Raw genomic sequence first — 57,671 nt, forward strand, 5'->3', positions numbered from 1 at the left:
ACGCTGTCTTCGAAGCTGAGCAGTCGGTCGTCGCCGCTGGCGAGGGTTTCGACCCCGGTTTTGAGGGCGGCGAGTTCCGCGGTGCTGTTGCGGTCGACGGCTTGGCTGATCCACTCCAGTTTCTCCGGGTCGTCGTCGACGGCCCGGTAGTCATGGAGGAGCACGACCCGGCAACTGTGCTCGTCCAAGGGCTCGAGGATCCAAGATCCGCCCATGGCGGCGACGGGGGGTGCGGAGACTTCCTGGCGGAAGTCGATCCGCCGCGCGGCGGGGTCGAGAGTCCGGCGCGACGTCCACCCTTTGACGTCGCCGTTGGCGGTCGCCCAGATGCGGATGCGTTCCTGGTTTCCGGAGTGTTCGATCCGTTCGGCGTGGATGGTCGGTGGGAAGAGCTGCGGCCACTGTTCGACGTCGGCGATGAGCTCGTAGACCCGGGCTGCGGGGGCCTGCACGACAATGGTGTGGCGGTCTTCCCGGGATCCGGTCGGCTGCATGGTGTCTGTCCTCTCTGTGGTGGTCAGAAGTTGCCGAGGCCGCCGCAGACGTTGAGTGCCTGTGAAGTGATCGACGCTGCGGTCTCGGTGGTGAGGTAGCCGACCAGTCCGGCCACTTCTTCGGGGGTGGAGTAGCGGCCGAGCGGGATTTTGGCTTGGAATTTCGCGAGGACTTCGTCCTCGCTGATCTGCCAGGCTTGGGCGTAGCGCTGCCGAACCGCTTCCGCCATGGGGGTTTCCACGTAGCCGGGGCATACGGCGTTGACGGTGATCCCGGTGGGCGCGAGTTCGTTGCCGAGGGCTTTGGTGAATCCGACGACGCCGTGTTTGGAAGCGGAGTAGGGCGCGCCCAGGACCACTCCTTGCTTGCCGGCGGTCGAGGCGATGTTGATGATGCGTCCCCAGGAGGCTTCGCGCATTCCGCCGGTGGTGAGCACTTCCCGGGTTACGCGGAACACACTGGTGAGGTTGGTGGCGAGGACGTCGTCCCACAGGTCGTCGGGGATGTCGGCGGTGACCCCGCCTCCCCCGCGTCCCGCGTTGTTGACGAGGATGCCGATGGTGCCGAAGCGTTCGACCGCGGCGCGGACCATGGCCCGGATGTCGTCGAGGGAGCGGACGTCGCAGGCTTGGCCGTCGACGGGGAGATTCCCGTTGTCGGAGAGTTGTTTGGCGGTTTCCGCTACCCGTTCCCCGTTGCGGGCGCAGATGAAGACACGGTGGCCCCGGTTGGCCAGTTCTCGGGCCACAGCGAGCCCGATGCCGCTGGTGGCTCCGGTGACGATCGCGGTTCGAGGTGTGAATGTCACGTTGAATCCTCCGAGAACGATCAGGGTCAGGCGGCGGCCGTCATGCGGTTGACGAGGTCGATGAGCGCCCGCGGGGTGAGTGCCGCGGCGAGGTCTTCTTCAGCGATGCGGATTCCGTAGGCCCGTTCGATGCGCGCCCCGGTTTCCATCAGGGCGAGGGAGTCGTAGCCCAGTTCTTCGAATTCCGTGTCCAGGGCGTCGTCGCTGATGGCTGTGCTTCCGTCGGCTCCTGCGGCCTCGGTGAGGATGCGGCACAGGTCAGCAAGGGTGAACTCGGTTGTGGACATGGGTGTCTCCTTCGGGAACGGCCCGGAGCATCCGGGCGGGCAGGGTTAGGCCGCGCGGAGGACGAGGGCGGAGTTGAAGCCGCCGATTCCGCGGGCGACGATCAGGGCGATGCGGACGGGCAGGCTCCGAGGGGTTTCGGTGACCAGGTCCAGCCCGAGGTCGGGGGCGGCGGTGGCGTTGATGGTGGGTGGGATGACGCCGTCGCGGATGCTGAGGAGGGCTGCGGCAGCGTCGAGCGCGACCGCCCCGGAGAAGAGGCGTCCGGTCATGGTCTTGGGAACGGTGACGGGGACGGCCCCTTCCCCGAAGACGGCGTTGATGGCTGCGGCTTCGATCCGGTCGAGTTCCGGGATGGCGGCGCCGTCGCAGAAGACCACGTCGACTTCGTCGGGGTGGACGTCCGCGTCGGCGAGGGCGCCGCGCAGGGCCGCTTCCAGGGTGCTGGGACGGCCGCTTCCGGGCGGAGGGTCGAGCGTGGCGGCGTGGCCCGCGACAACCCCGTAGATGCGGGCGCCGCGGGCCCGGGCTGCGGTTTCCTCTTCGAGTACCAGCAGTGCTCCGCCTTCCCCGGGCACGTGCCCTCGGGCGTCGGCAGAGAACGGGAGGTAGGCGCGGCGGGGGTCGTCCGCGGTGCTGACCCGTCCCGAAGCGAGGTGGGCGATCCACCCCCAGGAGCACAGGGAGCTGTCGACACCCCCGGCGAGCATGACACGGGCGCCTTTGCGGATCTGCCGGCGGGCGTGGGCGATCGCGTCTGCTCCCCCGGCCTGGTCGGAGACGAGGACTCCCGTGGGGCCGCGCATCTGGTGGCGGATGGAGATCTGACCGGTGTTGACCGCGTAGAACCAGGCGAACGACTGGTAGGCGCTGACGTAGCTGGCGCCTTTGGCCCACAGGTTGCGGAGTTCCCGTTCACCGAACTCGTAGCCGCCTGAGGAGCTGGCCGTCACCACTCCGGCGGAGAACTCCGGCAACTGGGCGGGGTCCAGGCCCGCGTCGTCCCATGCCCACTGGGCGGCGGCGAGCGCCATTCTGGTCATGTGGTCGGTCTGCGGCAGGAGACGGCCGGGCAGGTGGTCGGCGGCGTGGAATCCGACGACTTGCCCCGCGAGCGAACTGGGGTATCCGCTCGCGTCGAACTTGGTGATCGGCGCGATGCCGTTGCGGCCTTCCAGGGTGGCCTTCCAGTAGTCGTCGACGCCGAGGCCGGTGGGGGCGATCACTCCGAGTCCGGTCACCACTGTGGTGGTCATGGGAGCCTCCTGTCCGCTGTGGTGAGGACCATCGCGCTTTGGAAGCCGCCGAAGCCGCTGCCTACCGTGAGCACCGTGTCGACTCGGTGCTCACGCGCGGTGATTGGCACATAGTCGAGGTCGCACTCGGGGTCGGGTTCGGTCAGGTTGGCTGTCGGCGGCACGATGTTGTCCCGCATGGCCAAGAGGCAGGCGGCGATTTCGATGGAGCCGATCGCGCCGAGGGAGTGGCCGATCATGGACTTGATGGAGCTGACCGGTGTCCGGTAGGCGTGGCTGCCGAGGGCTTTTTTGAAGGCGGCGGTCTCGTGGCGGTCGTTCTGTTTGGTGCCTGAGCCGTGCGCGTTGATGTAGTCGATGTCGTCGGGGTTGACGCGTGCCTCGTGCAGCGCGACCCGGATGGCTTCCGCCATTTCGTGGCCGTCCGCGCGGAGCCCGGTCATGTGGTAGGCGTTGGACCGGGTGGCGTAGCCTGCGAGTTCGCCGTATATGCGGGCGCCGCGGGCCCGGGCGTGCTCGCGTTCCTCGATGACGAACATGGCGCATCCTTCACCGAGGACGAAGCCGTTGCGGGTGCGGTCGAACGGGCGGGACGCGGTGGCGGGGGTGTCGTTGCGGGGTGAGGTCGCCTTGATCGCGTCGAAGCAGGCCGAGGTGATGGGGGTGAGGGGGGCGTCGGTGCTGCCGACGACGACGGCGTCGACGATGCCTTCTCGGACCAGGTCGGCGGCATAGCCCACCGAGTCCAGTCCAGAGGTGCACCCGGTGGACACCACGGTGGCTGGTCCTTCCGCCCCTACCTCCCAGGCCACGTCGGTAGCGAACGAGCTGGGCACGAAGTGCCGGTAGAGGTCGGTGACCGCGGGGTCGTAGCGGACGGGGTCAAGCTGTCCGTCGTCGCTGGACAGCCGGTACTGGTTTTCCAGGCTGGTGGATGCGCCGACGGCGCTGCCTACGACCACGCTGACCCGGTCTGGGCGGTCGATGGTCAGGCCGCTGTCCGCCATGGCTTCGCGGGTGGCGACGACAGCGAACTGGGCGGCCCGGTCCATGGTGCGGGCCTGCTGGGCGGTGAGTCCGTGCTCTTCGGGGTGGAAGTCGACTTCGGCGGCGATCCGGGACCGGAAGACGCTCGCGTCGAACAGGGAGATGGGGCGGGTCGCTGTCCTGCCTTCGGTCAGCAGGTTCCAGAAGGCCTGCGTGCCTATCCCGCCGGGTGCGATCACCCCGATGCCGGTGATGACTACGCGTCGTGTCATGCTGCTCCTCGTGCTGTTCGCCGGGCTGTGTGGGGGCCTCGTGCTCAGGAGGAGGCGGACCAGTGGTAGAAGCGGGTGGCGACAGCGTCCGCGGGGGAACGCCACGTGTCCGGGTCGTAGGCGGTGATGAAAGGCCTGAGGTCGTTGCTGATCTGCTGGAAGAGCGGATGGGACCGGGCTTTCGCGATGTTGGCGGCGCCGTCGGGGGTGGCGAAGTTCTGGAGGTGGAAGTACAGCCCTCGGTAGGTGAAGAGTTCCCGGCGCAGGGTGCCCATCAGGTGGGGCATTTCTGTTGCGTCGAAGGCCGCGAAGAGGCGGGCGACGTCGTCTTGGTCTTCCGGACGCATCCGGCCGACGATGAGGGTGCTGTGCATGGTGCGGTCCTTTCGCGGTGCGCGGATTGGGGGGTGGGTTAGGCGGGGTCGCCGAACCAGCGGTGGAGTGCGTCGGCGAGCGCTTCCCGGCCGGGGTCGGTCCAGGCGATGTATCCGTCTGGGCGGATGAGGAGGGTCCGGGCTCCTTCGAGTCCTTGGCTGTCGGGGGCGAGGCGCGCGGTGACCACGTCCACCCGGTCGCGCCACCGCTGCGCGGTGTGCTGGTGGTCGGGGGAGTCCGCCAGGTCGAGGAGGACGCCGCGGGCGGCGTGGAGGAGCCGGTGGGTGGTGGTGGGGTTTCCGTCCACGAGAAGGTCGCGGGGCGGGAGGCGTCGGCCGAGGAGGGGGTGGTCTTCGGGGCCGCCCTCGTAGCGGATGTCGAGCCCGCTGACCATGGCGGCCAGGTGGCGGTTGACTTCGTCGTAGGTCATGAGCTCCGCGAAGAGCTCCCGGAGCGGCTCGACCTCGGTTCCTTTGAGGTAGAGCAGTCCTTGGGCCTGGGTGTTCATCAGCACGCGGGCGCCGACGGGGTGGCGTTCGGCGTGGTAGGTGTCCAGGAGGTGTTCGGGGGCGGTGCCGCGGAGCACGGAGCCGAGCTTCCATCCGAGGTTGACGGCGTCTTGGACGCCCACGTTGAGCCCTTGTCCTCCTGCGGGCAGGTGGACGTGGGCGGCGTCTCCGGCGAGGAACACCCGGCCTCTGCGGTATTCGGTGACTTGGCGTGCTGCGTCAGTGAACGAGCTGGTCCACAGCGGGGTGGCGGTGCTGATGTCCTCTCCGGTGAGGCGCTGCCAGGCAGCGCTGATCTCGGAGAAGGGCGGCGGAGCGCTGCGCGGGCCCGGGGTGTGCCCCCGTTCGCAGACGATGATGCGGTCGATGCCGGAGCCGATCGGCGCGTTCATCACCATGCCGCCGGGGGTGCGCACCCCGATGGGGCGGGGCGGCAGGTCGGCGCCGACGATATCGGCGAGGAACATCTCCATCGTCGGCTCCGCCCCTGGGAAGTCGAATCCCGCGAGGCGGCGCACGGTGCTGTGTCCTCCGTCGCAGCCCACGAGGTAGGCGGCCCGTAGGGTGACGTCGCCGTCGGCAGTCTGGGCGAGGACTTCGACCGCGTCGTTGGTGTCGGCGACTTTGACGACTTCGTGGCCGCGGCGGATGTCCGCCCCCAGTTCCACGGCCCATTCGGCGAGGATGCGCTCGGTGACCCACTGGGGGACGCTGTTGGCGGAGAAGTGGATGCCGTCGAGGATGGAGAAGTCGAGGGGCAGTCCACCGAAGTGGCCGGCGGAGGAGGTGGTGACCTCGCCGAACCGTTCCATGAGTCCGCGCTGGTGGAAGACTTCGAGGGTTCGGGCGGTGAATCCGAGTCCGCGGGACTGTCCGGTGGGTTCGGTGAGGCGTTCCAGGACGATGACGTCCACTCCGGCGAGCCGCAGCTCACCGGCGAGCATGAGTCCGGTGGGGCCGGCGCCCACGACGATGACGGAAGCGTCCAACGTGTGCTCCTCTCAGTGCTGGCCGGGCGGGGCCCAGGGGGCGGGGCGCCGGGCCTTCCAGGACGGTGCCGGGCTGGGCTCGGCCGGGGTGTGGTGGCGGGTGGGCGGTGGCGTGGACCGGGTGTAGAGCAGGGCGATGATCCCTGCCACTGCGTCGGGGGGCACGCGGTCGTCGCGGGGGGTGGGAGGAGTCCGGGGGTCTGGTGTTCGGTGTTCTCGGTGGGCCGCCATGCGCTGCTCCGTGTCTTAGGTGGGCTGGTTGCCGTGTTTCCGGTCGGGGTGTTCGGCGTGTTTGCCGCGGAGGGCGGCGAGTGCGCTGATGAGTGCCGCCCGGGTGTGGGCGGGGTCGATGAGCTCGTCAACGAAGCCGCGTTCTGCCGCGTAGTGGGGGTGCATGAGTTCTTCGCGGTATTGGGCGATCTTGCGGGCCCGGACGGCGTCGGGGTCCTCTGCTGCGGCGATTTCTTTGCGGAAGACCACGTTGGCTGCGCCTTCAGCGCCCATCACCGCGATCTCGTTGGTGGGCCAGGCCAGGGAGATGTCGGATCCGATGGAGAGGGAGTCCATGACGATGTGGGCGCCGCCGTAGGACTTCCGCATGACGACTTGGACGCGGGGCACTGTCGCGTTGCAGTAGGAGTAGAGGAGTTTGGCGCCGTGCCGGATGATGCCTCCGTGCTCTTGAGCGGTGCCCGGCATGAACCCGGGAACGTCCACGAGGGTGACGAGGGGGATGTTGAAGGCGTCGTAGAATTGGACGAACCGTGCCGCTTTCTCGCTGGCGTGGATGTCGAGCACGCCGGCGAGGTGGGTCGGCTGGTTGGCGACGACACCGACCACATGCCCGTCGAGCCTGGCGAGAGCGCACACGATGTTGGGGGCCCATGCCTCGTGGACTTCGAAGAAGTCGCCCTCGTCGACGATGTCGGCGATGACGTCGCGAACGTCGTAGGGCTTGGCGGGGTCGGGGGGCACGATGCTGCTGATCCGGGTGCAGGGGCGGTCGGGCGGGTCGTCGGTGGGCAGGTGGGGTGGCAGTTCCCGGTTGTTGCTGGGGAGGAGGCTCAGCAGGTAGCGCACGTCGGTGAGGCAGGCGTGCTCGTTGTCGTAGGCGAAGTGCGCGACTCCGGACACGCTGCTGTGGGTGTCGGCACCGCCGAGTTCCTCTTGGGTGATTTCTTCGCCGGTGACGGCACGGACCACGTCGGGCCCGGTCACGAACATTTGCGCGATGCCGCGGACCATGAAGACGAAGTCGGTGAGGGCCGGCGAGTAGGCGGCGCCTCCCGCGCAGGGCCCTAGGATGACGCTGATCTGGGGGATGACGCCTGAGGCGCGGACGTTGCGGGAGAAGATCCCGCCGTATCCGGCGAGGGCCCCCACTCCTTCCTGGATCCGTGCCCCTGCCCCGTCGTTGAGCCCGACCACGGGTGCGCCGGCCTCGTAGGCGAGGTCCATGATTTTTTGGATCTTTTCTGCGTGCGCTTCTCCGAGAGATCCGCCGAAAATCCGGAAGTCGTGCGCGTAGACGAAAACTTTTCTCCCGTAGACGCGTCCCCATCCCGTGACGACTCCGTCGGTGTGCGGTCTTTTGTTCTCTATTCCGAACCCCACGGAACGGTGCCGCCGGAAAGATCCGATCTCGTGGAACGAGTCTTTATCGAGCAGGAGGTCGATCCGCTCCCGTACGGTCAGTTTCCCAAGAGAGCGCTGGCGTTCTGTGGCTCTAGGGTCTCCTGCCACGACGGTGGACCGGACCGCTGCAAGGTCGTCCACGAGTTTCTGAAAATAAGATTCCGCACCCATTGAGATCACGAGGTTCGCTTTGGTGGACTGCCAATAAAAATAAACGTCTGCACACCGGGAGAAAAGTTTTTGTTTTCAATAAGAATGATCTACGCAGATCCCCGATAATTCAACTAGGCAGACGCTAAGAGACAACTAAGAATGTAAAAACCGAATTTGAAGAGCGCTAAATACGGTGCTCAGGGGGCGCCGTGGGTCCGGGTGGCCTTGGGGCTCGGTCGGTGCTGGTGCCACTGGGGTGGCCGCGCGGGCGGCTCGGCGGCCGTGGGCGGCTTCGGGGCATGGAGTGCACGGCGTCCACCGCAGCAGGCCTGGGCCTAGCGTGTCCCGTTCTCCTCCTGGCGTGCGGTAGTGCGGTCGAGGTCGTGGTCTCCTAGACGGCCTGGTGCGCTGGTCCCCGACTCATGGCACGGGTGAGAGGCCCGTTCGTCCTGGTTGATGGGCGCGGTCCAGCGGTAGTTCTGCGAATGCACCTGCACGGGCAGGGGCGTGGTCGACTGCGCGGTGCGCGGCGCGTCGGTGGGGTGCTGTCGACCAGCCGACTCCAGCTGGGCTTGGTGGGGAGACCCGCCCCTCCCCCACCAGTGACACGCAACACACTCAACAAAGTTGAGTTTATGGGACTCAAATTTGGGGATGATCACCGGCGCAAGGCCGCAAGGCCTCCGCACCTGAACCCACCGCCTCCCGGCGGTCACCAACGAGTTCGAGGAGGTACAGACATGGCACTGCCCGTCGTCCGTTCTTCTCAGCCGACAACCGGATGGGACCCGTTTCGGGAGCTGAACGAACTCCACACGCAGCTGCATCGGTGGATGGATTCGGTGCTGGAGCGGACTTCCGGCCTCACCGCGGACCCGTTGAGCTGGTCGCCGCTGGCTGACCTGTCCGAGACCGAGGACGCCTACCTGGTCGAGGTGGAAGTCCCGGGTGTCTCCCGCGAGGACATCAGCATCGACCTGTCCGGGACGGAACTGGTGATCACGGGAGAACGCAAGGAGCGGGAGCGCGAGGGCTGGTTCCGCCACCGCACCCGCAGCGTCGGCCGGTTCCACTACGCGGTCACCCTGCCGCGGGACATCGACCCTGACGGGGTGGACGCGACCTTGTCCCAGGGGGTTTTGACCGTGCGGATCCCCAAGAGCAAGGCGCTCAAGCCGCGGCGGATCGCCATTACCGAGCGGTAATCCGCTCGTGGGCAGCGCGCGCATACCGCGGTCGCCACCATTGCCCGGCGCGCAAGACCAGGGGGTGGCTGCGGTGGCTTCCGACCGTCAGAATCCATGCAACGGGGCCCGCTGCGACAGCAGCGGGCCCCGTGCGTTTCCCCTATCCCCTCGGGGGTCTGTGTTCGCTGTTCATCCCCTGGAAGACCCTGGGTACCGGTGCCACGGGTGAGGGAACGCCGCGGCTCGCCGGCGGGATGACCGTGCGCCGGCCCTTTCGTGGGGGGAGGGCCAGCGCACACCGCATTCCCGGACCAATCCGCGAGCGGAGTGCTCTGCTCGCGGGTGTGGCGCGGCGGCCCCCTGAACCGCCGCGCCACAGCTGGGGTTATCCGGCAGGACTAGTTGGCGCTGCAGGACACCGTGGGCCACGTCCAGTTGCCGTTGTGCATGATCGTCATGCCCCAGTTGTTGCCGTTGCCGTTAGGCCGGGCAACCAAGGTCTGGGAGTCCGGGTAGCTGGCGTGGATGTTCCAGGTGGCGATGATCCTCGCCGGCCACGGAACGTTCACGGTCACGGTCCAGTTGTTGGAGCCGCTGACGTTGACGTTGAGGTTGTAGCGGTCGTTCCACTGCTGGCCCGCGGACAGCGTCGCCGTGCAGCCACCGCCACCGGGGGGGTTGCCGCCACCGGGGGGGTTGCCCCCACCGGGGTTGTCACCGCCGCTGGTGCCCAACGTCACGTTGGAGGATCCGCTGCTCTGGTAGCCCTCGGTCGCCATGATCATGTAGTCGTGGGTTCCGAGGTGCATACCGTGGCGGGCCCACGCGTCGAAGTGGTTCCCCGCGGTGATGGTACCGCTGGTCCGCTTGGACTGGCGGACGCTCCAGTACTGGTCGAAGGTCCGGGTGCCTTCGATGGAGGGCGCGTTGTACCGCGTGGTCTTGTAGATGTCGTAGGTACCACCGTCGGTGGTCACCGTGCCCATGTAGGTACCGGTGGGCCGGTAGGTGCCCCAGCTTTCGACGATGTAGTACTCCACGAGCGGGTTCCGCGTCCACCCGTAGAGGGTCAGGTAGGCGTTACCCGACGGGTTGAAGCTGGCGGAGTAGGTCACGGTCCGGCGGCCACCGGTGGCCCATCCCTTACCGGCGACGAAGTTCCCGGTGTTCCGCCAGGAGGTGCTGTAGTTTCCGCCAGGGCCCAGCTCCATGGAGACCGTTCCGGGCGCGTCGGTCCAGAACGAGTAGAAGTACCCGTCGTGGTACCCGGTCTCGTTGGAGGTCACGGCCGCGTGGGCGGCAGTACTGGGGATCATCGTGACGACCGCGACGAGTGCCGCGGCGAACGCCTTGCCGATGAGCAGTCTGGGCCGGAAGCGTCTCCGGCTCTTCAGACTGGCGGGGGCATGGTTCATTGTGGGTGTTTCCTCCTTGTACGGGCTGGAGGGGACCAGGGAGCATCCTGCGACCTGGTGGGGGGCGATGACCGGGGTCAGTGGTCGCCGCTCCTCGGCGTCGGGGATGACGCGGCTAGGTGAGCCACACGTCGAGTCGTCGACGACCGGACCCAGGCCGCAGTAGCTGACCTGGCTCGACAGCGGGCAAGAGCTGTCGATACCGACAGTGTTCGCCCGATTCTATGGAGTTGTCAATAGATTCCGGAAGATTCCGGAAATTTCCCTGGTCAAAAGTTCGTGAAGAACATCAGATCTACGCGCCTCTTCCCCCGCCTCCGACCGTCTTTCTTCGGCTTGCGCGGCGGTTTTCCCTGTTCGAAAATTTTCGATACCTTTCCGAATAAAACCGGGAGACCCGGTCGGGAAGAGGGTCACCAGTCCAGCCCACAGCCCGCCGCAGCCGCCCCGCGCTCTCCGGAACCGGCCGCAGACATCCACAGACGTCGCAGCGGAGTGTCCCGCGCTACGGTGCCTTCCCGACACGCTGCAGTCCGCTTCGTAGCGCGGCAGACCCCAGCCCGCCGCGCAGCACAGTCCGACCACTGCGCAAGCTCGATCCCTTGCGGGCACCCCACTCCATGGGACGCATCCCGCGCCGACCGCAGCAGAATGTGCCGCACCCCGTCCAGCTCCAGCACCCCGGCATGCCCCCGTACTCTTCGCAAGCCCCCGTCAGCAGAGAACTCCTGAACCGTCTTTTGGCCCGACTATTCTGGCGCAGCTACACGGCCAGTGCGCCGTTCCCCCTTGCGCTCGCTCCTACCAGGCCGATACCCCCACAAGGGTGCGGCGCTGTGCCCGCCCCGTCACCGGCTTCCCCGCGGGCCCGGGTCAGTCTGCTGCGGCAGGCCAGTACGGGGTGTGGCGGGCTACCGCGAGCAGCGGGAGCACGGCGTCACGCAGCCCAGGAGTCACCGCGACCGTGCACTTGGACCGCAGGGTGTGCGGGCTGCCGTCGCTGTCCACCACCACCGCACCAGCCTCGCGGGCGATTACGGTCCCCGCCGCCGTGTCCCACGGGCGGTTGCCCAAGGTGACGCTGACGTCCAACGCGCCCTCGGCCACAAACACGAGGTCCACGGCTGTGGCGCCCAGGCGGCGCACCCCTTGGGCGCGCGCGGACAGGACCCGGTCCAGTTCCGCGGAGAGCAGGTCGCGTACCGGGAAGTCAGCCCAACCGCCGTAACTGCTGAGCGCCACCAAGGCCCGCGAAATATCGGTCGTTTCCGACACGGTGATCTGGGTGTGGTCCCGGTAGGCGCCGTGCCCGCGGGCCGCCCAGTAGCGTCTGCCGAGGAACGGCAGCGCGATCACACCGAGCACCGGCTGCTCGTCGTGGATCAGCCCGAGCGCCACCGCGTTCAACGGCAAGCCGTGGGAGAAGTTCGTGGTGCCATCCACCGGGTCGAGCACCCAGTAGGTGGCGGAGTCGCCCGTAGCTCCCGTTTCTTCCCCGAGGAACCCCAGGTCAGGAGTGTCCCGCAGCAACCGGTCGCGGACCAGGTGCTCCACGGCCTCGTCGATGTCGGTCACGATCTCCCGGCCGCCTTTGCTCCGAATCCCCGTCACCGGCTGAGACAGCACGTAGTCGACGGCCGCATCAACAGCGTGGTGGGCGACGGACAGTAAGGCCTTGAGGTCAGACTGAGGCATGGAGGTCCTCCGGTCGGCGGGAACAAAGGGGGGAGGGTCGGCGGCGGGATCCGCTCTCTGCCGCCAGCTCCGTGCAGGACTTTACGCAACCGTGCCACGCTGGGCAGCCGGCTCCTCCCCTCACGGGGGCGCTTCCGCAGCCCCGAATGGCACGGAAGAGGTCGGACGTCAGCGAGACGTCTCCAACTCCGTAAGCCGGGCCTGGGCTTGCGGAAGTTCGTGCTCGGTGAAGACGTCGATGCCGTGGTCGCGCAGCAGCAGAGTGGTCAGCCCCATTCCCGGGACGGTCGTACCGGTGAACGAGCCGTCGAACACCTGGTGGACCCCACAGGACGGGCTTTTCTCCTTGAGGACGGCCAGCCGCACCCCGTGCTCTTGGGCAGCGCGCAGGGCGGCCTGGGCGCCGTGGAGGAAGAACGCGGTAACGTCGCGGCCGTCCCGGGTCCGGATCCGCGCTTGTCCCGCTAAGACAGCGCGGGCCCCTTGCGCGCCTTCGATCTCGGCGGGCGGCCGGGGAACCGGAAGTCCTCCGACCACTTCCGGACAGAACGGAACGAGCCGTCCTTCGTCTCGCCAGCGCGCCACAATCTCGTGGTTGATCGTTTTCGCCCGTCCGTCGAACCGCACTGCCCGCCCCAGCAGGCAGGCGCTGACCAGTATCCGTTCCATCGCTTCCTCCCCCGCCCGGATCCAGGCCGTCCGACCGGCTGCTGGCGGGCTGTCCGAAGGGTCCAGCCCGCCAGCAGTGCACGCAGCCGGGGTTGCGGCCGCTTCCCGGCGCAGTGGCGCGCAGACAGGCCCTCGCGGTCCTAGCGCTGGGCGGCCTTCCCCTTCTTCTTCTCCCGGATGCGCATGGTCAGTTTGATGGGCGTGCCCTCAAACCCGAAGTCCTCCCGCAGCCGCCGTTCGATGAACCGGCGGTAGTTGTCTTCCAGGAACCCTGTGGTGAACAGCACGAAGTGCGGTGGCCGGACCCCCGCCTGGGTGGCGAACAGGATCTTGGTCTGCCGGCCGCCGCGTGCGGGCGGGGGCACGGCCGAGACCAGCTCCTTGAACCAGGCGTTGAGACGCCCCGTGGAGATGCGGGTCTCCCAGTTCTCCAGGCCCTGTTCGATCGCAGGAACCAGCCGTTCGACGTGCCGCCCGGTCTTCGCGGAAATGTTGACCCGGGGCGCCCAGCTCACCCGGAACAGTTGGCGGTCGATCTCTTTCTCCAGGTAGTAGCGGCGCTCGTCGTCCAGCAGATCCCACTTGTTGAACGCCAGCACCAGGGCCCGGCCCGCCTCGATGACCTGGTCAATGATCCGGAGGTCCTGCTCCGCCAGGGGTTCGCTGGCGTCCAGCAGGACCACGGCGACCTCGGCGCGTTCCAGCGCGGTGGCGGTACGCATCGTCGCGTAGTAGTCCGCGCCTTGCAGGGCGCGGAACCGGCGCCGGATTCCCGCGGTGTCGATGAACTTCCACGTTTTCCCGCCGAGTTCGACGAGCTCGTCGACCGCATCCCGGGTGGTGCCCGCCACCGAGTCCACGACCACACGCTCTTCCCCGGCGAGCTTGTTGAGCAGGCTGGACTTGCCGACGTTGGGCCGTCCCACCAAGGCGACCCGGCGCGGCCCGTCGACCGCGGCCTCTTCGAGAGGGGGCGGTTCTTTCGGCATGGCGTCGAGGACCGCGTCGAGCAGGTCGCCGATACCGCGGCCGTGCAGGGCACTGACCGGGTACGGCTCCCCCACCCCCAGATTCCACAGCTCCATCGCGTCCGCGTCGCCCAGCGGGCCGTCCACCTTGTTGGCGGCCAGCACCACGGGGCGCTTGGTGGCGCGCAGGACGCGGGTGACGGCCTCGTCCTCGTCAGTGATTCCGACCGTGGCGTCCACCACGAACAGGATCACGTCGGCAGTTTCTGCGGCGTATTCGGCTTGGCGCGCCACCATGGCGGCCAGTCCTTTAGCGTTGGTCTCCCAGCCGCCCGTGTCGACGAGGGTGAATTCGCGCCCTTGCCAGTTGGCGTCGTAGGCCACCCGGTCCCGGGTCACCCCCGGAACGTCTTCCACCACTGCTTCGCGACGTCCGATGATCCGGTTGACCAGGGACGATTTGCCTACGTTAGGGCGTCCCACCACGGCCACGACAGGTTTGACGCGGGTGGTTTTGTCGCTAGCGGCCACTGTGGTGCGCTCGTCGGCGTTGTCACTCATCACGCATACTCCCGGTAGCAAGTCCCCACGCGCCCAGGATGCGTGTCGTGAGGACTGGATGGCCCGCGTGCCGGTCGGCACGGGGTCCCGCGTCTCTCAGCGGGGCTGTGGCGAAGGTCGGCTGGCCGCCTCCCGCGCCTCGTCGGCGAGTTTGACCACCAGTGCGATGACCTCGTCCAACGTCAGACCCGTGGTGTCCAATTCGATGGCGTCCGGGGTCTGGGTCAAGGGGGCCACGGCGCGGGTCGAATCCAACTGGTCGCGGCGGACCAGCGCCTCCCGGGTAGCCATGACGTCGGTGGACTGCATTTCTCTGCTGCGCCGCTGGGCCCGGGCGTCCGCGCTCGCGGTGAGGAAGAGCTTCACCGGGGCTTCGGGGGCGACCACCGTGGTGATGTCGCGGCCTTCCACGACAATCCCGGGTGAGGTCGCGCACGCTTCAGCGATGATTTCGCGCTGGCGGGCGACAAGGATCTCCCGTACTCGGGGCACGGCGCTGACTGCGCTGACGTTGGCGGTGACGATGTCGGTGCGGATCTCCTGGGCCACGTCAACCCCGTCGACGTGAACGGTGGGCGCATCCGGGTCGATACCCATGGTGATCACCGGGCGTGGGGCTGCCTCAGCGACCGCTTCAGGGTCGGACACGTCGATCCCGTGGGTCAGCATCCACCATGTCATGGCGCGGTACATGGCGCCGGTGTCGAGGTATTTGAGGTCACGTGCCCGGGCCACACCCTTGGCTGTGCTGGACTTTCCCGATCCTGAAGGACCGTCGATGGCGATGACGAACCCCTCGCCGTGCCCTTGCCCGCTCACGTCTACCGCTCCCTGCACAACGTCCGCCTTGTCGTCTTTTCCGGTTCAGCCTACAGCCCGCTCAGCCTCGCAGAGTCCTTTCGGGGAGATGGGCGCGGTCCGGCACCCTTCAACGGTGCACCGACCATCCGCCCGCGGTGAGAGCACGCTCCAGCCGGTCGCGGGCTTCGGGGACCACCGACAGTTGGGCCACACCCAGCGGCAGCCCTGGAGAGTGGTCGATCCGCACGTCCTCCACGTTGACACCCGCCTCGGCCGCGGCGGCGAACAGGCGACCCAATGCTCCCGGTTCGTCCGGGATCACCACCGACAGCACCGCGTAGTCGGGGGTGGGGCCGATGCCGCGTTTGCCGGGGACCCGCGCGTGCCCCGCGCGGCCCCGCCGCAGCAGGTCCACAACCGTGTCCAGGGTGCCGGTGCGGAGCGCGGCAGCGGCCGCCGCCAAGTCCGCAGCGACCTGCTCCAGGACCGCGGCCACGGGGCCAGCGTTGTGGCTGAGGATCTCCCGCCACAGGTCCACGTCCCCTCCGGCGATGCGTGTCATGTCACGCAGGCCTTGCCCGGCCAGGGCAAGCGCGGTGTCGTCCCCGTCGAGCAGGGAGGCAGCCACCGCGGCAGACACCGCGTGGGGGGCGTGGGAGACCAGCGCCACCGCCCTGTCGTGGGCTGTCTCGTCGACCACCAGAGGGTTGGCCCCGCAGAGTTCCGCGAGCAGGGTAGCGGTTTTCACTGCGACAGGGTCGGTCTGGGGGGTGGGACACAGCGCCCACGAGCGGCCGAGGAACAGGTCGGCGCGGGCCGCACTGGGCCCCTGCTTCTCCCTGCCCCCCATGGGATGGCCGGGCACGTAGCTGGCCATCGTGCAACCGAGCTCCGCTGCCTGCCTGACCACGGACGTTTTCACGCTGGCCACATCCGTGTAGACGCGGGCCAGGCCGCGCTGCTGCGCGTCGCGGAGGGCCGCGGGCACCGCGCTAGGCGGTACCGCGACCACGGCGATGTCCGCGGGCTCCGGCAGGTCCTCGACCAGGGGGGTGCCGGCGCCCAGTTCGCAGGCCAGCTCCAGGGCTGCGGAGTCGCGGTCGCTGAGTGCCACGTCGACACCGCGCTGCCGCAGCGCCAACGCGATCGACGTTCCGATCAGCCCGGTGCCGATCACGACCGCACTCTCGACCATGGCCTTGTCTCCCGTTGTCGGCTATCCGTCTCCGGTTTTCCGCCCAGGCTAGGGCACCCGGCGGTGGACCGCAGCGCGCCCGCCTTCCCGTTGCCGGCTACTGCGCGATGTCCAACCGCAGGACTTGGGCGCCGCGCAGGTAGACGTGGTGCAGTTCCGAGCGGGGCCGGTCGGTTTCGATGTGCGCCATGAGCCGCACCACACGGGGCAGGGCGTGCGGCACTGCGATCTCGGTGGAGCAGATGAGGGGGACGTCAGTGAAGCCGAGCTTGCGTGCGGCCAGCGCCGGGAACTCCGCGTTGAGGTCCTGGGTCGCGGTGAACAGGACACTGATGAAATCGTCGGTGGTCAACTGGTTTCGGCGCATGACCTCTTCGATCAGCTCCGCGGTCGCTTCTAATATGAGGTCCCGTTCGTTGGCGTCGACCTGGACCGCCCCACGGATTGCTCGTACCGCCACTTTTCGTCCTCCCGATATCCCTGGGCTACATCCCTGCGGCAGTGTAGAGCTCGCTGACTTCCTGCGAGGTCAGGGCCCTGATGGTGCCGCTCTTCAGGTTGTTGAGCCCGACCGGTCCGATCTGGGTGCGGGCCAGGTCAGACACGGGGTGACCCACCGCTTTCATGAGGCGGCGCACAATGTGCTTCCGCCCCTCATGCAGTCTGATCTCGACCAGGGCTTTCGGCTCGATGTTGTCGATCACCCGGAACGAGTCCACTTTGACGAATCCGTCGTCCAGTTCGACCCCTTTGCGGATCTGGCGGATGACGTCGCGGGGGACGGGTCCGGGCACTTTCGCAAGATAGGTCTTGGTCACTTTATAGCGGGGGTGGGTGAGCCGGTTGGCGAGCTCCCCATCGTTGGTGAGCAGGATCAGGCCCTCGGTGTCCGTGTCGAGGCGGCCGACGTGGAACAGCCGTTCTTCGATGGGGCCGATCTGGGCGGCGTAGTCGCCGATCGTGGGCCGCCCCTCGGGGTCGAACATGGTGCTGACCACCCCGCGCGGCTTGTTCAACGCGTAGTAGCGCAGGTTCTGGGAGGTGACTACCCGCATACCGTCCACGCGGATCTCGGACTTCTCCGGGTCGACGCGGGCACCGAAACGCCGCACGATCTGCCCGTCGACGCTGACCCGGCCTGCAGCGATCAGCTCCTCGCAGGCGCGGCGGCTCGCCACCCCCGCCTGGGCGAGGGCTTTCTGCAGCCGGATGCCGCCGGGAACATCCACGTAGGTGTCGCGCTCCTCGTCCGGGTCGACGGGATCGTCGTCCCACGGATCGTATTCGTCGCGGAGGATCCGCAGCCGGGCGCGGGCTTGCGGCGACAGTCCCCGTTCTGCGCCGCGTCCCCCGCGGCCGGAGCGCCGGGCGCGGGGGTCGTGAGCGTGCCGCTGCCTCCGTTCGGCTTGGGCACGCTGCGTGCGCTCCCCACGCTGTCCGTCCCGCTGCTTCCGGCCGGGGGCAGTCCTCCGGTCGTCCCCGGTGTCCTGGTCGAAATGTGCGCCGCGGCGGTCCCGGTGCTCGCGGCGTCCCGTCTGTTCGAAATGGCCGCGCCCACCGCGCGGTCGGCCGCCGCCACGGCGGCGGATGCTGTCATCGTGTGGCTTGTTCACCGGTGTCGTCGAGACCTTCGATGTCGTCGGGTAGGAAAGGGGCGAGGTCGGGAAGTTCGTCGAGACTGCGCAATCCTAGCCGTTCCAGGAAATAGCTGGTGGTGCGATAGAGAATCGCGCCTGACTCCGGGTCCTGGCCGGCTTCTTCGATCAGCCCTCGTAGTACGAGGGTACGCATAACCCCGTCACAGTTCACACCGCGGATCGCAGAGACCTTGCCGCGGGAGACGGGCTGGCGGTAGGCCACCACGGCGAGCGTCTCCAAGGCTGCCTGGGTGAGCCGCACTTCGTGGCCGTCGCGGAGGAAGTGCTCCACGGCTTCAGCACATTCGGGACGGGTGTAAAAGCGCCACCCTTCGGCTACTTCCCGCAGGTCGAAGCCGCGGCCCTGCTCGGTGTACTCGCGTGCTGTCTCCCGCAGCACGCGGGTGACGGTCTCCACGTCGGTGCCGAAGGCGCGGGCCAGTTCGTAGGCGGAGACTGGCTGGTCGACCACCATGAGCACGGCTTCCAAGTTGCGGCGGAGCACGGTCAGGTCGACCTCGGATGTGGTGCGGCTCACGGGGCCCTCCCCTCGTCGTGGTCTTTGGTCTGTCCGTAGTCGTCGGCCACTGACACGTCGCCTTCGCTGCTGCCGGTCCAGGTGATCCGCAGCTCCCCCAGCGGTTCCGGCTGGTCGAAGCTGACGTGAGCGTTCCGGTACAGCTCGAGCAGGGCGAGGAACCGCGCCACGATCTCAAACGTATCGGTGCAGGCGCGGGTGAGCTCGGTGAAGGTGAGCGTGCCGTGCTCCCGCAGTTCCGCCACGACCAGCACCGCCTGTTCTGCCACGGAAGTTTTGGGCTGGTGGATGTGGGTGACCGGGACGCTCGGCGGTTCACGCGGGGTGAAGACGCGGGCGGCTAGGGCAGCGAACTCCTGGGGGCCGAGGGTGAGGAGGACGTCAGGACGCAGGTCGGCGAAGCGGGGTTCGAGGGGGACGGCGCGCGCCCAGCGGCGGCTCTGCGCGGCGAGCCGTTCCGCGAACACGGCAGCGACCTGCTTGTAGGCCCGGTACTGCAGGAGGCGGGCGAACAGCAGGTCGCGGGCTTCCAGCAGGGCCAGGTCGGCTTCGTCCTCCACTTCCCCGCGGGGAAGCAGCCGGGCCGCCTTCAGGTCGAGGAGGGTCGCGGCCACCAGCAGGAAGTTGCTGACCATGTCAAGGTCCCACGAGTCTTCGTAGGCCTTGATGTGCGCGATGAACTCGTCGGTGACCTTCGACAGCGCTACCTCGGTGATGTCCAGCTTGTGCTTGGAGATGAGGGTGAGGAGCAGGTCGAAGGGGCCTTCGAAGTTGTCGAGGTGGACGAGGAACCCCCGCTCGGGGGACTCTTGGTCGGTCATCGGTGGTCCGGGGCGTGCCCCGGCGGGATCGGTCGATGGGTCATAGTCACCGGCTGGTTCAGGGGTCGCTGAGTCGCTGCACTAGCATGCTCGACTCTCCGTACTCCTCAAAATCCGCGAGCAGGACCGCGATCGCTTCCCGCACGATCCGGCCGCGGTCAACGGTGAGTCCGTAGTCGGCGCGCAGCACGAGCCGGGTCTGCTCCAAGGCGAGGAGTTCGTCCTCGGAGACGTAGACGGTGATCTTCTCTTCGTGGCGTTGCCGTCCGCTCGGCGGTATCGCGATGCGCGGTCGTGTGTGCCGGGCCCGCCCGCGCTGGGGCGTGCCCGGGGCTGCTGCCTCTGCGGGGGTCGTAGGCGTTTCGGAGCGGGACGCGGCGGGGCGGACGAGCGTGTCCTCCGCACCGGACCGCGTCACGCGTCGGGAACGCCGTGGGACCACCGGGCAAGCACCTCCTTGGCCAGTTCCCGGTAGGCACGGGCGCCCGCCGACGAGGGGTCGAACTGGGTGATCGGTTCACCGGCGACCGTGGCGTCGGGGAATCTGACGGTCCGGTGGATGACGGTGTGGAACACTTTGGGGCCGAAGCCTTCGATGATGGTGGCGAGCACTTCGCGGGCGTGCAGGGTCCTCGGGTCGTACATGGTGCCGAGGAACCCGTCGATCTCCAGGCGGTCGTTGAGCCGCTCCTTGACTTTCTGGATGGTGTCCATGAGGAGGGCGACGCCGCGGAGCGCGAAGAACTCGCATTCCAGGGGGACGATGACGCCGTGGGCGGCGGTGAGGGCGTTGACGGTGAGCAGGCCCAGCGACGGCTGGCAGTCGATGAGGACCACGTCGTAGTCGTCGACCACGGGTGCGAGGGCGCGGCTGAGCATCTGCTCGCGGGCGACCTCACCGACGAGTTGGACTTCCGCGGCAGACAGGTCGATGTTGCTGGGGATCAGGTCCAGCCCGTCGATCTCCGTGGTGAGCAGCACTTTGTCGACGGTGACGTCGCGCTGCATGAGCAGGTTGTAGATGGTGAGGTCCAGTTCACGCGGGTCGCGGCGGCCTAACCCCACGGAGAGTGCGCCTTGGGGATCGAAGTCTACGAGCAGGACACGGCGTCCGTACTCGGCGAGTGCTGCCCCCAGGTTGATGGTGGTGGTGGTCTTGCCGACCCCACCTTTTTGGTTGCACAACGCCACGATGCGGGCGGGGCCGTGGTGGTCGAGGGGTTCCGGTTCCGGAAATTCCGGTTTCGGCCGGTTCACCCCGCCTAGTGCCGCCCCCGCGCTGGGCGCCTGCGCCCAGGGGCTGTTCGCCGGCTCGGCCGCCGCAGCATCCGCTGATGCTGGCGTGCCCACGTTGTCGTATCCGGACCAGCTCACAACCCAGGACCTCCCTACGGACCGGTCGTCATCACACCGAATTCTGCCGAACCGGTTGACAGGCCGTTGGAAAAACTCGATTTGTCGACACTATTGCGTTCGTGCGGCGACTCTAGAGTGTCGGATGCGGTGAATCAACGCGACACTCGCGCCCGGGGATGTGCTGCAGCGTACACCTCCCGCAGCCGGTCCACGGTGACGAGGGTGTAGACCTGCGTCGTGGTGACGGAGGCGTGCCCTAAAAGCTCTTGGACGACGCGCACGTCCGCGCCCCCGTCGATGAGGTGGGTGGCGAACGAGTGGCGCAAGGTGTGCGGGGACACATCGCGGAGGCCGGCCCGTTCAGCGGCGGCGTGCAGTACCGCCCACGCACCCTGCCGGGTCAGCCTGCCTCCGCGGGCGTTGAGGAACAGGGCGCTGCTGCCGCGTCCGGCAGCGGCGAGCCCGGGACGGGCCCGCACCAGGTAGGCGTCTACAGCGGTGCGCGCATACCGGCCGACCGGCACGATGCGCTCTTTACCGCCTTTGCCGCGGAACCGCACCGCCGCGACTTCGGTGTCGGCGTGCGGGTCGGGGCGCAGCCGGGTGACGTCGTCCACGTCCAGGCCGACGACTTCGGAGATCCGCGCCCCCGTGCCGTACAGCAGTTCTATGAGGGCGCGGTCCCGCAGTGCGCGCGGACCGCCTCCGATGTCGGCTGCGGCGAGCAGCGCCTCCACTTGGGCCACGGTGATGGCTTTGGGGAGTCTGCGCTGGAGGGCGGGGGGCCGTACCTCGTGGGCGGGGTCGTGGGCGGTGAGTCCTTCGCGGAGCGCGAACCGGTGCAGGCCGCGGACTGCGATCACGGCTCGTCCCGCGGAGTTGGCGCCCAAAGGCCGGTGGTGGGCGTCGCCTTCCCGCAGGGTGCGCAGGAAGGAGGCGACGTCGTCGGCGCGGACGTCGCGCAGGTCGGTGATGCCGCGGGCGGTGAGGAAGTCCAGGTAGCGGTTGAGGTCCCGGCGGTAGGACTGGAGGGTGTTGGCGGCGAGCCCGCGTTCCACAGTCAAGTGGTCGAGGTATCCGCGTACCGCTGTGTGAAGACGAGACGCCTGCTCGGGCATTCCGCTTGGCTCCTCCCCGGGTCGGTGCAGTGGCGGCGGCCCGGGGCCGGACCGCCGCCACCATGATTATTCGACCGCGGGGCGCAGGGACGCGAAACCGTCGCGGGACGCCGCGTGGGCGGCGAGAATCCCGATGACGGTGGCGGCGTTGTGCAGCCGTCCCGCGAGCACTGCGGCGACCGCCTCGTCCAGCGGAACCCATTCGATGGGCATGTCCGCTTCCTCGTGGATGCGGACAAAGTCCACTTCCTCCTCGGGGACGCGGACGAGGTCACGGGCGAGGAAGACGTGGATGCGTTCCGTGGAAAACCCTGCGGAAGGGAAGAAGTCGGCAAGCTCGTGCCACGTGGCCGCCCGGTATCCGGCTTCTTCCAGCAGTTCCCGTTGCGCGGTACGCAACGGGGGCTCCCCGTCAACGTCGCGGATCCCGGCGGGCAGCTCCCACAGCCGGTGCTGGACCGCGTGCCGGTACTGGCGGAGCAGCAGCACCCGCCCGGCGTCGTCGAGGGCCAGGGCCGCGACCGCTCCAGGGTGGACGAAGCGGTCCCGGGCCACGGTCTCCTCACCGTCCCGGCCGGGCATACGCACCCAGTCGGTGACCATGCCGACGATGGGGCTGCGGTACCGCGTCTCCGAGCGTTCGACCGGCCAGGAGTCGGGGGTGTCGACGATCCCGGTGTCGTCACCCATCGGCGATCCCTGTCCCCGCCGAGTATTTCAGCGCGGCCTCGATGAATCCCACGAACAGCGGGTGGGGGCGGGTGGGCCGGGAGCGCAGCTCCGGGTGGGCCTGGGTGCCGAGGAAGAACGGGTGCTTGTCCTGCGGCAGCTCCACGTACTCCACCAGGGATCCGTCAGGGGAGACTCCGGAGATGACCAGTCCCGCTTCTTCCAGGACGGGCCGGTAGGCGTTGGAGACCTCGTAGCGGTGGCGGTGCCGTTCGGAGACTTCTTCCGCCCCTCCGTACAGTTCCCGGACGAGCGTGTTCTCGCGGAGCCGGGCCGGGTACAGGCCGAGCCGCATCGTGCCGCCCATGTCGCGTTCCCCGGCGACCACGTCGGTCTGGTCGGCCATGGTGGAGACGACCGGGTGTTCCGCCTTGTCATCGAACTCGAGGCTGTTGGCGCCGCGCAGCCCGGCCACGTCGCGGGCGTATTCGATGACCATGCACTGCAGGCCCAGACAGATGCCGAGCAGGGGGATGCCGTTTTCACGGGCGTGGCGGATCGCCCCCACTTTGCCTTCGATGCCGCGCACCCCGAAACCACCGGGGATGAGGACCCCGTGGACCCCGTCGAGTTCCCGTTGGGCGCCTTCCGGGGTGGTGCAGTTGTCGCTGGCCACCCAGCGGATGTTGACCCGGGTGCGGTGGGCGAACCCTCCGGCCCGCAGCGCTTCAGTGACCGACAGGTAGGCGTCGGGGAGGTCGACGTATTTACCGACTAGGGCGATGGTGACTTCGTGCTCGGGGTTGTGGACCCGGTCGAGCACGTCGTTCCACTCGGTCCAGTCCACGTCGCGGAAGGCCAGCCCGAGGCGGCGCACGACGAAGGCGTCCAAGCCCTCGCGGTGCAGCACCTTGGGGATGTCGTAGATGGAGGGAGCGTCCGGGCAGGCCACGACACCGCCCTCCTCCACGTCGCACATGAGGCTGATCTTCTGCTTGAGACTGGTGGGAATCGGGCGGTCAGCGCGGCAGACGATCGCATCAGGCTGGATGCCGATGCTGCGCAGCGCAGCCACCGAATGCTGGGTGGGTTTCGTCTTCAGTTCACCGGCGGGCGCCAGATACGGCAGCAGGGAGATGTGCAGGAAGAAGCAGTTGTCGCGGCCGATCTCGTGCCTGATCTGCCTGGCTGCCTCGAGGAAGGGCTGCGATTCGATGTCCCCGACCGTGCCGCCGATCTCGGTAATGACCACGTCCACGTCCTCGCTGTCCATGGCGAGGATGCGGGCTTTGATCTCGTTGGTGATGTGCGGAATGACCTGCACTGTATCGCCGAGGTAGGCGCCTTGGCGCTCCTTGGCGATCACGCTGGAGTAGATCTGCCCAGTAGTGACGTTGGCTGAGGCGGACAGCTCGGTGTCCAGGAACCGCTCGTAGTGGCCGATGTCCAGGTCGGTTTCTGCCCCGTCGTCAGTGACGAACACCTCACCGTGCTGGAACGGGTTCATCGTTCCAGGGTCGACGTTGAGGTAGGGGTCGAGCTTCTGCATCGTGACCCGCAGCCCGCGCGACTTCAGCAGTCGTCCGAGGCTGGAAGCGGTCAGGCCCTTGCCGAGGCTGGAGGCGACGCCGCCGGTGACGAAAAGGTGTTTGCTACTCGCGGCGGATGCCAAGATTGCTCCCGTGGTTGTGCGGCTACGGAACGCCTTACGTCCGTCAGGCGACCGTGCGGTGTCCGCCAACGGCACACGGCCGAACAAACTCTGCGGACTCCACGGGCTCCCAGGATAACACCCTGTCCTGATGGGCTGGGGCCAGTGGGTGCCGCCCGGTTGCGGGTACCGGCCGTGGTCCGGTCCGCACCCGCAACCGGAGGCTCAACGCAAGGCGAGTGCCGGCCGGACCTCCCACGTGGTCCACAGCGGCCGGTAGCCCATCCGGTGCCAGAACGGGCCTGACAGGGGGTTGGTGACCGAGTAGTTGAGCAGGGTGACCGCGATGCCGTGGGTGTCCAGGGCATGGTGGGCGTGGCTGATCAGCGTGGTGCCGATGCCCTGCCCCCGTTCCTCTTCGACCACAGTTCCGTAGCCGATGTAGGCGGCGGGTGCCGCGTTGACGAGGGGGGCGACCCACCGTGCCCGGTGCGGTGGGGAAACCCACACGAGTCCCACGGGACGGCCACGCCGTTCCGCCAGCCAGATCCACGACGGGTTGCGGCTCAATGCCCGGGCCGCCACCTTGCGGGTCTGCTCGGCGGTCTCCGGCTGGATGAAGACACTGCCGAAGTGTTCTTCGTAACGGTGCTCCTCCATGACCAGGCTGACCACGGCGGTCAAATCCTGGAGGTCGGCGAGCCGGATCGTGACGTCCCGCGGCGGCAGTGCGGGAGGCACGCCGCGGCGGCGTTCCCGGACCGCCATGACAGTGACCGGCTGCATGCCGTGGCGCTGCAGCGGACGGATCCCGCACACGTCACGGGCAGGCCAGGTCAGCAGGGCCGCGGACTCTGACCCTGTCCCGGTGGGCAGTCTTTCCAACTGGTCGCGCCAACTGGTCAGCAGTGAGTCGAGCGCCCCCTCCGGGTCGGAGCCGCCCACGAGTGGGGTGATCCAGTGCTGGTCGGGGACTCCCCAGGTCCGTCCTGCCTCTCCGGGCTGGTACCAGGAGTAGCGCATAGCGCCGATCGCCATGGGGCGGCCCAGCTCGTCGCTGACGGTCAGCAGCGGGTTGGTGTTGAGCTTCGGATGCGACGGCTCAGGCAGCAGCGGGTCAACCGCTGCCCAGCGCTTGGCCACCGATGCCACGAGTCTGTCAAATTCGGCTGTCCCGTTCGGCGGATTGTCATGCCGCACCCGCGCGACATAACCGCTCATTCATCCCTCCCTGGCGGTGGCACGCTCACGCGTACGCACCGGGGGTTCCTAGCGCCCCGCCGCTAGAACCCTTGTCGATTACCTAAAGTCGCATATCGACTACCGAAGCGTACGTTATCGCCTCAGACCGGAGAATGCAGGCAAAACCTCAGAAGTTTGTGTCTTCGTTCTGAAATTGTCGTCCGACAATCTTCCACGGTCTACCTATAAGCCAACAAACCCCTCAACCGTAACCAAAACCAAAGATTTCTCAGGAAACCCGTCGAAGACCGGCAGAGCGGGCGTGGTCACGGCGCGGAGCTCCCTCCCGGCTCAACGCTGTTTCCGCTCCCCAAATCGGTGACCACAGGATCCCCCGAGGCGTACCGGACGGTGTTGTTCGAACCCAGCACGCTCACCTCGGTGGCTGACTCCACACTCACCTGGTTGTCGCTTCCGGTGATGGTGAGCAAGGCGCAGGAGCCGGTAAGGGCGACGGTGGCGCTGTTGGCGACCACGTTCACACTCCGCCCACCGCACTCCTGGTCAACCGTGCCCCCGTCAGTGGCGATGGTGATGAGCTCGTCGGTGACGAGCGCGCCGCCGTCCGACGATCCCGGGCTTCCCCCACCGGAAATCTCAATCTCGGTGGTGCCGTCCCCCACCGAGATGTCGCCGTCCTCGTCGATCGAGATCCCCGCTCCGCTGTCGTCCCGCAGGCTGAGCCCGCCCGAACATCCCGCTACCGCAGCCACCGCAAGTGCAACTGCGCTGGTGAGAGCCGCCACCCGGCACCGCATCCGTTTCCCCGTCTCCCTCGCCTTGTCCCTCCAACAGCCATTTACGTGATGAGATCCCGTGCGAGGCAGAAAAGTTCGCTGCGGCGGGCAGTCAGCCGATTCCGGCCTCCTCCATTCCGCGGAGTTCGCGTTTGAGCTCCTTGATCTCGTCCCTGAGCCGGGCAGCCAGCTCGAACTGCAGATCGGCTGCTGCCTGGTGCATCTGCTCGGTGAGCTGTTCGACGAGGGCGGCGAGCTCCTCCCGAGGAAGGTTCTTCGCCTGCTCTGCGACCCGGTCGGGGCCGGACAGCGCACCGGACCGGGGCGTGGGGGTGCCCCGCTTCTCCCCGCGGCTGCGCGCGAGCAGTTCGGCCGTGTCGGCGTCCTCGCGGGCCAGAGAGTCGAGGATGTCGGCGATCTTCTTCCGCAGCGGCTTGGGGTCGATGCCGTGTTCCGCGTTGTAGGCGAGCTGTTTGGCCCGCCGCCGGTTGGTCTCCTCGATCGCCGCGGCCATGGCGTCAGTGACCGTGTCGGCGTACATGTGCACCTGCCCCGACACGTGCCGGGCGGCCCGGCCGATCGTCTGGATCAGTGACCGCTCCGAGCGGAGGAATCCTTCCTTGTCCGCGTCGAGGATCGCCACAAGCGACACCTCGGGCAGGTCGAGCCCTTCCCGCAGCAGGTTGATGCCGACAAGCACGTCGAAAACACCGACCCGCAGCTCGCGCAGCAGCTCCACCCGGCGCAGCGTGTCGATCTCGCTGTGCAGGTAGCGCACCCGGATGCCGAGGTCGGTGAGATAGTCGGTGAGGTCCTCGGCCATCTTCTTGGTCAGGGTGGTGACCAGCACCCGCTCGTCGCGTTCGGCGCGGATCCGGATCTCGTGGACGAGGTCGTCGATCTGCCCCTCGGTGGGTTTGACGATCACCTCCGGGTCCACCAAGCCGGTCGGCCTGATCACCTGCTCGACCACGTCGCCGCCGACGCGTTCCAGCTCGTACGGGCCCGGGGTGGCCGACAGGTAGAGGGTCTGACCGGTGCGTTCCCGGAACTCGTCCCAGGTCAGCGGCCGGTTGTCCATCGCCGAGGGGAGCCGGAAGCCGTGTTCCACCAGGGTGCGTTTCCGTGCCGCGTCCCCCTCGTACATGCCGCCGATCTGCGGCACGGTGACGTGCGACTCGTCGATGACCACCAGGAAGTCTTCGGGGAAGTAGTCGAGCAGGGTGTTGGGCGGGCTTCCGGGGGCACGCCCGTCGAAGTGGCGGGAGTAGTTCTCCACCCCCGCGCAGGTGCCCATCTGCTCCAGCATCTCCACGTCGTAGGTGGTGCGCATGCGCAGCCGCTGCGCTTCGAGGAGCTTGCCGGCCGCTTCCAGTTCCGCGAGCCGCTCTTCCAGTTCCGCTTGGATGCCGGCGATGGCCTTCCGCATCCGCTCCGGCCCAGCCACGTAGTGGGAGGCGGGGAAGATGTAGACGCGGTCGCTCTCCCCCAGCACTTCGCCGGTGATCGGGTGCAGGGTCATGAGCCGTTCGATCTCGTCGCCGAACATTTCGATCCGGACCGCGAGCTCGTCGTAGACCGGGATGATCTCCACGGTGTCGCCCCGCACCCGGAACGTGCCGCGGGTGAACGCGACATCGTTGCGGGTGTACTGCATCTCCACGAGCCGGCGCAGCAGCTCGTCGCGGTCGATCTCCATGCCGACTTCGACTGTCGCCATGCGGTCGACGTACTCCTGCGGGGTGCCCAGGCCGTAGATGCACGACACGGACGCCACGACAACGGTGTCGCGGCGGGTGAGCAGCGCCGTGGTGGCCGAGTGCCGGAGCCGCTCCACTTCCTCGTTGATGGAGGAGTCCTTCTCGATGTAAGTGTCGGTCTGCGGGACGTAGGCCTCGGGCTGGTAGTAGTCGTAGTAGGAGACGAAGTATTCGACCGCGTTGTGGGGCATCATCTCGCGCAGCTCGTTGGCGAACTGCGCGGCCAGCGTCTTGTTGGGCTGGATGACCAGGGTGGGGCGCTGCAGCCGCTCGATGAGCCAAGCCACGGTGGCGGTTTTTCCGGTACCGGTGGCGCCCAGCAGGACCGTGTCGGCCGCCCCGCCTTGGATCCGTCGGGCGAGCTCCTCGATCGCGGCGGGCTGGTCACCCGCCGGGACCATGTCTGTGACCACTTCGAATGGCCTGTCCGTGCGCTGGATGTCGGTGACCGGTCGCATACGTCCCCCTGCGTGTTCTCCGTCTTCCCGCCTGTGTCCCACTCTAGGGTCCGCCGCTGACAGCCGGGTTCCGCCGTTCGTCCTCAGCCAGCGTTCCTGGGGTGGGCTGTGTCCGGCGGCAACGCTCCGCCTGCCGCACCCCTGCCGGCTGCGTCGGAATACCGCTTTTCTTGCCAACGGAGGCGAGGAGCACGGTGCTGCTTATCACACTGCTCGTCGTGGGGTGGAATACGGGCGGATACGGCCGGGCAGCCCGGAAAGCGGGTGGCGATCCCTCAGGATGCTGAACCCGACGGGACGTGGACAGACCGTTATTCCTGTTACGGTTCGCTCTCATTTTGGGATGGCGGCACGGCATAGCACTCTGCACGTGCTTTTCCGGAATACTCCCCTACCCTCCAGCTCTCGGAAAATACGTGAACGGCAGGACAAAGAGCACGAACGGGGACGTCTCAGACGCAGCCCTACCGCTGCCTACAGCCGGGAAGCTGCCCTCTTCTCACCACTCTGACGTGGGGATATTCTCCCGAGACACGACCCTGGGCTCGTGCAGGCTCCCCTCTGCGCGGCACCTGACCGGAACCGTTGGCTTCTTTCTACTGTGAGACAATTCCGCGTATTCACACTGCCCAGGATTCTTTCCACCGTATCCTGCGCACACGGATCCGCAATCAGGATGCGTTAACAGAATTCTCGGGACAACATTCCGAGCAGTTGATGACGACTTTATTTCCCGTTGAACAATCCAGCGGCGCAAAACGCACTCTTCCCGGTTTTCCCGCAGAGAAACCGGTTTTTCCCCGAAAAACAGGAGACAACTCGCCTTTCCCCAACGCGGCGGTCCGTCGCGGCCCGTCCCAAGGGAAGCCGTCCCCTCCCCCCGCTGGGCACCGTCGACCGACCGGGGTTGCGCGGTGTGCCGCCACCCGGCCTCGAGTGCTCACCGTGCGCAGCCCAGGGCGGCGCCCCCAGCCAGCTCGCCGTCCCCTTCCCCCGTCCTCGCAACGGATCCACCCCCGCAGGCCGGAAGACCGGACTCGTGGAGGAGACGCACGATCTCCGCAAGCCCCAGCCGTGCCCCCTCCTCGCGTGCCCGAGCCACCCCGTCCGCACCCAACTCGGCACGGAGCCGCGCCGCGCAGCGCCGGTGCTCCCACAGCAGTTGGGGAAACCCGAACAGTTGGGGAACGCCCCCGCCCAGCAAAGTCCGGGCCGCTCCCAGCAGGCGGGCCGCGAGCCCGGGGTCTCCATGCTCCGCCAGAATCCACGCGAGCGCGTTCACCGCCATCGCGCCGCCCAGCCGGTCGTCGAACTCTGCGCTGATCTCCAGGCTGCGCACCAAGTGGGCGGCCGCCTCATCGGCCTCGCCCTGCCGCCAGAGGTAGATCCCGAACGTGGACAGCAGATAGGAGCGGTGCCACCGTTCCCCGCGGCGTAGGCTCAGCTCCACCGCTTTCCGGTGGTACTCCGCTACCGTCGCCTGGTCCCCCTCGCCGATCAAAGTGAGCAGCCCGAGAGTGACCTGCTCCCCGAACTCGTCACCGTGGCGGCGATACCCCTGCAGCGCCCGCAGTGCCTTGGCGCGCGCGGTGCCCGCTTCCGCCCAGGAGAGCGCCGCCAGGCTGCGCAGCAGGGCCGCATCGGATTCTGTCCGCGTCCCGCCTGTTCCTTCCTGTTCGATCTCGCGGGCGCAGCGGTCCACCGTATCGAGGTCCCGCTGGAGTACCGCGACGAACCCGCACACCCACAACGCTTTGTCTCGTTCCGGCCCGGGCTCCTGGCACCGCTGCAGCCCCAGCTCCAACCAGTGGCGGCTCTCACTGAGCGGCACGCACAGCATCCAGTACGGCCACAGAGTGCCCATAGCCCGCAGCGTGCGACGGACGGTCGCGGGATCGTCGAGCCCTGCGCGCAGCGCCACTTTCAGGTCGGCGTGGCCGCGGCGGAGCCGCCGGAACCAGAGTGCCTGCCCGGCACCGCTCCACGCGCTCTCCGCGCGCTCCACCAGGGTCAGATACCAGTCGCGGAGCCGACGGCGCGTCTCCTCTGCGGTTCCGCTCTCCGCTAACCGGTCCCGGCCGTAGCGCCGCACCGGTTCCAGCATCCGGTAGTACCGTTGCCCTTCAGCGTCGTAGGCGGTCAGCACCGACTGGTCCACAAGACCGGTGACCGCGTGGAGCGCCTTGTCTGTCTCCCAGCCGGCCTCGGCCAGGACTGCTTCGGCGCCCTCCAACGTGAAGTCCCCACCGAAGATTGAAAGCCGGGCCCAGGCCCGCCGCTCGTCCGGAGTGCACAGCCCGTAGCTCCAGTCCAGCACTGCGCGCAGCGTCCGGTGCCGGTCCGGGGCGGTGCGCACCGAACTGTCCGGCAGGGACAGTCCCTCCTCCAACCGCTCCAGCAACTGCCGCGGGGAGAGGACCCGCAGTCCGCGGGCGGCCAGTTCCACCAGCAGCGGCACCCCCTCGAGCAATTGGCACAGCCGGATCACCGCCCGGTGGTTGTCCTCGTCCACCGTGAAGCCCGGGACCACCGCTGCGGCCCGGTCCACCAGCAGTTCGACCGACTCGTACCGTGTCAGGTGCTCCAGCGGGGTGGCGGACCCAGGCACGGACAGGGGGTGCACCTGCCAGAGCTGCTCCCCTGCACAGCCCAGCGGGCGTCGGCTGGTGGCCAGGATCTGCACGCCGGGCGCCCGCCGCCGCAGAGTCTCCACCAGGACCGCACAGCTCTCCACCAGGTGCTCGCAATTGTCGAGGAGCAGAAGAAGTTCCCGGTCGGCGAGGGCTGCGGCCAGCGTGTCCGCGGACGCGTCTGCGGAGCCGTCCGGGATCCGCAGTGCTGCTCCCACAGTCCACACCACGGCCTGCGGATCGGTGACCGACGCCAATTCGACGAGCCCCACGCCGTCCCGGTAACGGTCGCACACCCGGCGGGCTACGTGCAGGGCGAGCCTGGTCTTGCCTACTCCCCCTGTGCCGACGAGGGTGACCGTCCCGCCGTGGGCGAGCCGCTCCTCTACCGCGGCCAGGTCGGTTTTGCGGCCTACGAACGACGTGACCTCGGCTGGCAGGGTTCCGGTGGCAAACGCCGTCGTGGCGTAGCCGGGTTCCGGGTCGGCCCCCACAGAGGTGGGGCTCTGCTGCGTAGCGGCCTGTTCGTTGCGGGCTTCATACCACCGCTGCCGCCACTGTTCGAGCAGAGCGGCTTCCTCCCATGCCTCTGCGCTGCCGACCGCCTGCTCGGGATGGGCTCGGGCGTATGCGGCACAGGCCCGGACAAACATCACGGCGACTCCCAGTGTGGGCAATTCGCGCCCGGATGCCGCATTGCTCAGGGTTGTATCGGAATATCCTTCTCCTAAAGAGACTGTGAGGGCGGAAAGCGTCCGAAAGGACGGGGTTCCCGCATCCGCACGCAACGCACGCAACTCTAGTGCGAATCTTCCAGCGGGACTTTCAGGTTTGGATACTGGATTGAGACGACGTCCTGGTCGTGCCTGTCGACCCACCAGTCCTCCGTTCACTCATCACTCGGCCGTCTACCAGTATCCCGAAGCATCTCCGCCCGCAGTACTCCGCGCTTTCGGGGCGCGACCCTCATTTTCGCGAAAGATGATTCTCGATTCTGTTTTCGGAGTTCTTCTCTCTCCTCTCGATGCAAAGCCCAGCCAATTGTCAATTTGATCATCAGGCAGGCCCTGTCGCGCAGTCAATCCGGTGTTTTCACTTCGGTCTGGCAGACCGTCCGCGGCCGGAGCCTGTGTCTTTCTCCGCTCGGGGATACGGATCCGAAGCAAGCAGCGGCCTGGGATGGGCAGACACCCGCGCACTCAGTGGGAGAGTGCTCCGACATCCCACGCGACTCGCGCCGCCGCACGGCTCCGGGGACCGTTGACGGCGCGCTCCCCGCAACCCTGCGCTAACAGCAGCTTCCGGGGCATCGCGAACGCACAGTCCTCCCCGTCAGCCCGGTTTTCTCCCCCGGTGGATGGTCTTCTCTCTGCCCGCAGGGCCCGCTCTCTTGCTGCTGCGGCTTCCGCCATGGGTCGGTGCACAGTAGCTCGATACGCACATCCAGGCGCTGCCGGGGTCCTTCCCCGGAGTTCGGAATCCTCGGGTCGATATCCGCTGCCGCTTGAAACGGATCACCGCTCGACCGCTCTGCACTGCCCGGAATTCCGTCCGGCTGCCGACAGCCCTTCCGCATGCGGAAGTCCTCCGACGGGAAGAACAGTTCTCTTTTGCTCCGGCTTCGGACATTTCCTATCCGGAACGCAAGGGAACCGGAGCACCGTCCCGCGCGTCAATAAAAAGACAGCGATTCGCCATCCAGAAGCCGGACATATTTCCTGAAAGCAACACAGGATTATCCTGTTCTCTTCTGCGGGAAGAGAATATTTGCGGTCGCTTTCTTCCCCAAGAAAGGAAGGTGATCCATGTCAGCGGAGAACATGACCGACCAGGAGGTCGAGAAGTTCCTGGAAATGCTGCGCCAGAGGGGCGTACAGCTGCCCAAGCAGCGGAAACCGAACATCGTCATCTGCGGTCAGACCGGGGTTGGAAAGACCACGACGATCAACACTCTCTTCGGTAGAGAGGTGGGTGCTGTCGGAGACTTCTCCCGGGGGAGTGTGACCGACACGCTGTACGAGTGGGAAGCCCACGGCCAGTACATCGACATCGTCGACCTCCCCGGCCTTGGGGACACCCCCAAGAACGACCGTGAGTACCGCGAGATGTACCGGCGCAGGGTCGCCGAGGCAGACGGTTTCCTCGTGGTCGTCAACCCTCCTCGGCCGTTCAACTCCGCGACGAAGAGCACCGTGGATCTGCTGATCTCCTGCGGGGTAGCCCCGGAGCAGATCGTTTTCGCCTACAACCGTCTCGAGTCGATCACCACCCTCATCGAGGGGGAACGGCGCTCAGTCAGGCTCAACGGGATCGCCGGACCTGCGACGGAAGCTGACCGCGAGGCCGTAGAACGCGCCCGCCAGGCCTTCTACCAGGACCTATGTGAGGGGATCCATGGTGGCCGGTACCGCGCACGTTTCTCCCTTGACCAGATCGTCCCCTACGACGCGCTGCACGGCTGGAACATCTTCGTCCTCTTGGGCCAGGTAGTGCAGCGTCTTCCCGGGGAGACGCTGGCGAGCTGGGACAAAGCCGTCTCGCGAGGGGTCCAGGAGCTGCAGGAGCGGGAACGTGAACAGCAGCTCGCAGAGCGCGAGCTGCTGCTTCGCAGGAAGGAAAAACTCCTCGCTCAGGAGAAGAAGGCTCTTACCCAGCTCGCACGACGCCTGACCCAGCGCGCGAAGAAACTGGACAAGCGCGCGGAAGAACTGGCCGAGTGGGAGCAAGAACTCACCGAGCGGGAAGAAGCACTCGACGAACGCGAAAGACGCTTGTCACTGACGAGCTCCTCCCAGAGGGAGAAGACCGCCCCACCGGAGCGTTCCAGCCGCCCCCAGCGTCTCACCCCGGTCTCCACCCCCGAGCCGGATCCGGTGGAGGACGATCTCGAGGCCGAGCGCCGCAGCATTCAGGAGGACGAGGAGCGGCTCAAGGAACGGGAGAAGGCAGCCGCTGAAATTCCCCGGCAGCATGAAGAGCACAAGGTGACAGTGCGTGAACGCATCAAAAACTGGTTCTCGAAAGCAGTGAAGGTTGGCGCTGAGCTCGCCGGGCGTGCTGTCTCCTATTTCCTCCAGGCTTTCAGCGGCTGATCACGTCGCACAGGCCCCGTCTCAGCCTTAGGCTCTATCGGATTTCACCCGGAGCGCCCCTGGTCCCCTGGTGCGGCAGTCGACGCCCGGGCCGGACACTGCCGCGGCAGCAGCTCGCCGCTGCCGGCTACCGGGAGTGCAGTCGCCGCTGCAGTTCCTCCCACACCTCAGCGACCCGGGCGTCCAATTCCTCCTCGGTTCCCGAATTGTCGATGATGATGTCGGCGACCGCGCGGCGCTGCTCCCGACTGGCCTGGGCGTTGATCCGGGCACGGACCTGTTCTTCAGGCATCCCCCGGTTCGCGGTCACCCGCTCCACCTGGGTGTGGACCGGGACGTCCACCACGATCACCACGTCGTACTGGTCGGCGAGATTGTTTTCGACGAGGAGCGGCACGTCATAGACGACGATCGTGCCCTCCTTTGCCTGCGCCATCAGCTCTTGGGTGCGTTCCCCCACCCGGGGGTGCACGATCGCGTTGAGCCGAGCCAGTTTGGTCTCGTCAGCGAAAACGATCTCCCCCAGCCGGGCCCGGTCCAGTCTTCCCTCAGGGGTGAGCACCTGGTCACCAAACTCGGCGACGATCTCGGCAAGCGCGGGGGTTCCCGGTTCGACCACTTCCCGCGCGATAGCGTCCGCGTCGATGACGAGCGCCCCGTGTGCGGCAAGACGGCGCGCCACCGAACTCTTCCCCGAACCGATCCCGCCGGTCAGTCCCACTTTCAGCATGCCGACGATCCTACGGACGGCCCGCGGCACACGAAAAAGGGGGCCGCCCGATCGTGGGCGACCCCCGTCAGCCTATGGAGCGGATCAGCTTTCGCCGCCGCCCGCGAGCTTCTCCCGCAGCGCGGCCAGGGCCTCGTCGGAGGCGAGCTCTCCGCCGCCCTGACCAGAACCGCTGTCGTCGTCGGCCTGCTGCTCCTGAGCAGCCGCGGCCTCGGCAGCCTGGGCTTCTTGGACCTGCTTGCGGTGCGCTTCGAAGCGGGCCTGAGCCAGAGCGTACTGGCGCTCCCACTCGTCGCGCTGGGCCTCGTAGCCCTCCATCCACTCGCCGGTCTCCGGGTCGAAGCCCTCCGGGTACTTGTAGTTGCCGTGTTCGTCGTACTCGGCAACCATGCCGTACATCGTCGGGTCGAACTCGGTCTGGTCCGGCGAGATGCTCTCGTTGGCCTGCTTCAGCGACAGGCTGATGCGGCGCCGGTCCAGGTCGATGTCGATGATCTTGACGAAGATCTCGGTGCCCACCTGAACAACCTGTTCGGGGACCTCCACGTGGCGCTCGGCCAGCTCGGAGATGTGCACCAGACCCTCGATACCCTCTTCGACCCGCACGAACGCGCCGAACGGCACCAGCTTGGTGACCTTGCCCGGAACAATCTGTCCGATCTGGTGGGTGCGGGCGAACTGCTGCCACGGGTCTTCCTGGGTGGCCTTCAGCGACAGGGAGACGCGCTCGCGCTCCATGTCGACATCGAGGACCTCGACCGTGACCTCCTGGCCGACCTCGACCACTTCGCTCGGGTGGTCGATGTGCTTCCAGGACAGTTCGGACACGTGCACCAGACCATCAACACCGCCGAGGTCGACGAACGCGCCGAAGTTGACGATCGAAGAGACCACACCCTTACGGATCTGGCCCTTCTGCAGGGTGTTGAGGAAGGTCTGGCGGACCTCGGACTGGGTCTGTTCCAGCCAGGCACGGCGCGACAGGACGACGTTGTTGCGGTTCTTGTCAAGCTCGATGATCTTGGCTTCGAGCTCGCGGCCCACGTAGGGCTGCAGGTCGCGCACGCGACGCATCTCGACGAGGGAAGCGGGCAGGAAGCCGCGAAGGCCAATGTCGAGGATGAGACCGCCCTTGACAACCTCGATAACGGTGCCGGTGACGACGCCGTCCTCTTCCTTGATCTTTTCGATCGTGCCCCAAGCCCGCTCGTACTGAGCGCGCTTCTTGGACAGGATGAGGCGGCCTTCCTTGTCCTCCTTCTGGAGAACAAGAGCTTCGACATGGTCCCCGACAGCGACGACCTCGTGTGGATCGACGTCGTGCTTGATCGAGAGTTCACGTGAGGGGATCACACCCTCGGTCTTGTAGCCGATGTCGAGCAAGACCTCGTCTCGATCGACCTTCACGATGGTGCCTTCGACGATGTCACCGTCGTTGAAGTACTTGATGGTCTCGTCGATCGCGGCGAGGAAGGCTTCCTCGGAACCGATGTCGTTGACCGCTACCTGCGGTGTCGAGGTGGCCTCGGTGCTGCTCGTCATGTGTGGGTGGACTCCGGTACGGACATGGATAGAAGTTTGGACACGCTGTGAGAACACATTTGATTCGGATCCGACAGGAAACGCCCGGATGGGAGGTCCACCACACCAAAGATGTGGCCGTCCTCTAATCCGCACGTCGACCGGTCGGTCTTCCCCGACCCCGGGCGAACCCCGAATCGAGTGTGTGCATGCGAATCCACAACGCTCCCCACAGCCTATGGGAGGACTGCCCCGTGGTCAATTCGAGACCAGGGGAGCGCCGGTATCAATCCTATTGCGTCTGTGCGAGTGGCTGAGCAGGGAGCAGACTCACCTCTCAGGGACCTTGACCGGGGTCCACCACGGATGCTACAAGCCAAGGCTCCGTCTTTGAAGGTTTCCAGTGGGTAAAAATTCCCTTCAGTGCACGCTACTCCTCGTAGCGCCCCGAACGGAGGCGTTTGAGAGCGGAGCGGTGTCGCTTCTCCCGCAGCCGGCGCTCCTTGGCCGCCCGGGACGGCTTGGTAGGCCGTCTTTTCCGCGCTGGAGGCCGAGCTGCCTCGCTGAGCAGCGCCGCCAGGCGCTCCCAGGCGACTTCCCGGTTGCGGGCCTGGGAGCGAAAATCTTGTGCTGAAACGGTCAGCACCCCGTCAACCAGCCGCGGGCCCAGGCGCCGCAGGACGCGCTCCCGCTGTTCCTCGGTGAGCACCGCGGTGGTGGTGACGTCCAGGGACAGCGAGACCCGCGTGCTCGCAGTATTGGCGTGCTGCCCACCCGGACCCGAGGAACGAGAGAAACGCCACACCAGTTCGTCGTCGCGCAGCTCCACGCGAGGGGCGCCGAGTGGATTCCGTCGCATCACCGCAGCCTTCGCCGATCACACTTTGTCGTAATTTTATCCTCACTCAGCGCTTCTTCCGGAAAATTCACCGGATTCTGCCGACCACGTGACCGACCGGCTCAGTGAGCTGCGTCATGCCAGTTGGGGCCCACCCCCACCGACACGGCAAGCGGAACCCGCAACTGCTGCGCCTGAGACATGTGCTCCACCACGAGCTCCCGCACGGTGTCCAGCTCGCCGGGGGCGACCTCCAGCACAAGTTCGTCGTGGACTTGCAGCAGCATCCGCGAGGCGAGCCCGTTCTCGCGCAGCGCCCGGTCCACGCGCAGCATCGCCAGCTTGATGATGTCCGCGGCCGACCCTTGGATGGGCGCGTTGAGCGCCATCCGCTCAGCCATCTCCCGCCGCTGCCGGTTGTCGCTGTTGAGGTCGGGCAGGTAGCGGCGGCGGCCCAGGATCGTCGCGGTGTAACCTTCGCGCCGTGCCCGGACCACCACGGCTTCGAGGTAGTCGCGGACCTTCCCAAAGTGGGAGAAGTACTCCTCCATGAGGACCCGGGCTTCTTTCGGCGAAATACCCAGCTGCTGGGCCAGCCCATAGTCGCTCAGCCCGTAGGCCAGGCCGTAGTTCATGGCCTTGATCCGGGCGCGTGCCTCCCCGTCGACCTGGTCCACCGGGATCCGGAAGACCCGCGAAGCGATCTGCGCGTGGAAGTCGAAGCCGCTGTGGAACGCTTCGATCAGCGCCTCGTCCTCCGACAGGTGGGCCATGATGCGCAGTTCGATCTGGCTGTAGTCGGCGGTGAGCAACTGCTCGTAGCCTTCACCGACCACGAAGGCGCGGCGGATGCGCCGACCGGCGTCGGTGCGCACCGGGATGTTCTGCAGGTTGGGCTCGGCTGAGCTGAGCCGTCCCGTGGCGGTCACCGTCTGGTGGAAGGTGGTGTGGATACGCCCGTCCTCGGCGATCGTCTTGATCAGCCCTTCCACCGTGGTCCGCAGCTTGGTCTGGTCGCGGTGGCGCAGCAGGATGACGGGGAGCTCGTTGTCGGTCTGCGCGGCCAGCCACGCCAGCGCGTCCGCGTCAGTGGTGTAGCCGGTTTTGATCCGCTTCGTCTTGGGCAGCCCCAGCTCGTCGAAGAGGATCTGCTGCAACTGTTTGGGCGATCCGAGGTTGAACTCGCGGCCCACCAGGCGGTGCGCTTCGTCGACTGCCTGGCGGACTGCGGCGGCGAACTCGGCTTCCAAGTCCCGCAGGTAGGTGAGGTCGGCGGCGATCCCCGCATCCTCCATGCGGGCCAGCACCTCGGCCAGGGGGAGTTCCAGGTTGTGGAGCAGGTCGAGTCCTTCACGCCGGGTGAGCTCGGCGTCCAAGGCCAAGGCCAGCTCCACCGTGGCCAGGGCTCGGAGCGCCAGTTCGCGGCGGGCCGTGTCCTGGTCGTCGCCGGTCCCTTCGAGGTCCAGGGTGAGCTGAGCGCCTTCGGCGTTGTGCTCTGTCAGTTCCCGGCCTAGGTAGCGGAGGCACAGGGTGGCGAGCTCGAAGTTGCGTCGCCCGGGTTCCAGCAGGTAGGCGGCGATTGCGGTGTCGGATTCGACCCCGTCCAGGGTCCAGCCGCGGGCCCACAGGGCGCGCAGTGCCCATTTGACGCCATGCAGCACCTTGGGATAGGCGGGGTCGGCCAGCCATGCGGTGAGCGCGGCCTCGTCCGCGGGGTCCAGTTGGGTCGGATCGAGGCAGACCGCGCGGCCCGAGGGGACGGCAAGCGCCAGGCGGATGATGTCACCGCCCCGCTCCCCGCTCCACTCCAGGGCCACCCCAGTGCGGGCCCCGGCGGCGATCTCCGCGGCGAGCCAGTCGCCCAAGGTGCCGGGTGCCGGGTCGACCAGTTCGACGGAGAACCCTTCGTCTTGGACGGGTTCGGCGCTGTCGTCGCCCGCCTGCTCGCTCAGCACGGCGAACAGGCGGTCGCGGAGGGTTGAGGCGAACTCCAGGTTGTCGAAGAGCAGGTTGACGCCGTCGCGGTTCCAGTGGCCCAGCGTCATCCCGGTGACGTCGACGCCGAGCTCCACATCGGTGGCGAGCCGGTTGAGCCGCTGGTTGCGCAGGACGTCGTCGAGGTGGTCGCGGAGGTTCTGCCCAGCCTTGCCGCCGATCTCGTGGGCGTGGGCGACGAGCGCGTCGAGCGACCCGTACTTGGCCAGCCACTTGGCCGCGGTCTTGGGCCCCACCCCCGGCACTCCGGGCAGGTTGTCGGACTTCTCCCCCACCAGGGCCGCCAGGTCGCAGTAGCGTTCCGGCGGCACCGCGTACTTGGCTTCGACCGCCTCCGGGGTCATGCGGATCAGGTCGGACAGGCTCCTGCCCGGGTAGAGCACCGTGCAGTGCTCGCCGACCAGCTGGAAGGTGTCGCGGTCCCCGGAGGCGATGAGCACGTCCATGCCTTCGGCGAGACCCCGCGTGGTGAGCGTGGCGATGATGTCGTCAGCCTCGTATCCCGGGACGGACAGGCTGGTGACCCCGATCAGCCCAAGCAGTTCTTGGAGCAGGCCCACCTGGCTGGGGAACTCCGGCGGGGTTTCGGAGCGGCCCGCCTTGTACTCGGCGTACTCCTCATGCCGGAACGTGGGCTCGGAGCGGTCCCAGGCCACGGCGATGTGCGTGGGCTGCTCTTCGCGGAGCAGCTTGACCAGCATCGACGTGAAGCCGTAGATGGCATTGGTGGCCTGGCCTGCGCTGTTGACGAATTTTTCTGCCGGGAGCGCGTAGAACGCGCGGAAGGCCATGGAGTGGCCGTCCACGAGGAGCAGCCGGGGGCGCCCACCTCCTTCACCGGTCTCGGCGGGACGGGTCTGCTCGGGGGTCGCCTGTGTGTTCACCACACGACGAATCCTAGGATGCGCAGAAGACATTTGCGCGGTTCCCGCGGCGGTCCCGCCTTGACCTTCCCGTTCACCGTGAGGGAGCAGTAATGGCTGTGGATGGCGAGAAGCTGGCTGAACTTCTCGGGCACAACCCCAACCTGGGCGGCTTGGCCGAGCGGATGGGCATGGAACTACTGGAAGCCTCCACCGAGCGCGTGGTCGGCCGGATCCCGGTCGAAGGCAACACCCAGCCCTACGGTCTGCTGCACGGCGGGGCCTCCTGTGTGCTGGCGGAATCCTTGGGGTCTATCGGGTCGGCGCTTCTGGCCGCGCCGGACCGCATCGCGGTGGGTATCGAAATCAACGCGACCCACCACCGCAGTGTCACCTCGGGCTGGGTCACGGGAGTGGCGGTGCCCGTCCACACTGGACGCACTCTGGCGACCTGGGACATCGAGATCACCGACGACCAGGGGCGGCGGGTGTGCACGTCCCGGCTGACCTGTATGCTGCGCGACGCGCCGGGCCGCTGAGGCCCTCCCCCATCCCCGCAACGACGTTCGGAGGCTGGAATGCCCGGCCTGGGCACCCTCATCAACATCATCGCGATCGTCACGGGCTCCGGTCTCGGCCTCGCCCTGGGCGGTCGTCTCCCCGACCGCACGCGGACCGTCGTCACCGATGCGCTCGGCCTGGTGGTGCTCCTTATCGCCGCGCTCAACGCCGCCGAGGTGCTCTCCCCTGAGCTGCGCGCGGCGGTCGGCGGTGCTGCGCCCACGCTGATCGTGCTGGGGTCTCTCCTCATTGGCGGGATCATTGGATCTCTGCTGCGGATCGAGCAGCGGCTCGAACGGCTCGGCACTCTGGTGCGCGCCACGCTGACCCGGCGTATGTCCGCGGTTGCCACGGCTCCGAGCCTGGACTCTCCGGCCGGTCCCTCCGCCAGTGAACGTTTTGTCGAAGGATTCGTCAGCTCGTCCCTGGTCTTCCTTGTCGGCCCGCTTGCCATCCTCGGCGCGCTCAGCGACGGCTTGGGCAACGGCATCGACCAGCTCGCGCTCAAAGCCGCGCTGGACGGCTTCGCCTCGATCGCTTTTGCTGCGGCCCTGGGGGCAGGGGTCCTCGCCTCTGCTCTGCCGGTCCTCGTCTACCAGGGCGCGTTCACCCTGCTGGGGGTCGCGCTGGGCAGTGTCCTGCCGGACGCCCACATCGCCGCGCTCACCGCGACCGGTGGGCTGCTGCTGGTCGGGGTGGCCTTGCGGCTGCTGCGCATCCGCGATCTGCCCGTCGCCGACCTGCTGCCCGCCTTGTTCGTCGCGCCTCTCCTCACCGCACTCGTCGCCGCTTTCTGACCGGGTTTGCCGGAGGCGATGCGCACCGGACCGTCCAAGGGCGGGCCGCGTTTCCGCTCTCGGAACCGGTCCGGTTGACGCGCGGGAAAACCTATTTCCGCTTCCGTTTTCCCGGAGTTTTTGTGCGCCGAATCTTCCCGTCGCGGAGCTGGGAATCCCCTCGTCCGATAACTCTCTGTAGAAGCTGCATATACTCCCCAAATCTTCGGCTACAGGTGAGTAACAGCATGAACCCGACTCGGCTGCGACATTTCCCACCATCTTCCTGAACCGCAGATTCCGGCATTAAGCTCCGCTAACGCCCACCGTTAAGTCCGTCGGAACATGGCGGCCGGGCAGACGTGGAGATTCACACGCGAGCAACGCGGGTCGAATGGAGAGATGGATGCCTCACACAAAGGCACTGGGCTTCACTGCCGCGGTCGCGGCGCTGGCCTTGGGACTCACCGCATGCGGCGCTGGCGGTAACGACGACAACGGCGGAAGCGGAGGCGACGGGGACGGCCTGCAGTTCGGCTACATCTTCCCCGAGAGCGGCGACCTGGCTTTCCTCGGACCGCCGCAGATCAGCGCAGCCGAGTACGCGATCCAGGAGATCAACGACGCCGGCGGTGTGCTGGGCACCGAGCTCCCCAAGCTCATCGGTGGTGACGAAGCCGGCGACGCGGCCCAGGCCAACGAGACCGCTAACCGCCTCCTCGACCAGGGGGTGGACGCCATCCTGGGTGCTGCCGCTTCCGGTATGACCAAGGCGGTCATCGACTCCATTACCGGTGCGGAGGTGGTGCAGTGCTCCGGCTCCAACACCGCTCCTGACCTCACCGACTACCCCGACGGCGGCTACTACTTCCGTACCGCGCCCAGCGACCTGATGCAGGGCCCGGTGCTCGCCGAGACCATCCTCGCCGACGGCCACCAGAGCGTCGCCATCATCTACCGGGCCGACGACTACGGTGAAGGCCTGGCGAACTCGGTGAGCGAAGCTTTGGAGGCCAGCGGCGCGGAGGTCACCGCCAAGGAGAGCTACGACCCCAACGCCACCAACTTCGACGCTGCGGTCAACGCTGTCGTCAATTCCAAGCCCGAAGCGGTCTTCCTCGCCTCCTTCGAGGAAGGCATCCAGGCCATCTCCGGCCTGCTGGAAGCCGGTCTCAAGGCCGACCAGATGTACAGCGCCGACGGCATGAACTCCAGTGACCTCAGCTCGAGAGTCAACGCGGACGACCCCTCGGTGCTCGCCGGGTTCACGGGCACCGCTCCCGGCGTGAACGCTCCCGAGTTCGAGCAGGCTCTCGCCGAGTTCAACCCGGACCTGCAGGACTACCAGTTCGCCGCGCAGGTCTACGACTGCGCCATCACCATCGCGCTTGCCGCGGAAGCTGCCGGAAGCACCGACCCGAAGGACTTCGTGTCCGAGATGGTCAACGTGACCCGCGACGGTGAGAAGTGCACCTCGTTCGTCGAGTGCCGCGACCTGCTGGCCGAGGGTGCTGACATCGACTACGACGGCATCAGCGGTCCGCTGGACTTCGACGACAACGGTAACGTCACCGCTGCCTCCTTCATGATCTACGGCTTCAACGACAAGGGCGAGTACGAGATCCTCGACTACGTGGAAAGCGGCGGCAACTAGCAGCCCTCCTCGCGCCGCGGGGGCCGGAACCACCAGGTTCCGGCCCCCGCTCTTTGCGCGCCTCCGGGGCAGGACTTGCTACCCGTATAAGGAAGGGGGTTCTGGACTTGGTCCAGAACCCCCTTTGCGACGGGCAGGGTCAGGCTTTCGCCAGCGTCCCCAGGTACAGCTCGATCACGTTCGGGTCGTTCAGCAGTTCCTGGCCGGTGCCGGTGTAGGCGTTCCGCCCCTGGTCCAGCACGTAGCCTCGGTCGCTGATCTGCAGGCAGCGCCGCGCGTTCTGCTCCACCATGAGCACGGAGACCCCGGTGGCGTTGATCTGCTTGACCCGCTGGAAGACCTCCTCCTGGTAGAGGGGGGACAGGCCTGCCGTCGGCTCGTCCAGCAGCAGCACGGACGGGTTCATCATCAGCGCCCGTCCCATCGCCACCATCTGGCGCTCACCGCCGGACAGCGACCCGGCCTTGGCCTTGCGCCGCTTGGCCAGCAGCGGGAACAGTTCGGCGACCGCCGCAAACCGCTCAGCGAACTGCTTGGGGCGCAGGTAGGCCCCCATCTGCAGGTTCTCCTCGATAGTCAGGGAGGGGAACACGTTGTTCGTCTGCGGGACATAGCCCACTCCGCGCTTCACCAGCTCGTGCGCGGGCAGTGCGACGATGCTCTCCCCGCGCAGCGACAGGCTGCCGCTGCGCACCGGGATCAGCCCGAAGACCGTTTTGATCAGCGTGGACTTGCCTGCCCCGTTAGGGCCGATGATCGCCACGATCTCGCCTTCGGACAGGGTCAGCGTGCATCCGTTGAGGATGTTCACCCCGGGCACGTATCCCGCGACCAGGTCGCGCGCCACCAGCAGGTAGTCGCTGTCGTCGCCGATCTCCTCCGCCGCGGCGTGCTTGAGGATCTCCTCGCGCGCCTGCTGCTGGGCTTCCACAGACGCCTCGTCCGGCAGCGCGCCGGGACCGGTCTTCTCCTGCTCACTCATGGCTTTCTCCGGTGTCGGTCTGCGGCTCGCGACCGGATTCCTCGTACCCAGAACCCAGGTAGGCGTCGATCACTCGCTGGTCAGCGCGGATGTCAGAGGGCCGTCCCTCAGCGATGACCTTCCCCTCCGACAGCACGACGATCCAGTCGCTGATCCCCATGATGACGTCCATGTCATGCTCGACGAAGAGCACTGTCATGCCCTCGTCGCGCAGGGCGGTGATGTGCTCCAGCAGCGACTGCACCAGGGCAGGGTTGACCCCTGCCATGGGCTCGTCCAGCATGATCATCGTCGGGTTCACCATGAGCGCGCGAGCCATCTCCAGCAGTTTGCGCTGCCCGCCGGAGAGGCTGCCCGCCATCTCGTCCTTCTTGGCCAGCAGTTTGAACCGTTCCAGCAACTGCTCGGCCCGGGCCCGGTTGGCCTCCTCCTGCTTCCGCCACTGGGGGCGCAGGAAGGAGCCGAGGATCCGCTCCCCTGTCTGGCCTGGCGCTGCCAGCAGCATGTTCTCCATGACGGTCAGCCGGGTCAGCGCCTTGGTCAACTGGAAGGTGCGGACCATGCCCTCGCGGGCGATCCGGTGTCCCCCCAGCCCGTTGAGCTGCTTGCCTTGGAACGTCCACGTGCCGCTGTCTACTCGGTCGAACCCCGTCAAGAGGTTGAACAGCGTGGACTTTCCTGCTCCGTTGGGGCCGATCAACGCCGTGATCGTGCCGCGCTGCACCTCGAGGTGCTCCACGTCGACCGCGGTCAGACCGCCGAAGCTGCGCCGTACCCCGTCGACGACGAGGATCGGGTCGGGTTTGGCAACCCCCGGTAGCGGGTCCACTCCGGCCATCCGGTCGACCGTGGCTCCGTTCACGTCACTTGACATTGATCAGCATCTCCTTGCGGTTGCCGATGAGCCCCTGCGGCCGGAAGATGATCAGCACCAGCAGCGCCACACCCACCAGGGCGTGCCGCACGCCGCCGATCTCGGAACTGGCGATGAAGGTGATCACGTCGGTGGCGATGAGCTGGCGCAGCACGCTGTCGGTCACGGACAGCAGGAACCACATGACGACCGATCCCAGCACCGGGCCGAGGGTGCGCCCGGCACCGCCCAGCAGGAGGATCGCCCACAGGTAGAACGTCACTTGCGGCATGAACTGGTCGGGGGTGATGGTCTGCTGGTTGACCACGAGCATGGCGCCGGCCAGGGCGCCGAAGACGCCGCCGATGATCAGGCTCTGCATCTTGTAGACGAAGACGTTCTTGCCGAGGCTGCGGACCGCGTCTTCGTCTTCGCGGATGCCTTTGATGACCCGCCCCCACGGGCTGTGGATCAGCAGCCACATGACCGCGCTGCCGACGAGCACCAGGCCCCACGTCACCGTCATCACCCACAGGTCGCGGGCGCTGAAGCTCAGCCACCCGAAACCGTAGGTGCCGGAGGGGAAGGGGTTCCACTGGTAGAAGGCGGTGGAGAAGCTCTGGAGGCCGTAGACACCGCCGGTGATGTCGCGGAGGAACTCGGCCCGGTAGATGAGCCGCGCCACCTCGGCTACCGCGATTGTCGTGATCGCCAGGTAGTCGGCGCGCAGCCGCAGGGTCGGTAGGCCGAGCACCAGGGCGAGGGCCACGGCGGAGGCGATGCCGATGAGGAAGCCCACTCCCAGGGGGAGCCCGAAGGTGCTGACGCTGACCGCGACACCGTAGCCGCCCACGAGCATGAAGCCCACTTGCCCGAAGTTGAGCAGGCCGGTGTAGCCGAAGTGCATGTTCAAACCGATGGCGGCGAGTGCGTAAACGGCAGCCACCGGGCCGATCGCCGACCGCGTGGCGTCGGCAAGGACCTGCAGAATATCCATCCGTCCCTCTCCTAGCCGACTCGCTCACGCCGGCCCAGGATGCCCTGCGGCCGAACCAGCAGCATGATGATCATGAGTCCCAGCGCCCACGCGTTCATGAGCTGCGAGGGGAACCAGAGCGTGGACAACTGCGCCACCAGGCCGATGATGAGTCCGCCGACCATCGCTCCGTAGGCGGTGCCCAAACCGCCCAGGATGACCGCGGCGAACATCAAGAGCAGCAGGTGGAAGCCCATCTGCCAGTGGACGATCTGGTTGAGGCCGTAGAAGACGCCGCCGAGCGCGGTCAGGGCTCCGCCCAGGGTCCACACATACAGCGTCACCCGGTCCACGTTGATGCCGGAGGATTCGGCGAGGTCCCGGTTGTCGGAGACCGCCCGCATCGCTTTCCCCACTCGGGTGAACTGCAGCAGGGCGGCGACCCCGACGAGCACCAGCACGGAGAGGATCATGAGGACCAGGTCTCGAGGGGTGATCGCGATCGGCCCTAGCCGCAGCATCGCCTGGAGCTGGAAGTCCGGGTAGGACATGCGGTTGCTGCCGAACGCCACCATCAGGACGTGCCGCAGCACCATTGCCAGGCCGATGGAGACGATGAACATCTGGATGAGCGCCACATTGCGTTTGCGCAGCGGCCGCCAGATGAACCGCTCGAGGAATGCGCCGAGGGCCGCGCCCAAGAGGACCGCCACCACCGTGCCCAGCACCATGGGACGGGTGACGAAGCCCAGCACCGGTCCGAGGAGCCACACGTCGGCCAGCAGGTTCGTGACCGCGGTGTGGAGTCCGGCGAACAGCGTCATCCCGCTGACCAGGAGGGCCATGAGGGCGCCGAAGGTCACCATGTCGCCGTGGGCGAAGTTCGTCAGCTTGGTCGTCCCGAAGATGAGGGAGAGGCCGACCGCTGAGATAGCGATGATGAGCCCGTAGAGCAGTCCGGCAACAGTGAGCTGGATGGCCTTGGTGCCGAAAGAAGCATTGGAGGAGACACCCGGTGCGGCAAGGCCATCCTCCGTATCGCTGGCTGCGGCCCCTGCCCCGTCGTCAGCGTCGTCGCTGCTCTGGCTCGGGGACGGTTCGGTGCTCGCTTCGTCGGCGTAGGCGAGGACGAAGATCACCGTGCGTTGCTGTCCCGGCCGGACGTTGACGTCGGCGTGTTCGGCTCCGGGTTGGTCTGCAACGACGAACTCATCGGGAACGGACTCCTCGTCCAATACGACACGGTAGTTGCCCGGTCCGGGCAACGCTACTTCCCATCTCCCCTCAGAGTCGGTGGTCGCTGTCCCGATCTCCTCGTCCCCCTGGAAGACCGTGATGTCGATCCCTGCCACGGTCTCGGGTTTGCGGATTTGACCGTTGAGCGTCTCACCGCCCTGAGTGTCTGCCACCGCCACAGCCGGTGTCACCAGGATGGCGGTGACTACGGCGAGGAGGACAGTCACGAGGCGTCTGCGCACGTGCGCGCTCCCTTGCGCATCTTGAAAAGGCCCTGGGGCTTGACCCACGGGCCGGATACTTAGCTGCTTCGGTGGCGCGAGTTTAGCCCGATTTAGCCATTTCATTCAGGGTCGCTTAAGCCACGTGACCCAAACGTCATGACTTCGTGTGCAACCGTGACGCAATCGGAACACTTCTGCAGTTGACCTGTCTTAGCTGGTCAAGGCAGAAGAAAGGCCGTCCACCGAGGGTGGGCGGCCGGGAACTTTACGGGGGGTGCACCGGGGCGGGGGCTGGCTACTGGTCACTGAGGGTCTCCACTACCGTCTCAGCCACCTTGCGCATGGTGAGCCTGCGGTCCATGGAGTTCTTCTGGATCCACCGGAACGCCTCGGGTTCGCTGAGACCGTACTTCTTCTGCAGCAGCCCTTTGGCACGCTCGACGATCTTGCGGGTTTCGAGACGTTCGGTGAGTCCGGTGACCTCGGCTTCCAGTGCGGTGATCTCCGCGTACCGGCTGACCGCCATCTCGATGGCGGGCACCAGGTCACTCTTGGTGAAGGGTTTGACCAGATAGGCCATTGCTCCGGCGTCCCGGGCGCGCTCTACCAGGTCACGCTGGGAGAACGCGGTCAAGATGACTACGGGCGCGATGCGTTCTGCGGCGATCCGCTCGGCGGCGGACAGGCCGTCCAGAACGGGCATCTTGATGTCGAGGATGACGAGGTCGGGTCGCAGCTCGGTGGCGAGGCGGACCGCGGTCTCCCCGTCCCCGGCCTCTCCCACGACCTCGTAGCCGTCCTCCTCCAACATCTCTTTGAGATCCAGTCGGATCAGGGCCTCGTCTTCCGCGATCACCACGCGGCTCTGCGTCTGCGTCACAAACAAGAGGGTACAGAGATCCGCTAAGATGGTTCGCATCGCCGTGGCCGGCCTATCCCTGGGAGGCGCTGGCTTATCGGAAAAGCCAAGGACGCCTCCGAGGTGCTGACATATAATTGAATGTGGCTGGTCAGCAAGCCGAAGTGATGGAATTGGTAGACATTGACGACTCAAAATCGTCTGCCCGTAAGGGCGTGCGGGTTCGAGTCCCGCCTTCGGCACCAGAGATGTCATCCCGCTCCGGATCTGCGGGGAAGCCACCTGAAACCAGGTGGCTTTTTCGTTTGGTTTTCCGGCCGTTCTTGGCTGACCGGGGCCGCACCTGTCCCGCCGTGGCCTCGCTCACTTTTCCGGGAATATTTCGAGGCTCGTGTCCGACTCTCCCGTGCCGGGGCTGCCCCCTTCCTGCCTCCGGCCGGGGACGGAGCAGGACTGGCCCGCCCGCGACCCGTCTGTGGTGGGGGACGCTGCCCAGAGCCTGAGGCGGGCGGCATGGTGCGCGGCACGGGGTGGCTCCGTTGCGGTTCCGAAGCAACGGGGCGCACCGGCCGTCCAGAAACCCTGCCGTAACGGGCCCATCCGGGTGTGTGCTGCGCCACTTCCTGCTGGCGATCGGCGTGGATAGCTCTACTACCTGCAGTTTCTTGGCTGCTTAGGGCCATAGCGGATCACATCCCGGCCACAACCTGAGTACAACATGCCGCTTTGGTTTCCGTCGCTGCTCTCGGTACTCGATCCTGGAAGAGTCGGTTTTGCTTCGTCCTGCCACGGACGGCGAGGAAAGGGGTGACAGGTGTTCACCGCGGTGGCCGGGATCGTGGGCGCACTGGCGATCGGTGCGTGGGCCGTGGTGTCCTGGGCGTCCACTCACCGTCTGCCGTGGCTGATGGCCCCCCTCGCGCTCCTCACCGTGGTGCTGCTCGTCGCCGGGTTTCCCGGGTGGTCGCTGCTCTCCACGGCGGCCCTGATCGCGGGGACGTTCGCGGGATTGGTCGTGGAGACGAAGGAAGCCCCCATGCTGCGCACCAAGGACCCGGACGCTCCGCTGAGCACGGAGCGGTGGGTTGCCGCGGTGGCCGCCCCCTTCCGGGTGGCGGTGGCAGAACCGTGGGACGTGATCGTCCGCCCCCAGTTGCGGGGCCGGTACCGGCGCACGTTCGCCCGGGAGCGGGGCATCACCGACCGGGCCGGGCTGCTCGCCGAGATCGAACGCCTGTGGCGTGAGCTGCACACCGCGCCGGATACCGACCTGCTCGTGGATTTGCGTTCCGGGATCGCGCGCAGCCGCTGCGCGGACCGTTCTGCCCCCGATCGGACGGTGGTGCTCACCCCCGAGCAAGTCGCGCGGCTGCGCACCGTGACGGGGGCCCAAGAGTCCGCTGACACGGTGGTGGTGGGCGCCTACCAGTGGTGGCGGGCCGTCTACCTGGTCCCGTTGATTTGCGGGGGCGCCACGTTGAACTGGCTCAGCCCTGTGGAGACTCAAGGACTGCTCCGCCGGGTGGCCGCGGACTTGCAGCCGCGGTTCGGGGGGTGGAGCCAGTTGTCCGCGGCGTTCCACGCGGGCTGGCTGCTCGACCAGGACGGTGCTGCTGCCGCGGGTGCGGAGCGGATGTGGGACGCGTTGGGCTTGTTGACCACTGATCCTGCGAGCCCGTGGCGGCTGCTGCCGTGGGACATGCCGCTCGACCGGATTGTGGCGGGGGAACGGAACGAGACTCGCCCGTAGCGGGCTTCCCCTCGGTGGGATGTGCCGGATTCCCCGGGCGGGGTGCGGCGTGGTCACCCCGCCGGGGAACGGCCACGGTAGGAACGGGTCATCATCAGTTTGAGATGGCGTCACCCATACGGTGCACGCGCAACATGTTGGTCGACCCTCGGGTGCCAGGCGGGCTTCCCGCGACGATGACGACTTTGTCGCCCTTCTGGTAGTCCATGTCCAGGAGTTCGTTCTCGACCTGGCGGACCATGTCGTCGGTGTTGTCCACCCACGGCACGAGGTGGGTTTCCACACCCCAGGTGAGGGAGAGCTGGGCGCGGGTGGCAGGCTCGGTGGTGAACGCCAGCAGCGGAATGGGGGAACGGTAGCGGGCGAGCCGGCGTGCAGTCTCCCCGCTGCTGGTGAAGGCGACAAGGGCCTTGGCGCCCACGGTGGCTCCGACTTCGGCAGCGGCTCGGGCGATCGACCCGCCCACGGTCTCCGGGACCCGGTGGAGGATGTGGGAGGCGCGCAGGGACTCCTGTTCGGCGGCGGCGATGATCCGCGCCATGGTCTGCACGGTCTCCACGGGGTACTTTCCGACGCTGGTCTCGCCGGAGAGCATGACTGCGTCCGCGCCGTCGAGGACGGCGTTAGCCACGTCAGAAGCCTCAGCCCGCGTGGGGCGCGGGTTGTGGATCATGGATTCGAGCATCTGCGTGGCGACGATGACCGGTTTGGCTTTGTCCCGGCACCGTTCAATGGCGCGTTTCTGCACCATGGGCACATTTTCGAGGGGGAGTTCGACACCGAGGTCGCCGCGGGCGACCATGACGCCGTCGAAAGCCTCGATGATGTCCTGAAGCCGCTCCACCGCCTGAGGTTTTTCGATCTTGGCGATGAGGGGGACGTGCACGCCCATCTCGTCCATGACCCGGTGGACGTCTTCCGCGTCGGCGGGGCTGCGCACAAAAGAGAGCGCCACCATGTCGACGCCCTGCTCCAGGGCCCAGCGCAGGTCCCGTTCGTCTTTTTCGGTCAGCGCGGGGACCGCAACCGACACCCCGGGCAGGTTGAGCCCTTTGTGGTTGGATACCGGGCCGCCGACGATGACGCGGGTGTGGACATCCGTGCTGGTGCTTTTGACGCATTCCAAAACAACGCGACCGTCGTCGATGAGGACGCGGTCGCCAGGACGGACATCACCAGGGAGTCCTTTATATGTGGTGGAGACCCGGTGGCGGTCCCCGGGTACATCGTCGATGGTGATGGTGAACTCGTCACCGGGGCTGAGGGTCACGGATCCGTCGACGAACGTCCCGAGACGGATCTTCGGCCCTTGCAGGTCGGCGAGAATACCGACATTACGTCCGCTGGCCTCCGCTGCGGCGCGGACGTTGCGATACATGGTTTGGTGGTCGTCGTGGGTACCGTGGCTGAGGTTGAGTCGCGCTACGTCCAGGCCGGCGTCGACGAGCTTGCGGAGGACTTCAGGACTCGAGGTAGCCGGTCCAAGGGTCGCGACAATCTTTGCTCGACGTGTCACGTGTAACACTTTAGAGCTTTTCTGTTGGCAATTGGTCTAAACCAAGTTGCGAGTGAGCGTCACGCTGTTGTCTTCACCGCGAACTCCTCGACGATGGCTTTGGTGAACGCCGGAAGGTCTTTGGGGTTGCGGCTGGTGATGAGCGTACTGGGGCCTTCAGTGGAGACGACGACCTCTCGATCCACCCACGTGGCCCCGGCGTTGACGAGATCCGTGCGCAGGCTGGGATACGACGTGAGAGTGCGGCCGCGGACCACTCCGGCTTCGATGAGGATCCACGGGGCGTGGCAGATCGCGGCGACCGGCCGCCCTGTGTCGAAAAACTCACGGACGAACGCGACCGCGCGCTCATGGGTGCGCAGGTAGTCGGGGTTGGCTACTCCTCCGGGGAGCAGGAGCGCGTCGAAGTCGTGGGCAGTGACCTGGTGGACGGTGGTGTCCACGGTAAACGTGTCGGCCCGGTCGAGGTGGTCGAAGGCTTGGACACGGCCGCCGGTGGTGGAGATCAGTCGGGGGCGGCCCCCGGCGTCACGGATCGCGTCCCAGGGGACGGTGAGCTCCACCTGTTCGGCGCCTTCCGGAGCAATGAGGACAGCGACGTCGACTCCGTCGAGTGCGGTGCGGGCCATGGCAGTCGTTCCCCCCTTGGTGTGCGGACAGGGTCGGGGGTCCTCTGCCCAGAGCGGGAGGGTTCATGCGCGCGCCGGTGGAGTGGGGCGGGGCACGCTGCCCGATGCGGGGCGCGACAGGCGCCCGTAGGCACGCAGGGTGAGCAGGCAGTCCACGGTGTAGGCGCCGCGCTGTTCCATGTCGGGCCCGGGAGACCAGGTGTCCCGGTACCGCCACCCGCCGTCCTCTTCCTGCGCGGCAGCCAGCGCGTCGAGGTGGGCGTTGATCTCCGCGTCGGAGAAGAGGGTGCGGGCCCAGTCGTCGGGGCGGCGCGCCAGGTCCAGCGGGGTGTGGGCACGGCCGTGCGCGGCAGGGTCGAGGGCTACGGTGGCGCGGAGCACGGGGGCGAGGCGGGCGAATTCGGCGCGGGCTCGCTCCTGGTCGGGCGCGTGTTGGAGGAAGAGGCAGACCGCTTCGGCTTCCTCAGCGTCGGTCCAGTTCAGGGCCGAGATGCGCTGCCAGGAGAAGGCGGTGGCGCGGTCCCGCCACTCGCTGGTGGCGCGGTGCTTGTGCAGTAGGCCCGCGATGGCCGCGGTGGGGTTGAGAGCGCTGGCGAAGTCGTCGTGCTCCCGCCACCAGGGGGCGGATTCGGTGTAGCGGACGTTCGGCAGGACAGGTGGGACTCCCCCGTCCGGCTGGGTGACGCTGCGCAGGTAGCGGCAGGCGGCGTCGACGAGGCTGGCGGGCAGGTAGCCGAGTTCGTCGAGGATGCGCAGGGCTCGGGCGGTGACGATCGGTTGGCTGCCGTGGCCGCGCAGTTCCGGGTGGAGCGCGTTGCCGTACCCGCCGTCGACGTTGCGGTAGGTGTTGAGGACTGCCCGGACGGTGCGGGCCGGTTCGCTTTGGAAGTGGTGGGCGTACCGGTAGCGGTCCAGGAGCCGGGCGTTGCGGGCGATGAAGTGTTCGGCGGCGTGGAGCATGTCTCGTGTTGTGGTGTCCATGGTGGGCACGTGCCGCCGAAACGCGACTTCAAACCTCCGGGAAATCGGATTTTTCGGGCAGGCGTGGGGTGGCGTGGACGTGTGCGCGGCGGGCACGGCGGCGGGCACTGTAGGCGGCGCCGACCCAGGAGAGTGCGACGACCGCGGCCGCGGCGAGCTGGATTTCCCGCAGGTATTCCGCGGGGTAGATGACGCCGGTGAGGTAGTGGGAGATGAACCCTTCCGCGTCGAGTCCGTGCTGTCCCGCGTTGACACGCCCCCAGTGCTCCAACCAGGTGAGCGGGCACAGCCAGCCGATGACGGTGACCCCCAGCCCGTAGGCGGCGGCTGCAAGGTGCGGCCAGAACATGCGGGGCCACCGCCACGCGAGGAACCCCCCGCAGACGACGTAGGCAATGAACAGGAAGTGGACCGCCATAGCGGCTTCGGCCACGAGCAGATACCCCATACCCGGACGGTACCGGGCAGACGCGTCGCCAGCCATCAGGGTCTTCACCGGTGCGGCAGGCGCAGGGCTGTAGGGCTGCGGCGGCGGACCGTCCACAGGGCCCCGGCCCACGACAGGACGACGATGACGCCCACGGCGGCTTGGACGTGGGGCAGGCGGTCAGCCGGGTAGAGGACACCGGTGAGGTAGTGGGAGATGAACCCTCCCGGGTCGAGGCCTTGCTGTCCGGCTTTGCTGCGGGCCCAGTTCTCCAGTCGGGTGAGCGGGCACGGCCAGCCCACGACCACGGTGCCGAGCCCGTAGGCGGCGGCTGCAAGGTGCGGCCAGAACATGCGGGGCCACCGCCACGCGAGGAACCCCCCGCAGACGAGGTAGGCCAGGAACGCGAAGTGGACGGCCATGACCGTATCGGCGATCAGCGGGTAGCGCACGCTGCCGCCGCTACCCTGAAGCGCCAGGTTTCCCGCAGGAGCCTTGACCGGGGCCCGTGGCCCCTGGCGGGGGCGCCGCAGCGCCTGAGGCCAGGGGCCACGAGGGCGGTTCAGAGCGTCAACGGCCGCGCGGTCGGAGGGATCGCGGTGGGCAGGGCCGTTTCCCCGCACAGGTAGGCGTCGACGGCGGCGGCAGCGCTGCGCCCTTCCGCGATCGCCCACACGATGAGGGACTGCCCGCGGCCCATGTCTCCCGCGCAGAACACTCCTGGCACGCTGGTGGCGTAGTCGGGTCCGCGCTGCACGTTGCCGCGTTCGTCGAGCGCCACGCCGAGCTGCTCCAGGAGCCCTTCCCGCTGCGGGCCGAGGAAGCCCAGGGCGAGGACGACGAGCTGGGCGGGGATTTCGCGTTCCGTGCCGGGCACCGGTGCGAACCCCTCCGCGGTGCGGGTGACGTCGACGACTTTGAGGCCACGCACCGCGCCTGTTCCGTCGTCGAGGAACTCCAGGGTGTTGACCGAGTAGAGACGTTCGCCTCCCTCCTCGTGCGCACTGGTGACCTTGTAGAGCAGGGGCATGGTCGGCCACGGCTGGTGCGGGGGCCGCGTGGTCGGCGGCTTCGGCATGATCTCCAGTTGGGTGACGGAGCGCGCCCCTTGGCGGTGGGCGGTGCCGACACAGTCGGCGCCGGTGTCGCCGCCGCCGATGACGACGACGTGCTTGCCTTCCGCGGTGATGGGCGGAGTAGCGAAGTCGCCTTCCTGGACCCGGTTGGCAAGCGGCAGGTATTCCATGGCCTGGTGGACGCCGGCGAGGTGGCGGCCCGGGATGGGCAGGTCCCGCCACACGGTGGCGCCTCCGGCGAGGATGACGGCGTCGTGGTCGGCGCGCAGCTGGTCGGCGGTGAGGTCCACGCCGACGTTGACGCCGGTGCGGAACTCGGTGCCTTCGGCGCGCATCTGGGCGAGCCGCCGCTCCAGATGCCGTTTTTCCAGTTTGAATTCGGGGATGCCGTAGCGCAGCAGTCCGCCGATCCGGTCGGCCCGCTCGTAGACGGTGACGGTGTGCCCGGCCCGGGTGAGCTGCTGGGCGGCGGCGAGCCCTGCGGGGCCGGAGCCGACGACGGCGACCTTCTTCCCGGTGTGCTGGGCGGGAGGCTGCGGGCGGACCCAGCCTTCTTCCCAGGCCCGGTCGATGATCGACACTTCGACGTTCTTGATGGTCACGGCGGGCTGGTTGATGCCCAGCACGCACGCGGACTCACACGGGGCCGGGCACAGGCGGCCGGTGAATTCAGGGAAGTTGTTGGTGGCGTGCAGCCGTTCGATGGCGTCCCGCCAGTCGTGCCGGTAGACCAGGTCGTTCCACTCGGGGATGAGGTTGCCGAGCGGGCAGCCGTTGTGGCAGAACGGGATGCCGCAGTCCATGCAGCGGGAGGCCTGCCTGATGAGGGCCGCGCGGTCGAAGTCCTCGTAGACTTCGCGCCAGTCCTGGATCCGAACGGGCACGGGCCGGTGGGAGGGCAGCTCCCGTTCGGTGATCTTGAGGAAGCCTTTGGGGTCGGCCATGGGTTGTCGTCCCTCCTTTCGCGGGTGTTGAGATGTCAGGACTGGGCGGCGGCCATGATGGCTTCGGCCGCGTCACGTCCGTCACGTTCGGCTTCGGCTACGGCAGCCAGGACGCGCTTGTAGTCGCGCGGCATGATCTTGGCGAAGCGGGTGACCGCGGTGGCGAAGTCGGCAAGCAGGCGCTGCGCCACCGGGGAGCCGGTCTCGGCGTGGTGGCGGGTGAGCACCTCTTTCAGGAAGGCGCGGTCGGCGTCGTCGAGCGGGTCGATGTCCACCATCTCGGTGTTGACACGCCGCTCGTCCAGGTCGAGGACGTAGGCGATGCCGCCGGACATGCCGGCCGCGAAGTTGCGTCCGGTAGGTCCGAGGATGACGGCGCGGCCCCCGGTCATGTACTCGCATCCGTGGTCGCCGACCCCTTCGACCACGGCGAGCGCCCCCGAGTTGCGGACGCAGAACCGTTCTCCGACGATGCCGCGGAGGAACAGTTCCCCGGAGGTGGCGCCGTAGGCGATGACGTTGCCGGCGATGATGTTCTCTTCAGCGGCGAACGGGGCGGTGTCCGCGGGGCGGACGATGATCCGTCCCCCGGACAGGCCTTTGCCGACGTAGTCGTTGGCGTCGCCGACAAGGCGCAGCGTGATCCCACGGGGGAGGAACGCGCCGAACGACTGGCCGGCGGAGCCGGTGAAGGTGATGTCGATGGTGTTGTCGGGCAGACCTTTGGCGCCGTAGCGTTTGGTGACCTCGTGGCCGAGCATGGTGCCGACAGTCCGGTTGACGTTGCGGATCGGCAGGTCGAGGGTGAGCGGGGTGCCGTATTCCAGTGCGCCCGCCGACAGTTGGATGAGGGTGCGGTCCAGGGCCCGGTCCAGGCCGTGGTCTTGCGCGCGGACCTGGCGGCGGTGGTCGTGCGGCTGCGGCTCCACCCGGTGCAGGATCGGGGACAGGTCGAGCCCGGACGCTTTCCAGTGGTCGACAGCGTCGCGCACGTCGAGGAGCTCCACGGCCCCGATGGCCTCGTCCAGGCTGCGGAAGCCGAGCGCGGCCAGGTATTCGCGCACCTCTTGGGCGATGAACGTGAAGAAGTTCACCAGATACTCGGGCTTGCCGCTGAAGCGTTTACGCAGTTCAGGGTTTTGGGTGGCCACCCCTACCGGGCAGGTGTCCAGGTGGCAGACCCGCATCATGACGCACCCGGAGACGACGAGCGGCGCGGTGGCGAACCCGAACTCTTCCGCGCCCAGCAGGGCGGCGATGATCACGTCCCGACCGGTTTTGAGCTGGCCGTCGACCTGCACGACGATGCGGTCGCGCAGCCCGTTGCGCAGCAGGGTCTGCTGGGTTTCGGCGAGGCCGAGCTCCCAAGGGGTGCCCGCGTGCTTGATGGAGGTGAGCGGGGACGCCCCGGTGCCGCCGTCGTGCCCGGAGATGAGGACCACGTCCGCGTGGGCTTTGGCCACTCCCGCGGCGATCGTGCCCACCCCGGCTTCGGAGACCAGTTTGACGTGGATGCGCGCCGCCGGGTTGGCGTTCTTCAAGTCGTGAATGAGCTGGGCTAGGTCCTCAATCGAGTAGATGTCGTGGTGCGGCGGCGGGGAGATCAGGCCGACACCGGGGGTGGAGTGCCGGGTTTCCGCCACCCACGGGTAGACCTTGTGGCCGGGCAGCTGGCCGCCCTCCCCCGGCTTAGCGCCCTGCGCCATCTTGATCTGGATGTCGTCGGCGTTGGTCAGGTAGAGCGCGGTGACGCCGAAACGGCCGGACGCCACCTGTTTGATGGCGCTGCGCCGCAGGTCCCCGTTGGGGTCCGGGGTGAAGCGGCGCGGGTCTTCGCCGCCTTCCCCGGTGTTGGATTTGCCGCCGAGCCGGTTCATGGCGATGGCGAGGGTTTCGTGGGCTTCCGCGGAGATGGAGCCGTAGGACATGGCCCCGGTGGAGAAGCGTGCGACGATCGACTCGACCGGTTCGACTTCGTCGAGCGGCACGGGCGAGCGCACGCCTTCGCGGAGGGTGAACAGGCCGCGCAGGGTCATGAGCGTTTCGGCCTGCTGGTCGACTTTGGCGGTGTACTCCTTGAACAGGTCGTAGCTCCCGGTCCGGGTGGCGTGCTGGAGTTTCGCGACGGTCTCCGGGTTGAACAGGTGCGGTTCGCCTTCCCGGCGCCACTGGTATTCGCCGCCGACTGGGAGCCGGCGGTGCGCGGCAGGGTTGGGCGCGTAGGCGGCGGCGTGGCGGCGGCGCACTTCTTCCGCGAGCACGTCGAAGCCGATGCCGCCGAGCCGCGACGTCGTGCCGGCGAACGCCCGGTCGATG

At 67.4% G+C, this 57,671-nt stretch carries 50 protein-coding genes and 1 tRNA gene (1 of these 51 running past the window's edge); 7 read left to right on the forward strand and 44 right to left on the reverse strand.

Annotated features, from left to right (window positions below; translation table 11 throughout):
* The 9 genes from TF1_RS01525 to TF1_RS01560 all read right to left on the reverse strand — a co-directional run.
* Positions 1 to 494: aromatase/cyclase (locus tag TF1_RS01525; protein WP_174522674.1), on the reverse strand; the 494-nt coding region annotated here is incomplete at its 3' end.
* A gap of 23 nt (positions 495 to 517) precedes the next feature.
* On the reverse strand, positions 518 to 1,303 hold the full coding sequence (fabG, locus tag TF1_RS01530) for a 3-oxoacyl-ACP reductase FabG (protein WP_061783560.1): 786 nt from the start codon (positions 1,301 to 1,303) through the stop codon (positions 518 to 520).
* A gap of 26 nt (positions 1,304 to 1,329) precedes the next feature.
* A complete protein-coding gene (locus TF1_RS01535; protein WP_011291667.1) occupies positions 1,330 to 1,590 on the reverse strand; it encodes an acyl carrier protein in 261 nt (86 codons plus the stop codon).
* 45 nt (positions 1,591 to 1,635) lie between these two features.
* Positions 1,636 to 2,844 (reverse strand): ketosynthase chain-length factor, encoded by a 1,209-nt coding sequence (locus tag TF1_RS01540; protein ID WP_011291666.1) that lies wholly within the window; start codon positions 2,842 to 2,844, stop codon positions 1,636 to 1,638.
* A complete protein-coding gene (locus tag TF1_RS01545; protein WP_061783561.1) occupies positions 2,841 to 4,103 on the reverse strand; it encodes a beta-ketoacyl-[acyl-carrier-protein] synthase family protein in 1,263 nt (420 codons plus the stop codon). Before TF1_RS01545 ends, TF1_RS01540 begins: the two co-directional genes overlap by 4 nt.
* 44 nt (positions 4,104 to 4,147) lie before the next feature.
* Positions 4,148 to 4,477: a TcmI family type II polyketide cyclase gene (locus TF1_RS01550; RefSeq protein ID WP_011291664.1), complete on the reverse strand. Its 330-nt coding sequence runs from the start codon at positions 4,475 to 4,477 to the stop codon at positions 4,148 to 4,150.
* Between the two features lie 38 nt (positions 4,478 to 4,515).
* Positions 4,516 to 5,976: an FAD-dependent monooxygenase gene (locus TF1_RS01555; RefSeq protein ID WP_011291663.1), complete on the reverse strand. Its 1,461-nt coding sequence runs from the start codon at positions 5,974 to 5,976 to the stop codon at positions 4,516 to 4,518.
* A gap of 12 nt (positions 5,977 to 5,988) precedes the next feature.
* Positions 5,989 to 6,207 carry a hypothetical protein gene (locus TF1_RS16075; RefSeq protein ID WP_155983532.1) on the reverse strand — a complete coding sequence of 73 codons (219 nt, stop codon included), beginning with the start codon at positions 6,205 to 6,207 and terminating at the stop codon, positions 5,989 to 5,991.
* Positions 6,208 to 6,222: 15 nt separating this feature from the next.
* Positions 6,223 to 7,782 carry an acyl-CoA carboxylase subunit beta gene (locus tag TF1_RS01560; RefSeq protein WP_061783562.1) on the reverse strand — a complete coding sequence of 520 codons (1,560 nt, stop codon included), beginning with the start codon at positions 7,780 to 7,782 and terminating at the stop codon, positions 6,223 to 6,225.
* Between the two features lie 722 nt (positions 7,783 to 8,504).
* Here TF1_RS01560 and TF1_RS01565 point away from each other — a divergent pair.
* Entirely contained in the window at positions 8,505 to 8,969 is a 465-nt protein-coding gene (locus tag TF1_RS01565) for an Hsp20/alpha crystallin family protein (RefSeq protein ID WP_016188540.1), read from the forward strand.
* Between the two features lie 380 nt (positions 8,970 to 9,349).
* On the opposite strand, the gene TF1_RS01570 is transcribed toward TF1_RS01565, so the two are convergent.
* From TF1_RS01570 to TF1_RS01660, 19 genes are all read right to left on the reverse strand, one after another.
* Positions 9,350 to 10,366: a glycoside hydrolase family 11 protein gene (locus TF1_RS01570; RefSeq protein WP_016188539.1), complete on the reverse strand. Its 1,017-nt coding sequence runs from the start codon at positions 10,364 to 10,366 to the stop codon at positions 9,350 to 9,352.
* Positions 10,367 to 11,239: 873 nt separating this feature from the next.
* The gene (locus tag TF1_RS01575) at positions 11,240 to 12,061 is read right to left on the reverse strand and encodes an inositol monophosphatase family protein (RefSeq protein WP_011291659.1); all 822 of its coding nucleotides are present in this window, start codon (positions 12,059 to 12,061) and stop codon (positions 11,240 to 11,242) included.
* A 168-nt stretch (positions 12,062 to 12,229) separates the two neighbouring features.
* Positions 12,230 to 12,730, reverse strand: a complete 501-nt coding sequence (locus tag TF1_RS01580; RefSeq protein WP_011291658.1) for a DUF523 domain-containing protein — start codon at positions 12,728 to 12,730, stop codon at positions 12,230 to 12,232.
* A 140-nt stretch (positions 12,731 to 12,870) separates the two neighbouring features.
* A complete protein-coding gene (gene der / locus TF1_RS01585) occupies positions 12,871 to 14,259 on the reverse strand; it encodes a ribosome biogenesis GTPase Der (RefSeq protein ID WP_061783563.1) in 1,389 nt (462 codons plus the stop codon).
* A 96-nt stretch (positions 14,260 to 14,355) separates the two neighbouring features.
* Entirely contained in the window at positions 14,356 to 15,078 is a 723-nt protein-coding gene (gene cmk, locus TF1_RS01590; protein WP_011291656.1) for a (d)CMP kinase, read from the reverse strand.
* Positions 15,079 to 15,187: 109 nt separating this feature from the next.
* The gene (locus tag TF1_RS01595; RefSeq protein ID WP_011291655.1) at positions 15,188 to 16,255 is read right to left on the reverse strand and encodes a prephenate dehydrogenase; all 1,068 of its coding nucleotides are present in this window, start codon (positions 16,253 to 16,255) and stop codon (positions 15,188 to 15,190) included.
* Positions 16,256 to 16,352: 97 nt separating this feature from the next.
* The gene (gene aroH, locus TF1_RS01600; protein WP_011291654.1) at positions 16,353 to 16,715 is read right to left on the reverse strand and encodes a chorismate mutase; all 363 of its coding nucleotides are present in this window, start codon (positions 16,713 to 16,715) and stop codon (positions 16,353 to 16,355) included.
* A 25-nt stretch (positions 16,716 to 16,740) separates the two neighbouring features.
* On the reverse strand, positions 16,741 to 17,868 hold the full coding sequence (locus tag TF1_RS01605; RefSeq protein ID WP_011291653.1) for a pseudouridine synthase: 1,128 nt from the start codon (positions 17,866 to 17,868) through the stop codon (positions 16,741 to 16,743).
* The gene (scpB, locus tag TF1_RS01610; RefSeq protein ID WP_011291652.1) at positions 17,849 to 18,430 is read right to left on the reverse strand and encodes an SMC-Scp complex subunit ScpB; all 582 of its coding nucleotides are present in this window, start codon (positions 18,428 to 18,430) and stop codon (positions 17,849 to 17,851) included. The genes TF1_RS01605 and scpB overlap by 20 nt, the downstream gene beginning before the upstream one ends.
* Positions 18,427 to 19,251 carry a segregation and condensation protein A gene (locus TF1_RS01615; RefSeq protein WP_011291651.1) on the reverse strand — a complete coding sequence of 275 codons (825 nt, stop codon included), beginning with the start codon at positions 19,249 to 19,251 and terminating at the stop codon, positions 18,427 to 18,429. Before TF1_RS01615 ends, scpB begins: the two co-directional genes overlap by 4 nt.
* 58 nt (positions 19,252 to 19,309) lie before the next feature.
* A complete protein-coding gene (locus TF1_RS01620) occupies positions 19,310 to 19,669 on the reverse strand; it encodes a hypothetical protein (protein ID WP_011291650.1) in 360 nt (119 codons plus the stop codon).
* The gene (locus TF1_RS01625; RefSeq protein ID WP_011291649.1) at positions 19,666 to 20,625 is read right to left on the reverse strand and encodes a ParA family protein; all 960 of its coding nucleotides are present in this window, start codon (positions 20,623 to 20,625) and stop codon (positions 19,666 to 19,668) included. The genes TF1_RS01620 and TF1_RS01625 overlap by 4 nt, the downstream gene beginning before the upstream one ends.
* Positions 20,626 to 20,759: 134 nt before the next feature.
* A complete protein-coding gene (locus tag TF1_RS01630; protein ID WP_011291648.1) occupies positions 20,760 to 21,725 on the reverse strand; it encodes a site-specific tyrosine recombinase XerD in 966 nt (321 codons plus the stop codon).
* Between the two features lie 66 nt (positions 21,726 to 21,791).
* Positions 21,792 to 22,415 carry an NUDIX domain-containing protein gene (locus TF1_RS01635; protein WP_011291647.1) on the reverse strand — a complete coding sequence of 208 codons (624 nt, stop codon included), beginning with the start codon at positions 22,413 to 22,415 and terminating at the stop codon, positions 21,792 to 21,794.
* A complete protein-coding gene (locus TF1_RS01640; RefSeq protein WP_041427888.1) occupies positions 22,408 to 24,066 on the reverse strand; it encodes a CTP synthase in 1,659 nt (552 codons plus the stop codon). The genes TF1_RS01635 and TF1_RS01640 overlap by 8 nt, the downstream gene beginning before the upstream one ends.
* A 204-nt stretch (positions 24,067 to 24,270) precedes the next feature.
* A complete protein-coding gene (locus TF1_RS01645) occupies positions 24,271 to 25,266 on the reverse strand; it encodes a GNAT family N-acetyltransferase (protein ID WP_016188534.1) in 996 nt (331 codons plus the stop codon).
* 287 nt (positions 25,267 to 25,553) lie between these two features.
* Positions 25,554 to 26,033 (reverse strand): DUF3060 domain-containing protein, encoded by a 480-nt coding sequence (locus tag TF1_RS01650; RefSeq protein ID WP_255266121.1) that lies wholly within the window; start codon positions 26,031 to 26,033, stop codon positions 25,554 to 25,556.
* Positions 26,034 to 26,136: 103 nt separating this feature from the next.
* A complete protein-coding gene (gene uvrB / locus TF1_RS01655; protein ID WP_011291643.1) occupies positions 26,137 to 28,242 on the reverse strand; it encodes an excinuclease ABC subunit UvrB in 2,106 nt (701 codons plus the stop codon).
* A 940-nt stretch (positions 28,243 to 29,182) separates the two neighbouring features.
* Positions 29,183 to 31,525, reverse strand: a complete 2,343-nt coding sequence (locus TF1_RS01660; protein WP_011291642.1) for an ATP-binding protein — start codon at positions 31,523 to 31,525, stop codon at positions 29,183 to 29,185.
* A 1,152-nt stretch (positions 31,526 to 32,677) separates the two neighbouring features.
* Here TF1_RS01660 and TF1_RS01665 point away from each other — a divergent pair.
* A complete protein-coding gene (locus tag TF1_RS01665; protein ID WP_061783564.1) occupies positions 32,678 to 33,964 on the forward strand; it encodes a GTPase in 1,287 nt (428 codons plus the stop codon).
* Positions 33,965 to 34,091: 127 nt separating this feature from the next.
* Here TF1_RS01665 and coaE read toward each other — a convergent pair whose 3' ends face one another.
* The 4 genes from coaE to polA all read right to left on the reverse strand — a co-directional run bounded on the left by coaE (position 34,092) and on the right by polA (position 39,935).
* Complete coding sequence (coaE, locus tag TF1_RS01670; RefSeq protein ID WP_016188531.1) at positions 34,092 to 34,694, reverse strand: dephospho-CoA kinase; 603 nt, start codon at positions 34,692 to 34,694, stop codon at positions 34,092 to 34,094.
* 84 nt (positions 34,695 to 34,778) lie between these two features.
* Positions 34,779 to 36,236 (reverse strand): 30S ribosomal protein S1, encoded by a 1,458-nt coding sequence (rpsA, locus tag TF1_RS01675; RefSeq protein WP_011291638.1) that lies wholly within the window; start codon positions 36,234 to 36,236, stop codon positions 34,779 to 34,781.
* A 409-nt stretch (positions 36,237 to 36,645) separates the two neighbouring features.
* Positions 36,646 to 37,074 (reverse strand): alternative ribosome rescue aminoacyl-tRNA hydrolase ArfB, encoded by a 429-nt coding sequence (gene arfB / locus TF1_RS01680; RefSeq protein ID WP_061783565.1) that lies wholly within the window; start codon positions 37,072 to 37,074, stop codon positions 36,646 to 36,648.
* Positions 37,075 to 37,175: 101 nt separating this feature from the next.
* Positions 37,176 to 39,935, reverse strand: coding sequence for a DNA polymerase I (gene polA, locus TF1_RS01685; RefSeq protein ID WP_016188529.1), 2,760 nt, complete (start codon positions 39,933 to 39,935; stop codon positions 37,176 to 37,178).
* 89 nt (positions 39,936 to 40,024) lie between these two features.
* Between polA and TF1_RS01690 the strand changes: the two genes are divergently transcribed.
* The 3 genes from TF1_RS01690 (at position 40,025) to TF1_RS01700 (ending at position 42,902) form a co-directional block, all read left to right on the forward strand.
* Positions 40,025 to 40,450, forward strand: a complete 426-nt coding sequence (locus tag TF1_RS01690) for a PaaI family thioesterase (RefSeq protein ID WP_011291635.1) — start codon at positions 40,025 to 40,027, stop codon at positions 40,448 to 40,450.
* 39 nt (positions 40,451 to 40,489) lie between these two features.
* Positions 40,490 to 41,269: a DUF554 domain-containing protein gene (locus TF1_RS01695; protein WP_061783566.1), complete on the forward strand. Its 780-nt coding sequence runs from the start codon at positions 40,490 to 40,492 to the stop codon at positions 41,267 to 41,269.
* Positions 41,270 to 41,654: 385 nt separating this feature from the next.
* On the forward strand, positions 41,655 to 42,902 hold the full coding sequence (locus TF1_RS01700; protein WP_061783567.1) for an ABC transporter substrate-binding protein: 1,248 nt from the start codon (positions 41,655 to 41,657) through the stop codon (positions 42,900 to 42,902).
* Positions 42,903 to 43,041: 139 nt separating this feature from the next.
* On the opposite strand, the gene TF1_RS01705 is transcribed toward TF1_RS01700, so the two are convergent.
* The 5 genes from TF1_RS01705 to TF1_RS01725 form a co-directional block, all read right to left on the reverse strand.
* Positions 43,042 to 43,884, reverse strand: coding sequence for an ABC transporter ATP-binding protein (locus TF1_RS01705; RefSeq protein WP_011291632.1), 843 nt, complete (start codon positions 43,882 to 43,884; stop codon positions 43,042 to 43,044).
* Positions 43,877 to 44,758 (reverse strand): ABC transporter ATP-binding protein, encoded by an 882-nt coding sequence (locus TF1_RS01710; RefSeq protein WP_174522675.1) that lies wholly within the window; start codon positions 44,756 to 44,758, stop codon positions 43,877 to 43,879. The genes TF1_RS01705 and TF1_RS01710 overlap by 8 nt, the downstream gene beginning before the upstream one ends.
* Positions 44,748 to 45,734 carry a branched-chain amino acid ABC transporter permease gene (locus tag TF1_RS01715; RefSeq protein ID WP_061783568.1) on the reverse strand — a complete coding sequence of 329 codons (987 nt, stop codon included), beginning with the start codon at positions 45,732 to 45,734 and terminating at the stop codon, positions 44,748 to 44,750. The genes TF1_RS01710 and TF1_RS01715 overlap by 11 nt, the downstream gene beginning before the upstream one ends.
* 11 nt (positions 45,735 to 45,745) lie before the next feature.
* Positions 45,746 to 47,191 (reverse strand): branched-chain amino acid ABC transporter permease, encoded by a 1,446-nt coding sequence (locus TF1_RS01720; RefSeq protein ID WP_011291629.1) that lies wholly within the window; start codon positions 47,189 to 47,191, stop codon positions 45,746 to 45,748.
* Between the two features lie 277 nt (positions 47,192 to 47,468).
* Positions 47,469 to 48,032 (reverse strand): ANTAR domain-containing response regulator, encoded by a 564-nt coding sequence (locus TF1_RS01725; RefSeq protein ID WP_016188525.1) that lies wholly within the window; start codon positions 48,030 to 48,032, stop codon positions 47,469 to 47,471.
* A 158-nt stretch (positions 48,033 to 48,190) separates the two neighbouring features.
* Here TF1_RS01725 and TF1_RS01730 point away from each other — a divergent pair.
* Both TF1_RS01730 and TF1_RS01735 read left to right on the forward strand, forming a co-directional pair.
* Positions 48,191 to 48,277 (forward strand) — tRNA-Leu (locus tag TF1_RS01730).
* 569 nt (positions 48,278 to 48,846) lie between these two features.
* Positions 48,847 to 49,782 (forward strand): DUF1266 domain-containing protein, encoded by a 936-nt coding sequence (locus TF1_RS01735; protein ID WP_011291627.1) that lies wholly within the window; start codon positions 48,847 to 48,849, stop codon positions 49,780 to 49,782.
* Positions 49,783 to 49,876: 94 nt separating this feature from the next.
* Here TF1_RS01735 and pyk read toward each other — a convergent pair whose 3' ends face one another.
* The 7 genes from pyk to gltB form a co-directional block, all read right to left on the reverse strand.
* On the reverse strand, positions 49,877 to 51,298 hold the full coding sequence (gene pyk, locus TF1_RS01740) for a pyruvate kinase (RefSeq protein ID WP_016188524.1): 1,422 nt from the start codon (positions 51,296 to 51,298) through the stop codon (positions 49,877 to 49,879).
* A 59-nt stretch (positions 51,299 to 51,357) separates the two neighbouring features.
* On the reverse strand, positions 51,358 to 51,927 hold the full coding sequence (locus tag TF1_RS01745) for a type 1 glutamine amidotransferase domain-containing protein (protein WP_016188523.1): 570 nt from the start codon (positions 51,925 to 51,927) through the stop codon (positions 51,358 to 51,360).
* Positions 51,928 to 51,990: 63 nt separating this feature from the next.
* On the reverse strand, positions 51,991 to 52,908 hold the full coding sequence (locus TF1_RS01750; protein WP_011291624.1) for a hypothetical protein: 918 nt from the start codon (positions 52,906 to 52,908) through the stop codon (positions 51,991 to 51,993).
* Positions 52,909 to 52,936: 28 nt separating this feature from the next.
* Positions 52,937 to 53,356: a DUF2784 domain-containing protein gene (locus tag TF1_RS01755; RefSeq protein ID WP_181140041.1), complete on the reverse strand. Its 420-nt coding sequence runs from the start codon at positions 53,354 to 53,356 to the stop codon at positions 52,937 to 52,939.
* Between the two features lie 44 nt (positions 53,357 to 53,400).
* Positions 53,401 to 53,787 carry a DUF2784 domain-containing protein gene (locus TF1_RS01760; RefSeq protein ID WP_061783569.1) on the reverse strand — a complete coding sequence of 129 codons (387 nt, stop codon included), beginning with the start codon at positions 53,785 to 53,787 and terminating at the stop codon, positions 53,401 to 53,403.
* A 110-nt stretch (positions 53,788 to 53,897) separates the two neighbouring features.
* Positions 53,898 to 55,355 (reverse strand): glutamate synthase subunit beta, encoded by a 1,458-nt coding sequence (locus TF1_RS01765; RefSeq protein ID WP_011291621.1) that lies wholly within the window; start codon positions 55,353 to 55,355, stop codon positions 53,898 to 53,900.
* A gap of 35 nt (positions 55,356 to 55,390) precedes the next feature.
* Positions 55,391 to 57,671: the 3' end of a glutamate synthase large subunit gene (gene gltB / locus TF1_RS01770; RefSeq protein ID WP_016188520.1), read on the reverse strand. 2,282 nt of this gene lie beyond the right edge of the window; only the last 2,281 of its 4,563 coding nucleotides appear in the window; its start codon lies beyond the right edge, outside the window — the gene reads right to left on this strand; it ends in the stop codon at positions 55,391 to 55,393.

It is taken from the genome of Thermobifida fusca NBRC 14071 = JCM 3263, assembly GCF_001592045.1.
Lineage (GTDB): Bacteria > Actinomycetota > Actinomycetes > Streptosporangiales > Streptosporangiaceae > Thermobifida > Thermobifida fusca.

Excerpts from the sequence above, each read along its gene's own strand:
- TF1_RS01535 (WP_011291667.1), bottom strand. The coding sequence starts at position 1,590 with ATGTCCACAACCGAGTTCACCCTTGCTGACCTGTGCCGCATCCTCACC.
- TF1_RS01540 (WP_011291666.1), bottom strand. The coding sequence starts at position 2,844 with ATGACCACCACAGTGGTGACCGGACTCGGAGTGATCGCCCCCACCGGC.
- TF1_RS01545 (WP_061783561.1), bottom strand. The coding sequence starts at position 4,103 with ATGACACGACGCGTAGTCATCACCGGCATCGGGGTGATCGCACCCGGC.
- TF1_RS01550 (WP_011291664.1), bottom strand. The coding sequence starts at position 4,477 with ATGCACAGCACCCTCATCGTCGGCCGGATGCGTCCGGAAGACCAAGAC.
- TF1_RS16075 (WP_155983532.1), bottom strand. The coding sequence starts at position 6,207 with ATGGCGGCCCACCGAGAACACCGAACACCAGACCCCCGGACTCCTCCC.
- TF1_RS01560 (WP_061783562.1), bottom strand. The coding sequence starts at position 7,782 with ATGGGTGCGGAATCTTATTTTCAGAAACTCGTGGACGACCTTGCAGCG.
- TF1_RS01565 (WP_016188540.1), top strand. The coding sequence starts at position 8,505 with ATGGCACTGCCCGTCGTCCGTTCTTCTCAGCCGACAACCGGATGGGAC.
- TF1_RS01570 (WP_016188539.1), bottom strand. The coding sequence starts at position 10,366 with ATGAACCATGCCCCCGCCAGTCTGAAGAGCCGGAGACGCTTCCGGCCC.
- TF1_RS01575 (WP_011291659.1), bottom strand. The coding sequence starts at position 12,061 with ATGCCTCAGTCTGACCTCAAGGCCTTACTGTCCGTCGCCCACCACGCT.
- TF1_RS01580 (WP_011291658.1), bottom strand. The coding sequence starts at position 12,730 with ATGGAACGGATACTGGTCAGCGCCTGCCTGCTGGGGCGGGCAGTGCGG.
- der (WP_061783563.1), bottom strand. The coding sequence starts at position 14,259 with ATGAGTGACAACGCCGACGAGCGCACCACAGTGGCCGCTAGCGACAAA.
- TF1_RS01595 (WP_011291655.1), bottom strand. The coding sequence starts at position 16,255 with ATGGTCGAGAGTGCGGTCGTGATCGGCACCGGGCTGATCGGAACGTCG.
- TF1_RS01615 (WP_011291651.1), bottom strand. The coding sequence starts at position 19,251 with ATGACCGACCAAGAGTCCCCCGAGCGGGGGTTCCTCGTCCACCTCGAC.
- TF1_RS01630 (WP_011291648.1), bottom strand. The coding sequence starts at position 21,725 with ATGCCCGAGCAGGCGTCTCGTCTTCACACAGCGGTACGCGGATACCTC.
- TF1_RS01635 (WP_011291647.1), bottom strand. The coding sequence starts at position 22,415 with ATGGGTGACGACACCGGGATCGTCGACACCCCCGACTCCTGGCCGGTC.
- TF1_RS01645 (WP_016188534.1), bottom strand. The coding sequence starts at position 25,266 with ATGAGCGGTTATGTCGCGCGGGTGCGGCATGACAATCCGCCGAACGGG.
- uvrB (WP_011291643.1), bottom strand. The coding sequence starts at position 28,242 with ATGCGACCGGTCACCGACATCCAGCGCACGGACAGGCCATTCGAAGTG.
- TF1_RS01660 (WP_011291642.1), bottom strand. The coding sequence starts at position 31,525 with ATGTTTGTCCGGGCCTGTGCCGCATACGCCCGAGCCCATCCCGAGCAG.
- TF1_RS01665 (WP_061783564.1), top strand. The coding sequence starts at position 32,678 with ATGTCAGCGGAGAACATGACCGACCAGGAGGTCGAGAAGTTCCTGGAA.
- coaE (WP_016188531.1), bottom strand. The coding sequence starts at position 34,694 with ATGCTGAAAGTGGGACTGACCGGCGGGATCGGTTCGGGGAAGAGTTCG.
- rpsA (WP_011291638.1), bottom strand. The coding sequence starts at position 36,236 with ATGACGAGCAGCACCGAGGCCACCTCGACACCGCAGGTAGCGGTCAAC.
- arfB (WP_061783565.1), bottom strand. The coding sequence starts at position 37,074 with ATGCGACGGAATCCACTCGGCGCCCCTCGCGTGGAGCTGCGCGACGAC.
- TF1_RS01690 (WP_011291635.1), top strand. The coding sequence starts at position 40,025 with ATGGCTGTGGATGGCGAGAAGCTGGCTGAACTTCTCGGGCACAACCCC.
- TF1_RS01695 (WP_061783566.1), top strand. The coding sequence starts at position 40,490 with ATGCCCGGCCTGGGCACCCTCATCAACATCATCGCGATCGTCACGGGC.
- TF1_RS01700 (WP_061783567.1), top strand. The coding sequence starts at position 41,655 with ATGCCTCACACAAAGGCACTGGGCTTCACTGCCGCGGTCGCGGCGCTG.
- TF1_RS01705 (WP_011291632.1), bottom strand. The coding sequence starts at position 43,884 with ATGAGTGAGCAGGAGAAGACCGGTCCCGGCGCGCTGCCGGACGAGGCG.
- TF1_RS01710 (WP_174522675.1), bottom strand. The coding sequence starts at position 44,758 with ATGTCAAGTGACGTGAACGGAGCCACGGTCGACCGGATGGCCGGAGTG.
- TF1_RS01715 (WP_061783568.1), bottom strand. The coding sequence starts at position 45,734 with ATGGATATTCTGCAGGTCCTTGCCGACGCCACGCGGTCGGCGATCGGC.
- TF1_RS01745 (WP_016188523.1), bottom strand. The coding sequence starts at position 51,927 with ATGGCCCGCACCGCACTCGACGGAGTCGACGTCGCTGTCCTCATTGCT.
- TF1_RS01750 (WP_011291624.1), bottom strand. The coding sequence starts at position 52,908 with ATGGACACCACAACACGAGACATGCTCCACGCCGCCGAACACTTCATC.
- TF1_RS01755 (WP_181140041.1), bottom strand. The coding sequence starts at position 53,356 with ATGGGGTATCTGCTCGTGGCCGAAGCCGCTATGGCGGTCCACTTCCTG.
- TF1_RS01765 (WP_011291621.1), bottom strand. The coding sequence starts at position 55,355 with ATGGCCGACCCCAAAGGCTTCCTCAAGATCACCGAACGGGAGCTGCCC.